Source organism: Aquimarina macrocephali, assembly GCF_051627225.1.
In the GTDB taxonomy this organism is placed as follows: Bacteria; Bacteroidota; Bacteroidia; order Flavobacteriales; family Flavobacteriaceae; genus Aquimarina; species Aquimarina macrocephali.
The window spans coordinates 57,672-115,342 of sequence record NZ_CP151795.1 but is presented as its reverse complement, the minus strand read 5'-3'; the positions used below and the strand labels follow the sequence as shown (position 1 = coordinate 115,342).

General features: G+C 32.4%; 47 protein-coding genes (1 of these 47 only partly in view). 21 read left to right on the top strand and 26 right to left on the bottom strand.

Annotation, left to right across the window (positions count from 1 at the left end; all coding sequences use genetic code 11):
- Positions 1–110 precede the first annotated feature (110 nt).
- From AAFU52_RS00475 to AAFU52_RS00440, 8 genes are all read right to left on the bottom strand, one after another.
- Complete coding sequence (locus tag AAFU52_RS00475) at positions 111–629, bottom strand: flavodoxin family protein (RefSeq protein WP_438424644.1); 519 nt, start codon at positions 627–629, stop codon at positions 111–113.
- Positions 630–777: 148 nt separating this feature from the next.
- A complete protein-coding gene (locus AAFU52_RS00470; protein ID WP_024771251.1) occupies positions 778–1,122 on the bottom strand; it encodes a 5-carboxymethyl-2-hydroxymuconate Delta-isomerase in 345 nt (114 codons plus the stop codon).
- A 51-nt stretch (positions 1,123–1,173) separates the two neighbouring features.
- Complete coding sequence (locus tag AAFU52_RS00465) at positions 1,174–2,193, bottom strand: adenosine deaminase (protein WP_438424642.1); 1,020 nt, start codon at positions 2,191–2,193, stop codon at positions 1,174–1,176.
- 66 nt (positions 2,194–2,259) lie between these two features.
- Positions 2,260–4,266 carry an excinuclease ABC subunit UvrB gene (uvrB, locus tag AAFU52_RS00460; protein ID WP_024771249.1) on the bottom strand — a complete coding sequence of 669 codons (2,007 nt, stop codon included), beginning with the start codon at positions 4,264–4,266 and terminating at the stop codon, positions 2,260–2,262.
- Between the two features lie 183 nt (positions 4,267–4,449).
- A complete protein-coding gene (locus AAFU52_RS00455; RefSeq protein WP_438424639.1) occupies positions 4,450–4,920 on the bottom strand; it encodes a DUF6438 domain-containing protein in 471 nt (156 codons plus the stop codon).
- 444 nt (positions 4,921–5,364) lie between these two features.
- Complete coding sequence (locus tag AAFU52_RS00450; RefSeq protein WP_438424636.1) at positions 5,365–8,190, bottom strand: T9SS type B sorting domain-containing protein; 2,826 nt, start codon at positions 8,188–8,190, stop codon at positions 5,365–5,367.
- 25 nt (positions 8,191–8,215) lie between these two features.
- The gene (locus AAFU52_RS00445) at positions 8,216–9,052 is read right to left on the bottom strand and encodes an ABC transporter permease (protein ID WP_024771247.1); all 837 of its coding nucleotides are present in this window, start codon (positions 9,050–9,052) and stop codon (positions 8,216–8,218) included.
- A 4-nt stretch (positions 9,053–9,056) separates the two neighbouring features.
- The gene (locus AAFU52_RS00440) at positions 9,057–9,956 is read right to left on the bottom strand and encodes an ABC transporter ATP-binding protein (protein WP_024771246.1); all 900 of its coding nucleotides are present in this window, start codon (positions 9,954–9,956) and stop codon (positions 9,057–9,059) included.
- Positions 9,957–10,177: 221 nt separating this feature from the next.
- Between AAFU52_RS00440 and AAFU52_RS00435 the strand changes: the two genes are divergently transcribed.
- Positions 10,178–11,242: a hypothetical protein gene (locus AAFU52_RS00435; protein ID WP_024771245.1), complete on the top strand. Its 1,065-nt coding sequence runs from the start codon at positions 10,178–10,180 to the stop codon at positions 11,240–11,242.
- Positions 11,243–11,656: 414 nt separating this feature from the next.
- Positions 11,657–12,568 carry a hypothetical protein gene (locus tag AAFU52_RS00430; protein WP_438424631.1) on the top strand — a complete coding sequence of 304 codons (912 nt, stop codon included), beginning with the start codon at positions 11,657–11,659 and terminating at the stop codon, positions 12,566–12,568.
- Between the two features lie 340 nt (positions 12,569–12,908).
- Here AAFU52_RS00430 and AAFU52_RS00425 read toward each other — a convergent pair whose 3' ends face one another.
- The 7 genes from AAFU52_RS00425 to AAFU52_RS00395 form a co-directional block, all read right to left on the bottom strand.
- A complete protein-coding gene (locus tag AAFU52_RS00425) occupies positions 12,909–13,682 on the bottom strand; it encodes a TSUP family transporter (RefSeq protein ID WP_438424629.1) in 774 nt (257 codons plus the stop codon).
- 29 nt (positions 13,683–13,711) lie between these two features.
- A complete protein-coding gene (locus AAFU52_RS00420; protein WP_024771241.1) occupies positions 13,712–14,770 on the bottom strand; it encodes a nucleoid-associated protein in 1,059 nt (352 codons plus the stop codon).
- Positions 14,771–14,824: 54 nt separating this feature from the next.
- Positions 14,825–15,340 carry an IS1096 element passenger TnpR family protein gene (locus tag AAFU52_RS00415; RefSeq protein ID WP_438424627.1) on the bottom strand — a complete coding sequence of 172 codons (516 nt, stop codon included), beginning with the start codon at positions 15,338–15,340 and terminating at the stop codon, positions 14,825–14,827.
- A 47-nt stretch (positions 15,341–15,387) separates the two neighbouring features.
- On the bottom strand, positions 15,388–16,404 hold the full coding sequence (locus tag AAFU52_RS00410; protein WP_438424625.1) for a COX15/CtaA family protein: 1,017 nt from the start codon (positions 16,402–16,404) through the stop codon (positions 15,388–15,390).
- A gap of 65 nt (positions 16,405–16,469) precedes the next feature.
- Positions 16,470–16,826: a four helix bundle protein gene (locus AAFU52_RS00405; protein WP_438424623.1), complete on the bottom strand. Its 357-nt coding sequence runs from the start codon at positions 16,824–16,826 to the stop codon at positions 16,470–16,472.
- Between the two features lie 65 nt (positions 16,827–16,891).
- A complete protein-coding gene (locus tag AAFU52_RS00400; RefSeq protein ID WP_438424621.1) occupies positions 16,892–18,316 on the bottom strand; it encodes a CCA tRNA nucleotidyltransferase in 1,425 nt (474 codons plus the stop codon).
- Between the two features lie 7 nt (positions 18,317–18,323).
- Positions 18,324–18,893 carry an L-threonylcarbamoyladenylate synthase gene (locus tag AAFU52_RS00395; RefSeq protein ID WP_024771236.1) on the bottom strand — a complete coding sequence of 190 codons (570 nt, stop codon included), beginning with the start codon at positions 18,891–18,893 and terminating at the stop codon, positions 18,324–18,326.
- Positions 18,894–19,102: 209 nt separating this feature from the next.
- Between AAFU52_RS00395 and AAFU52_RS00390 the strand changes: the two genes are divergently transcribed.
- Entirely contained in the window at positions 19,103–20,056 is a 954-nt protein-coding gene (locus AAFU52_RS00390; RefSeq protein ID WP_438424617.1) for a hypothetical protein, read from the top strand.
- 166 nt (positions 20,057–20,222) lie between these two features.
- Here AAFU52_RS00390 and AAFU52_RS00385 read toward each other — a convergent pair whose 3' ends face one another.
- The gene (locus AAFU52_RS00385; RefSeq protein WP_024771234.1) at positions 20,223–20,864 is read right to left on the bottom strand and encodes a class I SAM-dependent methyltransferase; all 642 of its coding nucleotides are present in this window, start codon (positions 20,862–20,864) and stop codon (positions 20,223–20,225) included.
- Between the two features lie 178 nt (positions 20,865–21,042).
- A complete protein-coding gene (locus tag AAFU52_RS00380; protein ID WP_024771233.1) occupies positions 21,043–21,705 on the bottom strand; it encodes a class I SAM-dependent methyltransferase in 663 nt (220 codons plus the stop codon).
- Between the two features lie 108 nt (positions 21,706–21,813).
- Here AAFU52_RS00380 and AAFU52_RS00375 point away from each other — a divergent pair, with 108 nt between their 5' ends.
- From AAFU52_RS00375 to AAFU52_RS00365, 3 genes are all read left to right on the top strand, one after another.
- Entirely contained in the window at positions 21,814–22,755 is a 942-nt protein-coding gene (locus tag AAFU52_RS00375; protein ID WP_438424615.1) for a hypothetical protein, read from the top strand.
- 4 nt (positions 22,756–22,759) lie between these two features.
- Positions 22,760–23,815: a glycosyltransferase family 4 protein gene (locus tag AAFU52_RS00370; RefSeq protein WP_438424614.1), complete on the top strand. Its 1,056-nt coding sequence runs from the start codon at positions 22,760–22,762 to the stop codon at positions 23,813–23,815.
- Between the two features lie 197 nt (positions 23,816–24,012).
- Positions 24,013–24,792, top strand: a complete 780-nt coding sequence (locus AAFU52_RS00365; RefSeq protein WP_438424612.1) for a lipopolysaccharide kinase InaA family protein — start codon at positions 24,013–24,015, stop codon at positions 24,790–24,792.
- Between the two features lie 3 nt (positions 24,793–24,795).
- Here the strand turns inward: AAFU52_RS00365 and AAFU52_RS00360 are convergent, their stop codons facing one another.
- The 3 genes from AAFU52_RS00360 to AAFU52_RS00350 form a co-directional block, all read right to left on the bottom strand.
- Positions 24,796–25,563 carry a glycosyltransferase family 2 protein gene (locus AAFU52_RS00360; protein WP_438426617.1) on the bottom strand — a complete coding sequence of 256 codons (768 nt, stop codon included), beginning with the start codon at positions 25,561–25,563 and terminating at the stop codon, positions 24,796–24,798.
- Between the two features lie 37 nt (positions 25,564–25,600).
- On the bottom strand, positions 25,601–26,662 hold the full coding sequence (locus AAFU52_RS00355) for a glycosyltransferase family 9 protein (protein ID WP_438424611.1): 1,062 nt from the start codon (positions 26,660–26,662) through the stop codon (positions 25,601–25,603).
- A gap of 75 nt (positions 26,663–26,737) precedes the next feature.
- A complete protein-coding gene (locus tag AAFU52_RS00350) occupies positions 26,738–27,553 on the bottom strand; it encodes a 2,3,4,5-tetrahydropyridine-2,6-dicarboxylate N-succinyltransferase (protein ID WP_438424609.1) in 816 nt (271 codons plus the stop codon).
- Between the two features lie 126 nt (positions 27,554–27,679).
- On the opposite strand from AAFU52_RS00350, the gene ruvX reads away from it, so the two are divergent.
- From ruvX to AAFU52_RS00310, 8 genes are all read left to right on the top strand, one after another.
- Complete coding sequence (gene ruvX, locus AAFU52_RS00345) at positions 27,680–28,090, top strand: Holliday junction resolvase RuvX (protein ID WP_024771226.1); 411 nt, start codon at positions 27,680–27,682, stop codon at positions 28,088–28,090.
- A 23-nt stretch (positions 28,091–28,113) separates the two neighbouring features.
- Positions 28,114–28,704 carry a peptide deformylase gene (gene def / locus AAFU52_RS00340; protein ID WP_024771225.1) on the top strand — a complete coding sequence of 197 codons (591 nt, stop codon included), beginning with the start codon at positions 28,114–28,116 and terminating at the stop codon, positions 28,702–28,704.
- A gap of 205 nt (positions 28,705–28,909) precedes the next feature.
- Positions 28,910–29,332, top strand: a complete 423-nt coding sequence (locus AAFU52_RS00335; RefSeq protein ID WP_024771224.1) for a DUF5606 family protein — start codon at positions 28,910–28,912, stop codon at positions 29,330–29,332.
- 204 nt (positions 29,333–29,536) lie between these two features.
- Entirely contained in the window at positions 29,537–31,180 is a 1,644-nt protein-coding gene (locus tag AAFU52_RS00330; RefSeq protein ID WP_438424605.1) for a CTP synthase, read from the top strand.
- A gap of 91 nt (positions 31,181–31,271) precedes the next feature.
- A complete protein-coding gene (gene yidC / locus AAFU52_RS00325) occupies positions 31,272–33,155 on the top strand; it encodes a membrane protein insertase YidC (protein WP_024771222.1) in 1,884 nt (627 codons plus the stop codon).
- A 148-nt stretch (positions 33,156–33,303) separates the two neighbouring features.
- A complete protein-coding gene (locus AAFU52_RS00320; RefSeq protein WP_438424603.1) occupies positions 33,304–33,993 on the top strand; it encodes a toxin-antitoxin system YwqK family antitoxin in 690 nt (229 codons plus the stop codon).
- 113 nt (positions 33,994–34,106) lie between these two features.
- Positions 34,107–35,294 (top strand): tRNA 2-thiouridine(34) synthase MnmA, encoded by a 1,188-nt coding sequence (gene mnmA, locus AAFU52_RS00315; RefSeq protein WP_024771220.1) that lies wholly within the window; start codon positions 34,107–34,109, stop codon positions 35,292–35,294.
- Between the two features lie 27 nt (positions 35,295–35,321).
- On the top strand, positions 35,322–36,266 hold the full coding sequence (locus tag AAFU52_RS00310; protein WP_024771219.1) for an NAD(P)H-dependent flavin oxidoreductase: 945 nt from the start codon (positions 35,322–35,324) through the stop codon (positions 36,264–36,266).
- Between the two features lie 9 nt (positions 36,267–36,275).
- On the opposite strand, the gene AAFU52_RS00305 is transcribed toward AAFU52_RS00310, so the two are convergent.
- A complete protein-coding gene (locus tag AAFU52_RS00305) occupies positions 36,276–37,580 on the bottom strand; it encodes a glycosyltransferase (protein ID WP_438424600.1) in 1,305 nt (434 codons plus the stop codon).
- A 90-nt stretch (positions 37,581–37,670) separates the two neighbouring features.
- On the opposite strand from AAFU52_RS00305, the gene mazG reads away from it, so the two are divergent.
- From mazG to AAFU52_RS00270, 7 genes are all read left to right on the top strand, one after another.
- Positions 37,671–38,444, top strand: a complete 774-nt coding sequence (gene mazG / locus AAFU52_RS00300; protein ID WP_438424598.1) for a nucleoside triphosphate pyrophosphohydrolase — start codon at positions 37,671–37,673, stop codon at positions 38,442–38,444.
- Between the two features lie 328 nt (positions 38,445–38,772).
- The gene (locus tag AAFU52_RS00295; RefSeq protein ID WP_438424597.1) at positions 38,773–40,251 is read left to right on the top strand and encodes a helix-turn-helix domain-containing protein; all 1,479 of its coding nucleotides are present in this window, start codon (positions 38,773–38,775) and stop codon (positions 40,249–40,251) included.
- A gap of 571 nt (positions 40,252–40,822) precedes the next feature.
- Positions 40,823–43,828, top strand: coding sequence for a SusC/RagA family TonB-linked outer membrane protein (locus AAFU52_RS00290; RefSeq protein ID WP_438424593.1), 3,006 nt, complete (start codon positions 40,823–40,825; stop codon positions 43,826–43,828).
- Between the two features lie 11 nt (positions 43,829–43,839).
- Entirely contained in the window at positions 43,840–45,195 is a 1,356-nt protein-coding gene (locus AAFU52_RS00285) for a RagB/SusD family nutrient uptake outer membrane protein (protein ID WP_438424591.1), read from the top strand.
- A 401-nt stretch (positions 45,196–45,596) separates the two neighbouring features.
- Entirely contained in the window at positions 45,597–47,033 is a 1,437-nt protein-coding gene (locus AAFU52_RS00280; RefSeq protein WP_438424589.1) for a helix-turn-helix domain-containing protein, read from the top strand.
- 260 nt (positions 47,034–47,293) lie between these two features.
- A complete protein-coding gene (locus AAFU52_RS00275) occupies positions 47,294–50,392 on the top strand; it encodes a SusC/RagA family TonB-linked outer membrane protein (protein ID WP_438424587.1) in 3,099 nt (1,032 codons plus the stop codon).
- 16 nt (positions 50,393–50,408) lie between these two features.
- The gene (locus AAFU52_RS00270) at positions 50,409–51,866 is read left to right on the top strand and encodes a RagB/SusD family nutrient uptake outer membrane protein (protein WP_438424585.1); all 1,458 of its coding nucleotides are present in this window, start codon (positions 50,409–50,411) and stop codon (positions 51,864–51,866) included.
- Between the two features lie 383 nt (positions 51,867–52,249).
- Here AAFU52_RS00270 and AAFU52_RS00265 read toward each other — a convergent pair whose 3' ends face one another.
- The 5 genes from AAFU52_RS00265 to AAFU52_RS00245 form a co-directional block, all read right to left on the bottom strand.
- Positions 52,250–54,460, bottom strand: coding sequence for a DUF349 domain-containing protein (locus AAFU52_RS00265; protein WP_438424582.1), 2,211 nt, complete (start codon positions 54,458–54,460; stop codon positions 52,250–52,252).
- Positions 54,461–54,601: 141 nt separating this feature from the next.
- Complete coding sequence (locus tag AAFU52_RS00260; RefSeq protein ID WP_438424580.1) at positions 54,602–55,333, bottom strand: shikimate dehydrogenase family protein; 732 nt, start codon at positions 55,331–55,333, stop codon at positions 54,602–54,604.
- On the bottom strand, positions 55,330–56,355 hold the full coding sequence (locus tag AAFU52_RS00255) for a DUF368 domain-containing protein (protein ID WP_438424578.1): 1,026 nt from the start codon (positions 56,353–56,355) through the stop codon (positions 55,330–55,332). The genes AAFU52_RS00260 and AAFU52_RS00255 overlap by 4 nt, the downstream gene beginning before the upstream one ends.
- A 3-nt stretch (positions 56,356–56,358) precedes the next feature.
- Complete coding sequence (locus AAFU52_RS00250; RefSeq protein ID WP_438424576.1) at positions 56,359–57,324, bottom strand: DUF368 domain-containing protein; 966 nt, start codon at positions 57,322–57,324, stop codon at positions 56,359–56,361.
- A gap of 87 nt (positions 57,325–57,411) precedes the next feature.
- Positions 57,412–57,671 carry the 3' portion of a tetratricopeptide repeat protein gene (locus AAFU52_RS00245; RefSeq protein ID WP_024771206.1) on the bottom strand. 1,132 nt of this gene lie beyond the right edge of the window, so 260 of the gene's 1,392 nt are visible here — the last part of the coding sequence; its start codon lies beyond the right edge, outside the window — the gene reads right to left on this strand; its stop codon occupies positions 57,412–57,414.

Below are 57,671 nucleotides of genomic sequence, written 5' to 3'. Positions count from 1 at the left end.
AAAGATAGTTTTCTGAAGAGTGAATAAATCTGTTTACAAGTATTGTGTGTAATTTTTTGCAAAAGCATTAATCATTATGATTAATGCTTTTTCGTTATTTTCTCTTCTGTTTAAATTTCTGTTTTTATCTTTTCAGAAATAAAAACATGTATATCATTCTGTAATTGCTTTGGAATATTCTCGTCTTCTATCCATGTATGAATATCTCCTAAGTAATGCATGCCAAGATAATTTGCACTTTCTATAAATGGCATTGTAAAACCTTCTTTTAATTCTGATCCCGAACCACAGCTTATCATTCCCATCTTTTTTCCTTTTAACTTTCTTCCGGTTTCTTTTTCGATTTTTATGCAATCCGTTATCCTATCCATAAAAGTTTTCATTATCCCACTCATTGCATACCAATATACTGGTGTGGCAAAAATAAGTGTATCATAGTTTTCAACGACCTCTTTTATTATGGGCAGAAAATCGTCACCCCTATTCTTAAAATCATAATCAAAAGGGCCTATGTTTTTAGATTTCAAATCTATGATGTCGAATCCAGTTCTTTCTTTTATAAATAATGCTATTTTGTTAGTGTTTCCATTACTTTTTGAACTTCCTTGTAGTATTACTCCTCTCTTCATATTTGTTTTTATGTTTAAAGATTATGGAGCAAAGCTATTTTGTTTATTTCTTTTATCAAATAAGGGGCAAATTTTACCCTATGTTATTTGATAATGAATTTGTTGAAAAAGTTAAAAAACAGGCAGGAGATTTATGTCTTAAAGTTGATTATACCATTGTTTTATTACAATAAGATGACTTTTCAAATTCTCTAAGATTAATAGAGAGAATAGGAACATCGGGAAACATCGTTTTTAACGTGCTGACTATTTTTTTAGAAAGATCAGCTTTTTGATTATCATCTCTACCTTCCATCAGGTTACCAAAAACATGAATAAAATCATCTTTGGTATTTCCTACCGTGTAGTATTTAAAGGGGTTAATTCTTACTTTAATATCACCTACAGTAAAAAGGCCGGTAGCGTCAGCTGCGTCGTATACGGCTTGTATAATTTCTTCGGGTGATTTTAATTGAATAATGTGTTCAGAGCAATCTAATATGAAATGCGGCATGTATTATTTTATTTATTGTTTGATTTTTGTTTTCTATACAAGTATTAAAATTTAATTATTTTGAAAATACTCTTCTACCTGTATAATCTTCTCTTCTTTTTCTTTGTCAGATAACCAACTTGCTTTGAAGCTGTTTTTAACCAACTCTGTAATTTGTTTTTTAGAAAGGTTAAGTGCTTGGGTAATACCAATATAATTCTCGTTCATATATCCCCCAAAATAAGCTGGGTCATCAGAATTAATTGTTATTAATAAACCTCTGTCCATCATTTCTGGTAAAGGGTATTTTTTTAAATCGTCAATCACTTTTAATTCAAGATTGGATAAAGGGCATAATGTTAGTGGTATTTGTAAATCTGCTAGTAGCTTTACTAATCGATCATCTTCTAAACACCGGTTACCGTGATCGATACGAGTTACTTTTAATAAATTAATAGCTTCCCATATATATTCTGCGGGTCCTTCTTCTCCTGCATGAGCGACAGTTATAAAACCTTCTTCTTTTGCTTTAGCAAAAACGCGTTCGAATTTTGAAGGCGGATTTCCTACTTCAGAAGAATCCAAACCGACTCCGCTAATCCATTTTTTGTAAGGTAATGCTTGTTGCAATGTTTCAAATGCCGAAGTTTCATCTAGATGCCGTAAAAAAGATAGAATCAATTTGTAGGTAATCCCTAGTTTTTCTTTACCATCCTCTAATGCACGATAAATTCCTTTAATAACGGTATCAAATAAAACACCTCTATCGGTATGGGTTTGTGGATCAAAAAAAATCTCTGTGTGCACAAGGTTTTGTGTATGAACTTTGGTAAGATACGCCCAGGTGAGATCATAAAAATCTTGCTCTTCGATCAATACATTGGCACCAGCATAATAGATATCAAGAAACTCTTGAAGATTGTTGAAACTATACGCACTTTTTAATTCATCGACTGTAGCATATTTAATTTCTTTGTTGTTTCTTTTTGCAATTTTAAACATTAATTCTGGCTCGAATGTTCCTTCGATATGTAGGTGAAGTTCTACTTTAGGTATTCCTTCAATAAATTTTTCAATTGAAATGTTACTCATAATGGTCTTATGTTTTTTAATAGCATGATAATCTAAAGATTCATGCCATGATAATATTGCAAAAAATTACACTTTTTGGTCCTGTATTTTATCTTGCAACATTTTAATCTCATCCCGTAAGCGTGCTGCAGTCATAAAATCTAATTCTTTGGCGGCTTTTTCCATTTCCTTACGAACATTTCGGATTCGTGTCTCTAATTGTTCTTTGGTGTAGTATGCCGTCTCTTCTTCAGCAGCTTGTAGGGTAGGAGCATTTTCAAAAATATATGGTTCTACTTTTTTACCAGCTAAAGCATTATCCAGAGATTTTTTAATTGCAGTTGGTGTAATGCCATGTTTGGTATTGTAAGCTATCTGTTTTTGTCGTCGGTATTCTGTATCATCAATAGTCTTTTGCATGCTATCTGTAATTTTATCGGCATACATGATTGCTTTTCCGTTTATATGTCTTGCTGCTCTACCCACAGTTTGTACCAAGGATCTTTTATTTCTTAAAAAACCCTCCTTATCAGCATCTAGAATAGCTACCAATGATACTTCAGGAAGATCTAAACCTTCCCGTAGTAAGTTTACTCCTATTAATACATCAAAAATACCTTTCCGTAAATCTTGCATAATTTCTACCCGTTCTAATGTATCTACATCACTATGGATGTATCTACAACGTATATCAATTCTGGTAAGGTATTTTGTTAATTCCTCTGCCATTCTTTTGGTTAGTGTAGTAACAAGGATACGTTCATCCAAATCAATTCGTTTTTGCATCTCTTCGATGAGATCGTCAATTTGATTTAGGCTAGGGCGGACTTCTATTACAGGATCTAATAATCCTGTTGGTCTAATGATTTGTTCTACATAGGTTCCTTCACTTTTTTGTAACTCATAATCTGCTGGTGTAGCACTGATATACATGACTTGGTTTTGGATCGCTTCGAGTTCCTCAAACTTTAGAGGTCTATTGTCCATTGCCGCAGGAAGCCTGAAACCGTATTCTACCAGATTTTCTTTCCTAGAACGATCACCACCATACATGGCGTGTGTCTGAGGTATAGTGACATGACTTTCGTCAATAATCATTAAATAATCATCAGGGAAATAATCGAGTAAACAAAATGGTCGTGTACCCGGGTTTCTGCCATCGAGGTAACGAGAATAGTTCTCAATACCAGAACAGTAACCAAGTTCTTTGATCATTTCCAGATCAAAATTAGTACGTTCTTCTAGTCGCTTGGCTTCCAGTGGTTTTCCGATTTCTTTAAAGTATTCTACCTGTTTTCCTAAATCAAGTGCAATTTGATCAATTGCATTATGTAATATATCGGGAGAGGTTACAAACATATTGGCAGGATAAATATTCAATTGATCGTATTTCTCAATAATGGTATTGGTCTGTACATTAAAAGATTCAATCTCTTCAATTTCATCTCCAAAAAAATGAACTCTAAATGCATCATCGGCATAGCTTGGGAAAATATCAACGGTATCTCCTTTTATTCTAAAATTTCCATGTTTAAACTCAGCTTCAGTTCTCGAATATAAACTTTGTACCAAGCGGTGTAATAAAGCTGTTCTGGATACAAATTGTCCTGATTGTATTGAAATCACATTTTTCTTAAACTCTACGGGGTTACCGATACCATACAAGCAGGATACAGAAGCGACAACCAAAACATCTCTCCTTCCTGATAAGAGCGAAGATGTAGCACTTAGACGTAGTTTTTCGATCTCATCATTGATAGATAAATCTTTTTCGATATAAGTTCCCGAAGTAGGAATATAAGCTTCTGGCTGATAATAATCATAATAGGAAACAAAATACTCTATGGCATTCTTAGGAAAAAATTGTTTAAACTCAGAAAAAAGCTGCGCTGCCAATGTCTTATTATGTGCCAATATTAGAGTTGGCCGTTGTACTTGTTGAATTACATTAGCAGCAGTAAAAGTCTTTCCTGATCCTGTTACGCCTAAAAGTGTTTGATATTTTTCGTTAGATTCAATACCTTCAACCAATTGTCGTATTGCTTCTGGTTGATCCCCAGTGGGTTTGAATTCTGATTCCAATTCGAACTTCATGTATCTTTTCTTTTTCACAATAAAGATACTGAATCCAAAACCATTTATTTTTAAATAATCATGACATTTAACAATTAGAAGGCTGCTTGTTTTTTTTCGGGCAATCTTTTACAAGCATAAGTAATTCAATCTAAAAGTTAAACAAAAATATTTTTTGCATGATTTTGAATTTGGGGTAAATATTTATTTGTTAAACACATATTCGTTGACAGTGTTTTCGATTTCTTTAATAAGAAATATAAGCTCTTTAGGAATGTTTTTAGTTCCTTTAATACTAATAGTATCATTACGATATATCAATTTCTTTTGTGGCAAATCCCTTAAATTTGGATTATATGTTTTAGTTTTAAAATCTAACTCAAGAAACTTGTCATAAATTCCAGTTACTTTTTTTTGAGAGATTGCTACAGTAGAATGACCAATGATTTTCACATTTTTTTCACCAATAAATATTGCATTACCTTTTATAGGCAACACAAACTTGTAAGCAGGACATGCTCCAAAACATTCTCCTGTGATAAATGTTATAGAGTTATTATCAGTTGTAGAATGTGGTTCGCTATAACTATTATTACTTTTACAACCGATAAGAACAAATATTAAACCTAGTATTAATAGTGAGTTATATTTTGTTATTTTATAATGTATAGCCATTATGTGATAAGTTTTAAAAAATTAGGTACCTTTTTTATACAACAGTAAACTTTTAGAACACCCTATTTTTTATTTGCTTTTTAAATAGTATTATGATTTTTTTTGCAAATTCCTTTTTTATAAGTAGGAAAAAACAAGCCCCGAAGTTGTTGTGGGAACAAAGCTTTTTTGTTGGTAAGGAATTTTAAATCAGTTTTTAGTGATTTTTTTTAAAAATGAAATTTCTTGTTGTTATATTATTGTCAATAAAAGGAAGATAGAGAACCCAAAAATATTTTATAATGATAATCTTTAAATTTAGAGATTCTGGATATGTTTTTCAGACATGAATCTGTAAAAGGGAATCATATATTATCATTTTGAAGTGTGATTCCTGATGGTAAATATTTGCATCGAATTTTAGGTTTAATTAATTCTAAGAATAAATCTGATATACTAATATTATTATCGAATCAATGAGAAACTTCCGGTAAGAATTCTACCATCCTCTAATTCTACACGAAACCAATATTCACTAGAGGGCATTAGTTTCCCATTAAAGGTTCCATCCCATCCAGGGGTACCTGCTCTTAGCTGCTTGATTAGTTTTCCGTAGCGATTAAATATAAAGATTAGTGAATTACCCATAATCTGGTTTGATATTCCTTCTACGTTCCAGGTTTCATGAAAACCATCCCCATTTGGAGTAAAATATTTTGGAAATCCAACGACTGAAATGTCTTGAGTAGTTACTGGAACACATCCGTTTTTGTCTCTTACGTATACACGATGAAATCCAGGTGGTACATTAGTAAAAGTGGGGTCGTCTTGATATATACTTAAAACTCCATTTATCTCTATTGCATATTCATAACTACCCAAACCTTCTGCGTTAATGGTAACGGTATTATTATCCCTTGCATCATTGATATCGATAGATTGTATAATTGCAAAACTGGATGCAATTACAGTTACCGTTCTGGACTTAGAACATCCTGTTAGTTGGTTTGTGATTTCTACAGTATAACCGCCGGGTTGATTTGCCAAAATTGTTTCTGTAGATTCATTTGTTGACCATAAGATTGTAAAATCGTTGGGGTCACTATTGGTTGGTAAACCGGCGTCGATTTCAACATTTGTTTCATTTTGACATAGAAAATATTCAGAATCAGGTTCGATATCGGGTAGTGGAATTACAAATAAACGCACACTGCTTATCCCAAAACATTCTCCTCCATTTTCTTCGGCCTTAGCATAAACAATATCATCACCTAGAGTATTTTGTGTTTGATTGGTAATGCTCGTAATAGGATTTCTGTTTAATAATGCATCATCTGTATTTTCATAATAAGTAATCGTTAATCCGGGATTGGTAATTCCTGATAATACCTGTTGATTTGCTTCAGTAAGATTAAAAACGGTAAACCCATCTTCGGTACCATCATCATCACAGACTCTTAGCTCGGCATCGTTTACATCGGTAGAACTCACTTCTAAAGTAACTGTAGTGATGTCAAAACAATTTGTATTGTTGGTATTAATTACTCGTGCATATACTTGTTGATTGTTTTGAGTATTTTGAAATGCATTTTCATTACTAATTCTTGGTGTTCCTGCTTGTGCAGAAGTTTGATCTATAAAGAATTGGGTTGTGTATTGATTATTTCCCCCGGTAAGTTGATCATTTGCAAAATGTAAATCAAATAAGGTAATATTATCTCCAATAGTTTGATATGCATCACATTGAACTAGTGTTGAAGGAATAGCAGTTGGAACTTCGAAAAAAGTGGCATTGGCAACACCTGTGAGAGGGCAACTGCCATCATTAAGATCAACTTCTAGCCTGTAGTTGGCTGCTGTTGTAATATCTAAAAAATGAACAGCATTTGCAATCTGAAGATTATCTACAAACCAGGTATAGCTAGCACCTGGGATATTTTGATATGACAATTGGTATGTGTTTCCTTCACATAAAGCAAGATTGACATTATTAGGGTCCCCATTATTGATGATGTCAATATTTTGTGCAAAAATAGATTGAATAAAAGGAGGAAGTCCAAGAAGAGCACTTCTAGAACCATCTGTATTAACAAGTATACCTTGTTCATTATAAATGATACTGGCTGCAGCTGCTTCGGGATTTTGAATTACACCAAGGTAATCACCTCTCTGGGAGTTAAAATCATATAACGATCGATAAATCTTGCCATCAGGACCGAGCTGTATAGCTCCTGCACTAAAAGAAAAAGTACTTTGATTATTTTGATTAAGAATTCTTGTGCCACTTGCTGCAATTTGATTATCTGGTAATGACACGTCGTATTGCATTAAAAAGCTTTGTCCGTTTCCTGCATCTCCAATATCGAAAGTGGCATATAGTCTTTGACCGGTTTGAGAAAACTCTATTCCATAAGGAGAATTACTATTGCTTAGCTCGATTTCATTACTAATAGTTCCTGTAGTGTTATCAAAATTATAAAGTAAAACTTTTCCTGGTCCATTACCTGCTGTGACTGTTGCAAAACCAAAATGAGCTACAGCTAGTCTATCACCTTCTGGTGAAGCCTTAATATACCCTAAAGCATTACGCCGATACCCAGAAATAGGAACAGTAACTCCAATACGAGAAGTAACAGGTGTTGTGTTAACTCCGGTTTGGTCAACTTTGAAAGCATAGAACGTGTCTACAAAATGTGTAATTACCCAAAATGAATCACAATCATTGCTTTTTACAGCTGTAATTTTTTCTGAACACTTATATCGACTTTCTAAGCCATTTGAAGTATTATAAGTAATTAGAGGTATGTTTTTTTGTCCTGTCACTACAGCTCCATTTCCTCCATTCAAAGACATATCTACAATAGAATACATAAATCCATCATTTATACCATCTCCATCAAAAGTAGCAGGGTCATTATCAGCATTATCATGATGAGGCTCATCCACGGTAAAAACTATATACAGATTTGGAGTGTTTGGTTGTGGAACAATTAATGCAGATGAGGTACTAGAAGGATCACCTTTTAGCCCAGTACCATTTTGCATAATATTATGAAGCCGGTCCCAAACGGTAATTCCATCAGTATAAAATAATAAATTCCCTGTTGCATCAGATATTGTAGTGCATCCTTCTAATGTATTCACTCTACCGTTAGTAAGTGCTGTAGGAGGAGTTGTATTGAAACTTATTCCTGCATTTTGACCAAAATACCAGCTATTCGCTTCTCCTTGACTATACATTAATGGATAGTAAAGGAATAAAGCAAAAAAGACTACATAAATGTATCGCATATTTGAGGTCTGAAGCCCAAATATATTATAAATCTCTCTTTTTAAGCAAGTAATAAGATAGATATATAAAAACGACTGTCCAAACCAGTACGATTAAGATTTCATACCAATGTACAGTATAATCTCTTTGAAAAGTTTCTCCTAATTGATTTGCAGCCGATTGAATGAAGTTTAAACGTGTAAAAGGTTCATTAATCAAGGTTGCCATGGATTCTAAAGGAAAAAATTGTACGATATTATCTGCAATTTCGGTTCCTTTAAATAATTTAAACTTCAGCAATGCATATATAATATTTTCTACAACCCACCAAATGAATAAAAACCCAAGGGCGAAAGCAGAACGTTTCACGAAAATTCCGAGGAACATACAAAAAGCAAAAAAGCCAATTAGTTTTATGAAATAAGCCAGGATATATTCCATATCAGAGAATATAATAGAAAATTCATTATAGTCAGAAAAACTCAATCCCAAAATCATCGATACTACAAATAAAAATAGAGTAGAAATCAGAGCAAAAACACCAACAGTTAAAAATTTAGAACTTATAAACTCTTTTTTACTTAGTCCGTCAATTAGATTTTGTTTTAAGGTCCGGTGGCTATATTCATTGGCCATCATAGAGACAATAACAATAGCCAGAAATAGCTTGGACCATGCAGCGATATAAGTATTAAAATGCCATATATATGGAAAATTGAAAATTCCCTGATCAGCTATTCTAAATTTTACCCCGGCAAAATTAAATTCTATGGATGCGATTAAAGCGATAAAAGTTATAAGTATAAAGTAGGTTATAGTAATTACTTTTGCTGCTTTATTATATTTTAGTTTTTGAAATTCTATATTAAGTAGTCGTAACATGGCTTTAGTTTAAGTTGTTGGTTAATTGTAAGAATTGTTCTTCGAGACTTTCTTTTCGTTTTACAAGATGTGTAAGAACTATTCCTTCTTTAAATAGTTGCCTGTTAAGACTTTCTGCGTCTAACTCATGCGTTAAAAACGCAATTATTTTGCCATCTTCTTCTTTGAAATTTTTAAAATCATTATGCTTAGATAACCACTCTGTTAATGCGGATTTTTGATCACTCTTAAGTTCGAAAAACCCATAACTAGTATTCATTTCATCTACGGGTCCAGAATACAGTTTTACGCCTTTTCTTATAATCACTACATGACTACATACCTTTTCTACTTCATCGAGTAGGTGAGATGCTAAAAGAATAGTGGTCCCCCGAGAGGCTATTTTTTTGATAATTTCACGGATTTGATGTATCCCTTGCGGGTCTAACCCGTTTGTTGGTTCATCAAGGATTAATATTTCGGGATCATTAAGCAAGGCAGAAGCAATAGCTAATCGTTGTTTCATTCCCAGAGAGAAAGTTCTGAACTTACTGTCTTTTCGATCTAATAATCCTACGACTTCAAGTTTTTCTTCAATTTTATTGCTGTCAACTCCTTTAATTTGGCATACCAATTTAAGGTTTTGTGCTGCAGTCATATATGGATAAAAGTTAGGACGTTCTATAATTGCTCCAACTTTTTTTAGTGCATTGTGAGTTGATGTATTACCATCAAACCAGGTAAACCCACCAGAGGTACTGTTTACAACATTAAGTACGATACCCAAAGTGGTTGATTTACCACTTCCGTTAGGACCAAGAATACCATACACATTTCCCTTTTTTATAGTAAAAGAGAGGTCTTTGACAGCTGTTAGTGCTCCAAACTTTTTTGTGAGATTGTTTAAGGTGAGAATATTTTCCAATTGCAATTGTTTTTGGTGGTTATATAAAACAAGACGACAAGTATAGGATTTTGTTACAAGAAAGTTGATAGTTTTGGTGTTTCATTTGCTTATAATTATTGTTTTAGAGGTTAGATCATTATGTGCTGATACTCAATTTTCTTTTGTTTTGGTATAACATAAAGTGATGGCTTATTTCATGATTGTTATTTGTAACTTGCTAATCGAAATGATAGAAGATTATGGATGAAAAATTAATGTCGAAGAAAAAACCTACGTATCCTATCAATGACAAACTGGATATGTATCTAAAAGAATGTAATCGTAAAATCAAGATTCCGGTATTTTATGATGATTTACTTAGGTTTTCGGGTTCTATAGTTGTTTATGACAGTAAAGATGAAGATACGCTATGGGTACGAGTGTATTATGAAGAACATGAGCGACCAGAAATAGAATCCAGCCTTAAAAAGGTATATACAATTCTGCATTCTGATGGTAATGAGGATGCAATTGAGTTTCTTAATATTGATGCTATAGACTACTGTACTTTTGGGAATTCAAAGCCTTTTAGGATAAGAGTAAGAAATATCTTAAATGATAACTACACGTATATCTATGTGAAAAAGGCAGATGCTTCTCGTATTTATGGGCTAGAGTTAGAGCATATGTTTTCGCCAAATAGAATTAACTTTTTGGTGTATAAAAACACATTGATAGAGGAGCATATTGCAGGAATTCCTGGTGATGTATTTATTAAAGATTTTTTACCCGATTTGAGTGATCAGGCCAAGTCGCAGATAGCTAAGGAATTTGTGAAGTTTAATGAACGTTGTCAAATGCGATTGTTGGGAGATATGCGATCTTATAATTATGTAATTATACCTATTCATGATTTTGACCATGTAGAATACAAGATCAGAGCTATTGATTTTGATCAGCAGTGTTATGAAGGTAAATTAAAGGTATATCAACCTCAGTTTTTTAAGGAAAATTTCGATATGGTTGATATTGTGATGAACAGGTTACAGCCCAGTTCTATTGAACAATATAAAAAAGAAGAGCGTTCTATTTTGGCAAAACGAGTATTAACATCTAGATCTCGTTATGAAAATTTGGTTGAATGTATGTGTGCAGATCATATCTCTACCGAAGAAAATTTGAAAGAACTTCGTGAACATCTCTATAACTTTACTTTGGATTTAAAATTTCGTCGCAGCAAATCTATGGGCGAAGTTCTTAAAACGGCAATGGATTTTGTGCGACGTAATTATGAAAATGTGAATATGAGACGATTACTAGAGTGATGTTATACTTATAAATTGTGTATTTTGCCATTTACTGCAAGTTTTGAATCTGGGGTTGCTGTTCCTATTTCTACTTTCCCTTCATTTCGAACTTGCAAAAAAAAAGTGACATATAGTTAAGAGTCATACAGCCACTTTTTGATTAAACATTTTCATTTTAAATTCTTCTCTGCTTTTAAACTTTTAATGGATGATTCTGCTACAACATTATCCCAACAGTTTCCTTTTCTACTCATAGATTGTCCTTATTTCTTGAAAACTCAAAGAATCAGGACAATACAGTGTCAATAGCATCTTAGTTTCGCAAAAATATTAGAAAGCTATATGTTACTTTAAAACAAATAGTAAAATCATAAAGACATATCCCTGAGTGTCTATAAAAGTTTAGGAGATTTTAATTTTAAAAATTTAACCATGTTGTCAAACATTTTAAACCTTACCAATGGTAAAACCATGAAAAAATTATTGATCAAAAGCATCTTACCCCTGGGTGTATGTTTATTCTTATTGAGTTGTACAAATCAAGATGAGATCGTATATGAGCCAGAAACTGAAGAATTAGTCTGGAAAACTTTGGCAACATTGCAGCTGCCTAATAACAATACAGTGACATTCCAATTTAATGGCGAGGATTTTTATTACGAAGAAAGAGGTTCGATAGATAATGAAATGATTGGTTTTGAGAATAACGATAGCTGTCTTAAGCGATTTTTAACACTTACAGAAGACCATATTGCAGTACCAAAAGCATTTATAGACGCGCCTGATTTTAAAGATGTACAAGAGTTGATCTCTACTAGAAAAATGATAGAGACGCATAAAACCCCCATAAGTATATTACCATCAACCATATCAAAATTAAAAAACCGAGGTACTTCACCTGTTGGCGTTGTACTCTCGCAATGTAACAGCTTCCTTACAGGAGGAAAAAGAGAATGGGTAGATAGTTCGACTAATTCTGGCAGAGCGTTTTTCTTTAATTATACACCTTTAAATTGGAAAGCTGGTCCAGATACACATCATAATTGGGCTGTAAGGAAGTCTTGCAGAGCACTTAGATTTAAGATTGGAAACTGTGATTATGAGAGAAAAGTTAAGTTTAGCGTAACTCAAGGTGAAGGAAAATATTTCCAAGAGATTAAAACAATAACTCTTTCACCTCGAACTCAGGTGTCTGATTTTATTTCAAATAAGTGGTTTAAACAAAGAGTAAGGGGGATAGAATTTCATTCGGATTGGAACGAATTGAATGATGATAGAACAGTAGGAGGTGAAATATTATTCCAGCAGAAAGGATCAGATACTTTTGATAACCCATTTGATTAACATCGATTGAAACAAAAATGGAGTTACACTTTTTTTAAATGTATAATCTGAATAGGGGTAAGAAACGAAAAAAGCGTAAGATCTCTGCCGTTTGATCTAATATCAGATTTCCAAACCTGAGTTCGACGTAAGAGAATCGCGTCAATTCGAGTGATCTGATACTTCAACATAGCTCAGGACAGGCTGGAAGATTGTATCGAGAATAGTGATTTTCTATCTAAAAAAAGCTATTCTCGATACAGCTTTTCTCCACGTCACCTCGAGCGTAGTCAAGAGGTCATTCTGAAAAACCACTCGAATTGACGCTTTTTATAATATTTTAGCTTAGGTCGAACTCAGGTTACAAAACCCCAATTCCCAGAAGTATTGCAAAAACAATTAATAAAACTCCTACCACTATTTGAATTGTATGTATGGTAATCTTTTTGAGAAATTTATTACCTATATAAGCTCCAATAAAAGCCATTAGTGTGGCGACCATAAGCATGGGGTAATTGAGTTGATCACCCAATTGCAAAAGATCTTTGGCATATATAGTTAGTCTCGAGATATCGATAAAGCAAGCAATAACAACTCCTGTGGCTATAAAAGCTTCTTTATTAAGTTTTGCCCGAATTAAAAATGCAGTTCGTAATGCTCCCTGATGGCCTGATAATCCTCCAAAAAAACCACTTAGTGCACCACCCCAAGGTAAATATTTGATATCGAACTCTAATCGTTTCAGTTTTGGGATAAGATCAAAAAGGGAGAAAAAAATTAATATGATAGCAATACATATTTTTACTACCGTAACTTGATATGTGGTATCAGCAATAGTATAGCTAAATAAAGGGGCTATATACGTGAGTTTGCCTAATGTGTATGCACCAAAAAAAGCAAATACAATAGCAGGCAAACCAAAGCGTAGTACAGTTTGTGTATTCGCTTTTCTACCAACAAGAGTTAATTTGAATAGGTTATTAAGCAGGTGTACTATTGCCGTAAGAGCGATTGCAATATCTATAGGAAAGAATAATGCAAACACAGGCATCAATAATGTACCTAATCCAAAACCAGAAAAAAATGTTAACCCAGATCCTAATAAAGCTATAATACCAACCAGAATAAAATCCATAATATGATAGCTATTAGTTTTCTATTTTCTTAGGTTTTTTGTTCTTTATTGAAATATACCAAATAGTAATACATTTGCTTCTCTTCGTCCCATCCTTTTTCTACAAATTTTTCTGCAGATTCTGGGTTGATGAAATCCATCTTTATCTGTACATTAGTATCTAGATTGATGACATTTTTCATCTTTTTACGAGCAGCAGTTACAGCATTATTCGCAATAGGAAAGGAGGTAAGATCTTCGATCTGGTATTTTGGTGCTTTTTCTACCTTGTAATGTTTAAATTCTGGAATCAAATCAGGATTATCAATCACATCATTTAAGAACGCAGATTCTTCGAATTCATCATTTTTTGCAAAGTGGTTTACTGCACGATTCATAAACATCACTTCTTCTTTTTTATCTTCGGCAGGAAGGACTACATCCTTTGCAAAATCCTGGCAGAATTTCATATACTTTTTAGTGTAAAAATTTTCATCGGCAAAAGCTTCTACACCTAAGAAATGTTCTAACCAATATTTAGTATCATATCGATTAGAATCTACAGAAAGGATTTTATAACCTTCTTCTTTTTTATGATTAAAAATTAAACAACCTTTATCAAGCTTATTCAGGTTTACTCCTTGTTGAATTAATAATTCAATATCAGTTTCTTTTTCTTCAAACTGAAGGAAATCATGTTTTAATTCTGATTTAAAAATACCAATAGCATCAACTTTTTCATTATCTATAGTCACATTGTCTAAATAAGCGACATATACCTCACCACTTTTAATATGAGGATGTTGTGATTGTTCAAACAATAATGAAGCGATTCGTTTAGATTTTTCATGAACTGAAGAAGGATGTTCAAAAATTTCGGTTACGATCTTAAACAGAGGATTAAATTCTATATCTACCTCATTGGCAAATTGAAAATAATTTTCTTCCTTTTCTCTAAAAGGTTTAAAAAAATACTCTTTTAGAAGTGCAGTTAATTCATCATTAAGGGCATACGGTGATTCTGACAGGAATAAATTTTCATTTTTATTCTTGTTTCCAACCTGATGAACCGATAATGATTCGATTTGAGTGCTATATAAGTTGATCATGACATGTATGTCATCCCAGCGAAGGCCGAGATCTTTTTAATTAATAGTTAAATTTTAATTCCAATTTTCATCAAACCCCAGATCTTCATATTCATCAAGATCCATAAAATCTTTATTTTCATCTTCATTGAAGTCGTCTGATTCGTCTGCTTTAAACTCTTTATCGGGTGCTTGGTCAGGTATTTGACCATGAATGTACATTACATTTGGATATTCTCTTCCGTTTTCATGTTCGGCAATTTCTGCAAGTTCTACCAAAAATGTCCACATACTCAAGAAGTCGTAGATATAAATTAGTTTGGGAGAGGCCTCATGAGCAACATCAATAAGAGTAGTCTCATTCATTAATCTAACGGGCTGATTACCATCACTCATATCAAATAATGATATTTCTTCTCCTTGACTCCATTGATCATCACTAATGTAAAAAGAAGCCATTTCTGTTCCGTCAAAACCAAAAGATTGGGTTATCACATTATGAAACTGCTCTAAAGTAGCATCTTGTTCTATTTCAATATCTCTAAACACATCTTCTTCTGTATCCAGGATAATTCTGAAACGGTATATCATTATTAAATTAATTAATTTGGAAATGCAAAGATACTATAAATGCATTGTTATTTACTAAAACGATGTAATGAAAAAGTCATTGCCCCTAATAAGAAAAAAGCAACAATCTGATGTAATATCCCCAATACTATAGGTACTCTAAAAATTAATGTAAATACTCCTAGTAAAAACTGAATACAAACTATAATTACTAATATATTTAATGAATTGGATTGAATATTATTTTTTTCAATTCTTTTACCTCTATACCATATAAAGGCAATAAGCCCTACAACAATATAAGCCAAATAACGATGTATGAACTGAACTCCACTCTTTCCTTCTACAAAATTTTTAGCAAAAGGAGATTGTTCTATATAAACGGATTCATGAATTAAAGCTCCGTCATTCATTAATGGCCAGTGGTTATGTAATAAACCAGCGTCTAAGCCAGCGACAAAAGCACCATAGATAATCTGAAGTATAAGTATAGACAAGGCCCATCGAATCAGGTTTCTGAATTTTAGATTCACCGTTTTTTGGGTTGGATATATAAGGTCAAGAGCTACCCAAAATGTATATGCAAAGGTTATAAATGCTGCAGTAAGGTGCATTGCAAGTCGATAATGACTTACATCGGGTCTGTCAATTAGCCCACTTTTTACCATAAACCAACCAAGGAAACCCTGAAAACCTCCTAGTAACATGAGTACTATGGATTTTTTTATAGTGGGTGTGGTAAGTTGTTTTCTAATTAAAAAATATACGAAAGGTACTATAAATACAACACCGATAAATCTTCCGATGACACGATGTAACCATTCCCAAAAATAAATATCTTTAAAATCTTCAAGTGTGAATTGGTGATTTATCTTTTGATATTCTGGATATTGCTTATATAGATCAAATGCAGTATTCCATTCTGTTTCACTCATAGGAGGAATAGTACCCGAAATTAATTTATAATTAGAGATAGATAATCCAGAATGAGTAAGTCTGGTAATTCCACCAACAATAACCATAATAAAAATCAATAAACACCCCGTAAACAGCCAGTATATTACTTTTTTATTGTCTTTTTTCATTTTTTTTTGTTAAAAAGAATCTGAGACATGGGGAATCTTAGAATCTAAGAAAAATATAATCTTTATTAAGAATCTTTGATTTTTTTGATATAACTAGCTAACATACGCTCAATTTCCCTAGTATTTTCAAACAAAATATTGAAGTTGTTTTCTTGAATAAAAGAAAGATTCTTTCCTATTTCTAATTGAGTCTGTAATTCAAAAAGTGAACTGATAGCAATATTTAAAAATCTTAAATAATCATTTTTACCTAATCTTCCATAACCTTCTGCAATATTACTGGGGATTGAAACTGATGCTCTTCTTATTTGAGAAGTTAAACCATATAACTCTTCTTTATGAAATGTTTTTGTTTCGAGATATATATTAGTGACTAATTCCATCGATTTTTGCCAAATTATCAAGTTTCTGAAGGTACTCATGATTGATTTAGTATTAAATTAAAATTTCAAAGATTATAGATTTATAGTCTTTGAAACTTAGATTCTTAGTTACTCTTTAGCCCCAATTCTTCACCTTTCTTTACCATATATTCATAAGCTGCTTCGTGCTCATTAGGAATCTCACCATCAAGAATTGCTTCTTTAATTGCTTCTTTTATAATTCCTATTTCACGAGAAGGCCTGATATTAAAGGTTTCCATAATCTCTTCTCCTGTAACAGGTGGTTGAAAGTTACGAACATGATCTCGTTCTTCAACTTCTGTCATTTTTTGCCTTACAATCTTGAAATTATTATGATATTTTTTAAAACGTTTAGGGTTTTTGGTTGTAATATCTGCTTCACAAAGTGTCATTAATTCTTCAATATATTCTCCTGCATCAAAGATCAGTCTTCGAACAGCAGAATCTGTAACTTCTGTTGCAATCACTATGGGCCTGGAACTCATTAATACCATTTTTTGAACAAATTTCATTTTTTCATTTAGCGGCATTTTTAGACGCTTAAAGAGTTTGAATACCATTTTTGAACCTACAAATTCATGGCCATGAAAAGTCCATCCAACTTTTTTGCTAAACTTTTTGGTAGGTGCTTTACCGATATCATGAAGTAAAGCTGCCCAACGTAACCAGAGATTATCTGTGTTTTCGGCAATATTATCTACAACCTCTAAGGTGTGATAAAAATTATCTTTATGTCGTTGTCCTTCGACTTCATCAATACCTTTTAGCGCAATAAGCTCTGGTAGTATATAGTCCAAAAGACCGGTTTGTTCGAGTAATTTAAAGCCTGTTGAAGGTTTGTTACTTAAAATAATTTTATGTAACTCATCTACTATACGTTCTTTGGTAATGATCTTAATTCGATCTTTATTTTTAGCAATAGCTTTTAACGAGGTGGGTTCAATTTTGAAATCAAGTTGTGTAGCAAAACGAATTGCTCTCATCATTCGTAAAGGATCATCAGAATACGTAATATCGGGATCTAGAGGAGTACGAATTATTTTTGATTTAAGATCTTCTAAACCATTAAAAGGATCTAATATTTCTCCAAAATTTTCTGGTGATAGGTGTAAGGCAAGAGTATTGATCGTAAAATCCCGCCTATTCTGGTCGTCTTCCAAACTTCCATTTTCTACAATGGGATTGCGGCTATCTTCAGAATAAGATTCTTTTCGTGCTCCAACAAATTCTACCTCGATATCATCAGCTTTTAGCATTGCAGTACCATAAGTTTTAAAAACCTGTACTTTGGGATTACCAGGTAAAAGTTTGGATACTTCTTTTGCCAATGCTATTCCGCTACCAACAGCAACAATATCAATATCTTTGGCAGTTTTTCTTTGCAATATATGGTCTCTTACAAATCCACCAATAACATAGCTGTCTAGATCTAGATTTGCTGATGCTTTAGCAATTGTATCAAAAATTGGATGTTGTAAAGCTTCTTTATAATTTTTGATTTCTGACATGAATCAATTACTTCCTAATAATTTTTACGGTACTATCGCTTCCGATTTTAATAATCGACGAAGGTTTAGCTCCTTTGTTTTGCAGAGGCAAATTTACGACATAGTCTACGCCTTCCAAAATTGCGGCAGGTATTTCTTTTAAGTTTTTTGGAGCAGGCATGCCACTAATGTTAGCAGAGGTCGAAACGATAGGTCGTTTAAGCTTCTTAATTAGTTTTCCGCAAAAAGGGTCTCTCACAACCCGAATACCTAATGTATTATCATCTGCAATAATATTTTCTGCGACATGCAGAGGTCTGTCATAGATAATAGTAGTAGGTTTTGCAGCATATTTTAGAATATCATAGGCTACTTCTGGAACTTCTTCTATGTATTGCTGTAGCATTTTAAAATCACTAACCAGGCAGATCATAGACTTGCTTTCTTCTCGCTTTTTTAAGGCATATAGCTTATCAATAGCTTCTGCATTAGTCGCGTCACAGCCAATACCCCAAATTGTATCGGTAGGATAGAGGATGATTCCTCCTTTTTTTAATATGTTAACTGCATTTTGGGTTTCTATAATTTGATCTGACATTAGTTTTGAATTAATAGATGATTATGAAAAGGTACTATTTTAAATCTTCTTTTGTAAGAAAAGTTAAAGTAATTCTAATTATTGTTTTTACCGGTAACATACTTATTGCTGATAACATTTATTTATGAAATTGGCCAGTTTCATGATACCTATTCTGAATGCATGACAGAAACAATTTTGTGCAAAAATAATCTTAAAACCTTAATATTATGAAAAAAATCATTTTTTTACTGCTCATAATGACAGTAATAATTTCTTGTGAAAAGGGAGATGTCAATTCTACTGGAGAAGAGACAAACATCGAGTCAACTATTGAATCAAAAACGGATAGGTTTTCCTTTAAAGATTGGAATGAATTTAATGATCTTTATTCTAAATTTTCAAAACTTGGTATGGAGGAGTTAGAAATGAATTCCTTTTTCTCCTACGATAGAGACCTGGAAGTTTCACCTGCAATTCAAGGAATTTTGAATAATGATAATGAATTTGAATTAGGAGGTAAAATTATTTGGTTTAAGGATGGTAAATTTTATGAACTTGATGAAGAAGGAATTGCAGTTCAAAAATCTGACATAGAAAACCTTAAAGAAGTTGGTTCTGTATCCTACACCCGAGTTGATCCTAAAGGAGTAATACCTGGAAATGAGACAGGAATTGTTGCTGCAAAAGGAGTTGTTGTGGATAATCAATATGAATTTAGAAAACAAAGATACGTAGAGAATTGCGGTTCGGGTAATACTCAAGGGACTTCTCCTCGAGCTTTTAAATATGTGCATGAAGTTTATGCAGAACATTTAAATACGGGAGGGCCTTTCCAGGTAGATACTTATAGAATATTCTTACGAGTAAAGTTAGAATATAACCCTAAGCGTAGAAGATGGAGACTTTCTGGGGAAAGAAGAGAAATTTCAATTAGTTTAAGTAATAACTCTTTTTTAAGAAATCATAACGGTCCGGTTTCACCACATCCAAGTGATGTTAATAATCGTTCTGTTGTATTTTCATCCCCTTGTGCTACTCATCAAACGATACTTCTTAATTCTGTGACTGCTCCAGGAGCAATAGCTGGTGCTCATTGGGATATTAATGTAAACGGAACCATAACAGAGAAGATGTATGGTGATGTAGAACGTAATCGATGGAGAGATCGAATTAACTGGTAATATGATTTGTGCTAAAATGAAATCTATTTAAAAAGAAAGGGTTCCAATATTGGAACCCTTTCTTAATTTGTATATAAAACTTTCTATGTATTTCAGAGTATGTGATATTTTAATACGATATCATCATTATCTAAGCGATGTGGATTACACATCTCTGCCCTAGGGCTTACTTTTTGACAACTGTAGCATACTGAAGATATCTCATGTCCATTGCTGTAAATAAAAAGGGAATATTATAGAAGAATGGTTTAATAGATTTTGTTTTATTAATGCCTTTGTGAAGTACTATTTCATACCCTAATCTCGTATACATATTTGCAATACTCTTACCCGTAAAGAATCGTAAGTGCGTTTTGTCCATTATACCGTGTTCTTCATATTCCCAATTCTTTTTAAGTACTAGGTTTTTTAAAGCACTATGGTATCTCATATTAGGTATTGAACTAATAATTACACCGTTTTTTGATAGTTTACTTTTAATTTTTTCTAGTACCCAATATGGATCTACAAGATGTTCTAATACATCATTAAAATAAATAACATCAAAATGATTATCCGGTAGTTCTTCAATAAAATTTTCACATTCACCAATAAAAACTTTGTCGAGCACCTTTTCGGCTTTTTTTCCATGCTCTGGCATCAATTCAATACCCCAGGTTTCAGTATTGTGTTTTTCTTTAATGAAAGCAGCAAAAGTACCTTCTCCACAACCAACATCTAATACTGTTTTTGCATTTTTTGGAAAAAAGGCAAACATTTCATTTCTGATATTATTATAGTATCCCTCGGGTTTATTGTCATAATCCATTACTGTATTGTTTTTTTAGTTAATGATAATTTTTGCTATTGCGTTTTGAATAGAAATAATTATTTGTTTTAGGGTATAATTATTGATACCGTACAAATATACCGATCTATACGAAAGTCACATTATTTAGTATAGATATTTTGGGGTTTGATAAATTTATTTAGACCCCATAAAAAAGCTATTTTTTTACTAATAAAATTTGATAAGCATTAATTAAAATTTCCCAATCTTTTTTTAGCATATACTCTACAACTGTTTTTCCTTTACCGCCTCCGGGAAGCCTGCAATCGTCTATTAAAACGATAGATGTATCATGTAGTTTATCTTCTGCCAGGATAAATTCTTTTAAGTGATGCTCTTGACTTTTCTTTTGAACATCTATATCGGTCTTTGAATAATCATAACTATCTAGGTATAAAAAGTCAATAGATTCGTTGAAATTTTTTAAGAAGTCTAGAGAATCTCCTAGATATACTGTTGTACTATCTTGTAAACTTTCTTCTAGTACTGCTTCTTGAGCCCCTTGTACAGAATCTTTACTAATATCCACTGAATGCAATTTTGCATTATTTTCTTTTGCCCATTTACCAAAAACGATTGTTGCTCCACCATCAGTTTTAGTCGCTTTAAGACCGTTTCTCGAAGTTCCTGTCTCTACCAGTATTTTAGCATTTCGTTCATTTAAAAGCTGTAGTGTTTTAGAAAAAGTTATACGCCTTCTTCTAAAATTATATTTGTAGGGCATGAAAGGATATAATGACTTATGTTTGATGAGTTTGAGTAATTTGGGAAATGCAATTCCTAATAATACAAGAAGTAAAATGATAAATAGATAATTCATTATAATGGTTTTAATATAATGCTGACAAATGTATTGATTTTAAAAATTACTTTTTTAGCAATATGATTCTTTACTTTTAGTAAGTTTGTCTCTATTATTATTTAAAACATGAAAATAACACTGATTAGTCTAGATGTTTTGGGGATTAACGATGAAATTGCCAAGAGTCTAAAAAAGCAGGGATATGAAGTTAATCATATAAACTTTCATACTTTTAGGTATCAGTATCCTACGGTTTTTCACCGAATTTTTAATTTTATTGGAAAAACTTTTTTTAAATACGATATAAAAAAGAATCACTTAAATAAAGAAATCCTTAAGCGATTGAGCGAAATCGGGAAACAAGATAAAATCCTAATGCTTAACGCTAATTTTTTACTTCCTCAGATTATTAAAAATATAAGCTCATTTACTGGGAATTTGACAGCATTTTTTAATGATAATATAGAAAGAATACCAAAGATATTACTAGTCGCTCCTTTTTTTGATGAGGTATATACTTTTGAACCTAATGATTCAAAAAAGCATGATTTTAAATTTGCGACAAATTATATTTTTAAGGAAAACAAAAATAACCTGCCGATAGAACAAGAGGTTTTTAATATAAGCACATTTAGCAAACGATCTAAATTTATAGATGATATAGCCTTAAAATTAGATGGGTTAGGTGTATCATATAAAATTATCAGTTTCGGGAAAAAGAAAATTGAATCCAAAAGTGGTGTAGAGTACGTTACAGAACGGATAAACATGAAAGAGGTAAATGAGTTAGTAGCGCATTCTAATGTGCTGTTAGATATTCATAGAGAAGGACAGGATGGACTATCGTTTAGAGTTTTTGAAAGTTTAGGGAATAGCAAAAAACTAATAACTACTAATGCAGCTATTGCTACTTACGATTTTTATAATCCAAATAATATCTTGATAATAGATAAAAATAATATTCAAATTCCTAAATCTTTTTTTGAGAATGAATATGAAGAAATACCAAATGAGATCTATCAAAAGTACCTGGTAGATAATTGGATAAACAGAATTCTAAATTTATAAAAAGGTGAAAAATAAAAGAGTATTTGTAGATTTTCATTACTTAAAAAATCTAAATAAAGGCTTTGGGCAATTTTCATATCATTTATCTAAAGCGTTTTCATCTATTGATACTGATATAAATTATATTTTTTATACTCCTAAAAAGAGATATTATAAATCAATATTTAATCAGAAGAATATTTTTGTTAAATACTATTATTCAATACATCGCCAGTTGGGTATTTTTGGACGTAATTATATATTTCATTGTACCAACCAACTAAGTAAAATTGAACCTTTAAATAAGAAAATCCCTTATATTTTAACTATCCATGATATCAATTTTATTTATGAGGATACAGTAGATCAGAAAACTAAGGATTTTATTCAAAAAAAAATAGATAGAGCTCAAGTACTTGTTTTCGTGTCACACTTTACTAAAAATGAAGTGAATAAACATTTTAATGTTGCCACGTCAAAAACACAAAAAGTAATATATAATGGTAATTCTTTAAAAGAAACCTCGTTAGTTAATCCTGATGAGAATACAGATGATTATCTTTTTTGTATTACGGAAATGAGACCGTACAAAAATCTGGAGAAACTTATCTTAATGATGAATCACATTCCAGAAAGATTTAAACTTATTCTTGCAGGAAAAGGTAGTAGCGATTATGTTTTACATTTAGAAAATTTAATTCAAGAAAATAACCTTGTAGAAAGAGTTTTTTTGAAAGGTGTTGTATCTGAAGAAACAAAAGTGAAGCTGTTTAATAATTGTTTTGCTTTTGTATTTCCTTCTTCCAGAGAAGGGTTTGGGTTACCAGTAGTTGAAGCATTAAACTTTAGTAAACCTATTTTTCTTTATAATAAAACTTCTTTACCAGAAATAGGAGGAGAAGCATGCTTTTATTGGGAAGAATTAGAGCCTAAATATATGGCTGATGTGTTTTTAACAAAAATCACTTATTTTGACTCTAATAGACTTAAAATGGAAGGGAAAATTAAAACCCAATTAGAAAAATTTAGTTGGAAATCAGCAGCATTAGAATACAATGAAATATACAAATCTCTAATGTGATTTTTGGTATAGAGTAAAGGGGGATATTTACTTAGGTATTTTTCAGAACGTATTTGTTCTTGTATTGAAGCCCTATAAAAAGGATGAAGTGCTGTAATAAGTATTTCTACAATGTGTCTTACATTTTTTATTACTGCTAAGTAGTATAGAATTATATCAAAAAGTTACTTTTGTCTAACTTATTTTATGAATAAAGAATGCAACGTAAATTTATCATACACCCAGATTATAAATCAGTTAAAACTGAAGTGCAGAAAACAATAGCGCATTTTGATGACTATCATGATATATTGGGAGATGCAGAGCGCAATGTTATAAAAATTGTGGAGATTGAAGGTAAAAAGTATACTATCAAATCATTCAAGGTTCCTAATTTTATAAATCAGGTTGTATATAGGTTTTTTAGAAAATCAAAGGCAGAAAGATCTTATAATTATGCGAATAGGTTATTAGAGCTGGGCATAAAAACCCCATTTCCGTTGGCGTATGATTTATACACTACGTTCTTTTTATTTAGAAAAAGCTATTATGTTAGTGAATTGCTTAATTATGATCTTACTTATCGAGAATTGGTACATGAACCGGATTATCCGGATCATGAAGCCATTTTAAGAGCTTTTACAAGATTTACTTATGATCTTCATGAAAAGGGAATTCTATTTTTAGATCATTCTCCAGGGAACACTTTGATCGTGAAAACAAGTTCTGGGTATGATTTTTATTTAGTAGATCTAAATAGGATGGAGTTTAGAGATTTAGATATGGAAACTAGGATTCGTAATTTCTCGAGACTAACTCCCAAAAAGGAAATGGTTGCAATTATGTCGAATGAATATGCTAAGTTAACCGGTGAGGATGAGTCAACGATGTATCAAAATATGTGGAGCCTTACCGCAGCATTTCAAAAGAAATATCATGATAAAATAGCCTTAAAAAGAAAAGTCTTTTTCTGGAAGAAAAAATATAGAAATCTCTAAATGTTATTTTAGATTTCGTCGAAACAACCAAAGCTTTACATATCGCATAAAAACCGCATATCCCTGGACATAACCAATAACTAAACCGGGAACACCATCTCTAAACCCACTTTGTATAATGTAATGTTTAAAAAACGCCCAAAGCGGTTTTATTACAAAGTGATATGGTGTTAATCGTTTTGTTTTTTTGTCATAATCTTCTGCTTGCCAAGAAGCATATCTATTTAGTTTATTGATATAAGCGTCAAAAGTAGTGTATGTATTATGGTAAAATTTGTTTTTTAATATTCCTATTTTACCCGGAGTAACAATTTCTTCATGTACATGTCTATCGTCATATTTACATTTATCTCTATGAAATAATCGAATAACTTTATCATTTCGCCATCCACTATAGTGTATTCTTTCTCCCATAAAATGATTCATACGTTTTATCCAGTATGCTACAAAATTATCTTTTCCGGGATTTTTTAGTACTTCTAGCACTTCATTTTTAAGCTCAGGGGTTACTCTCTCATCTGCGTCAACTAATAATATCCACTGGTGTGTAGCCTGAGGAATAGCCCAATTTTTTTGAAATGAAGGATAATCAAATTTTCTTTGAATAATGAAATCGGTATATTCTCTTGCGATTTCGACCGTTTTATCTGTGCTATAAGAATCAACAACCATAATTTCATCAGCAAATGAAACTGATTCTAATACATCCTTGATATTATGTTCTTCATTATAGCATGGGATTATAGCTGTAACTTTTTCTCTATGTAAAATGTCTTTTTCTATGATGATTTGGTTTTAAAAATGCAAATTACAAGTTTTTACTTAAAAAATTATGCAATTGATTAATGAATAATTCTGTTTTAAAGTGAGGGTAAAGTTCTAAAGATTTCTTTTTGAGTTCTTTATAGCTTTGGTTTGAAAATAACTCTGGCATATAATCTGATAAATGAACAGATGTTTGTCTTTCTCCATCCTCAAACATATTCCAATCCTTTTTAAGAATCCAGGGAGAAAAAATAGTAAAAGTAGGTATATCAAGTGCTTTAGCCATATTTACAGCACCTCCTTCGTTACCTATTAATGCATCACAATGAGAGAGGATTGCAAGGAATCCTCGTAAACTTTTGGCAAATACATCAAAATGGATATGCCTCTGTGTTTTAGGCATGGTAAGGTTATAAATTGTACGGGCATCTTTCTCCTGATTTGGAATGTAATTGAAAAGAATATTTACCTCTGCATTCTTAACAATTGCATCTATAACTTTAGCCATATACTCAAAAGGAAGTGTTTTTCTCATTTCACTACCCAAAACACTAATCATGATTAACGGTGTCTTGGTAATAATTCCATTAGATTCTAAAAACTCACGAGCCTTTTCTTTTTCTTCTTTAGTTAAAAATATTTTTGGCCTTGTGATCTCAGAAGTGATTCTGTTTTCAGGAAAAACCAAACGTAATCTGTTTTCTATTGCAATACTGGCATTTGTAATAGGTACAAGGTTTCTTTTAATAGTTTTTGTGTAAAAAAACTGAGTGTACCATTTATAGAAAGATATTCTCTTTGATGCACCAGAAAACAGAGTGATAAGGTTACTTTCTAATTTTCCATATACATCGATTACATGATCGTATTTAGACTTTCGTATTTCTTTTAGAAAGGTATAAAAAGCTCTTTTATCATTTTGGTATTCGTTTTTAAACTCTATAATATGGTCAAAAAACGGATTTTCTGTGATGACAGATTTTGTATTAGAGTTTACCAAAAAATCAATAGTAGCATTAGGGTGCTCTTTTCGTAATGCTTCACAAATAATAGTACTTGTGAGCACATCACCAATCATTTTTTGTTGAATAACCAAAATCTTCATATACTATTGATCAAAATAATTGAGCTTGTCTTAAAAAGAGAAGACAAGCTCAAGTTTCTTTCTACATACTTTACACTATACAGCTACATCATATTCGCGAAGAGCATCATTAAGTGAAGTTTTCTTGTCAGTACTTTCTTTACGTTTTCCAATAATCAAAGCGCAAGGTACATTAAATTCTCCAGCAGCAAATTTCTTAGTATAACTTCCTGGGATTACAACAGAACCCGCAGGAACAACTCCTTTTCTTTCTACAGGAGTGTTTCCTGTAACATCAATTATCTTGGTAGATGCGGTTAATACTACATTAGCACCTAATACAGCTTCTTTTTCTACTCGAACTCCTTCGACTACAATACATCTGGATCCTATAAATGCATTATCTTCTATAATGACTGGAGCAGCTTGTAATGGTTCTAGAACACCGCCAATCCCAACACCACCACTAAGGTGAACATTTTTTCCTATTTGGGCACAACTACCTACGGTTGCCCATGTATCTACCATAGTTCCTTGATCTACATAGGCACCTATATTTACATAACTAGGCATTAAAATAGTACCAGGAGAGATGTAAGCACCATGACGCGCAACAGCATTAGGAACTACACGAATTCCTTTAGCTTCATATCCTTTTTTTAATGGAATTTTATCATGGTATTCAAAAATTCCAGCTTCCAGGGTTTCCATTTTTTGGATTGGGAAGTATAATACCACTCCTTTTTTTACCCATTCATTTACTTGCCAGCCACCTTCTACAGGTTCTGCTACTCTAAGTTTTCCAGAATCTAACAAGCTAATTACTTCACGTATTGCGCTTTGCGTATTTGATTCTTTTAAAAGCTCTCTGTTTTCCCAAGCTTTTTCTATGGTTTCTTTTAGTTGGTTCATCGAATAAAAAATTTTGGTAAAGATAATAGCTTCCTTTGAAATAAGTATCGATTATAGATATTTTAGGAAACCATTAATAAATAAGGACAGTTTTGTAATAATATTATACTTTTGCAAAAAAAATGAATGGCACAGATTTTAGCGATTGATTATGGAGGGAAACGTTGCGGGATTGCAGTTACAGATGAATTGCAAATTATCGCTTCTGGGTTGACTACTGTCGATACTGGAGAATTGTTGTCATGGCTAAAGGATTATGTGTCTAAGGAAGAGGTAGAGCTTTTTATAGTGGGAGAACCTAAAAGGCTGCATGGAGAAGCTTCAGAAAGTGAACAACTAATTTTACCTTTTTTAGAAAAATTGAATAAACTACTTCCAGATATTCCTGTAAAAAGGATTGATGAACGCTTTACTTCTAAAATTGCTTTTGATACTATGATAGCTAGTGGTATTTCAAAAAAGAAAAGAAGAGATAAAGCATTAGTAGACCAGATAAGTGCAACGATTATATTACAAGATTATTTGTATAATCGATAAATAATAGAAATAAGAAATAAAATATGATACTTCCCATTGTAGCATACGGAGATCCGGTATTGAAGAAAAAAGGAAAAGAGATAACCAAAGATTATCCTAAATTATCAGAGTTACTGGATAATATGTTTGAGACCATGTATAATGCACATGGAGTAGGATTAGCAGCTCCTCAAATTGGACTCCCTGTTAGATTGTTTATCGTTGATGCAGAACCTTTTTCTGAAGATGAAGAATTATCTAAAGAAGAAGCAGATCAGTTAAAGAACTTTAAAAAAACGTTTATTAATGCGACTATTTTAGAAGAAACAGGTGAGGAGTGGGCTTTTGCCGAAGGATGTTTGAGTATTCCTGATATAAGAGAGGACGTATTTCGTAATGAAACTATAAAGATTCATTATTTTGATGAGAATTTTGTAGAACATACAGAGACTTATGGTGGGTTAGTAGCAAGAGTAATTCAGCATGAATATGATCATATTGAAGGAATTTTGTTTACAGATAAACTATCAAGTCTTAAAAAACGTTTAATAAAAGGAAAATTAGCTAATATTTCTAAAGGAAAAATTAGTTCAGAATACAGAATGCGATTTCCGTTACTAAAAAAAGGTAGATAATTGCATTCTACTTTTAAATATTTATGTTGGTTAAATGTTTGATTTTTTAAAACGAACTACTGATATTTGCCAACCCTAAGGAGAGATAAACATATTTTAAGAACTTCTATAGTAGTAGAAATGATTTATATGTAAACTCCTTATCGATCTGTATTATTACAGGTCTGATCTTTAAAAAGAATATATCATAAATAGATGAAAATATATGAGCTTAGATAAAATATTAGCAATTTCGGGTAAACCTGGTTTATATGAGTTAAAAACACAAACTCGAAGTGGATTTTTAGCAGAATCTTTATTAGATGGAAAAAGATTATCGGTAAGTATAAGACACAATGTAAGTGTGCTTAGCGAAATTGCAATTTATACATTTACAGAAGAAGTTCCTTTACGTGAGATCTTTAAAAAGATTTTCGAAAAGGAAAATGGCGAAAAAGCTATAAGTCACAAAGAATCTAAGGATAAATTAGAAGCCTATTTTAGTGAAGTGTTACCAGATTATGATGAAGATAGAGTGTATGCTAGCGATATGAAAAAGGTAATTCAGTGGTATAATATTTTACAATCTAAAGGATTAACAGATTTTACAGAAGCAGAAGAAGAGAAAGTTACTGAAGAAGAAGAATAAGAACATAATTTTTTATGATAAAATCCTGTCGTGAGGCAGGATTTTATTTTTTATATATGTTGTGAATTCATTTTCAGATTTTTAAGTTGTTGAAGGAATATGGATAAGTTACATAATATTGATTGATTTTCGATGTATGATTTGATGACTTCTTTGTATTTTTGCGCAAAATTTTAATACAATCTTACTAAATATTTAGTTTACATGGCTAATACCAAATATGTTTTTGTAACCGGAGGCGTGTCTTCTTCTTTAGGAAAAGGGATTATAGCAGCTTCTCTGGCAAAATTATTACAGGCAAGAGGATACAGGGTTACAATTCAGAAATTGGATCCTTACATTAATGTTGATCCGGGGACACTAAATCCATATGAGCATGGTGAATGCTATGTAACCGATGATGGGGCAGAGACTGATCTTGATTTAGGGCATTATGAGCGTTTTTTGAATACGCCAACCTCTCAAGCCAATAATGTAACCACAGGAAGAATATATCAAAGTGTTATCCAAAAGGAAAGACGAGGAGAATTTTTAGGAAAAACAGTTCAGGTCGTTCCACATATAACCAATGAAATCAAAGAAAGAATTCAGATTCTGGGAAAAAGTGGAAATTATGATATTGTGATTACCGAAATAGGGGGGACCGTTGGTGATATAGAATCTTTACCGTATATAGAAGCTGTACGTCAATTAAAATGGGAACTTGGAGATGCTAATGCTTTGGTTATTCATTTAACCTTAATCCCTTATCTATCGGCAGCAGGAGAATTAAAGACAAAACCAACCCAGCATAGTGTGAAAACATTGATGGAAAGTGGGATAAAAGCAGATATTCTGGTATGTAGAACAGAGCATGAACTTTCTGATGATTTAAGAAGAAAATTAGCACTTTTCTGTAATGTTCGACAAGAAGCAGTAATAGAATCTATCGATGCGTCAACAATCTATGATGTACCTAATTTGATGTTAGAAGAAGGCTTGGATAAAGTAGTACTTAAGCAACTACTTCTTCAGGATGACGACGAACCTAATTTGGAGAAATGGAATGATTTTTTACAAAGACATAAAAACCCAAAATGCCAGGTCACTATAGGGCTTATAGGTAAATATGTAGAATTACAAGATTCTTATAAATCAATTTTAGAATCTTTTATTCATGCAGGAGCAGAGAATGAAGTAAAAGTAAATGTAGTAAGTATACATTCAGAATATATTACTAAGGATACAATAGAAAATAAAATAGCTCATTTAGATGGGATTTTAGTAGCTCCTGGATTTGGAGAACGTGGGACAGAAGGAAAAATAAAAGCAGTACAATATGCAAGAGAAAACAAACTTCCGTTTTTCGGAATTTGTTTAGGGATGCAAATGGCGGTTATTGAGTACTCTCGTAATGTTTTAGGAATAAAAGAAGCTTCTTCTGTAGAAGTAGATAAAAATACACCACATCCTGTAATTGATATTATGGAAGAGCAGAAGAGTATTACGGATATGGGAGGTACTATGCGATTAGGTTCTTGGGATTGTGAATTGATGGAGAACAGTAAAGTGTTAGAAGCATATGGGAAATCAATGATAGCAGAACGTCATCGTCATAGATATGAGTATAACAACAATTACAAAGAGCAATTAGAAAAAGCAGGACTTAGGACTACAGGAATTAACCCAAAAACAGGATTGGTAGAAATTGTAGAAATCCCAGATCATCCATGGTTTGTAGGGGTTCAATATCATCCAGAATATAAGAGTACAGTTGCAAATCCGCACCCTTTGTTTATTGCTTTTATAAGAGCAGCTGTTGAATATTCAAAAAAGGATAAGAGTGCCAAAGTGTCACAAGGATTGTAATTGGCTAGATAATTGACAACGAATAACAATATATATATAATTTTAAAAGCCTTTCTGAGTCATCAGATAAAGGCTTTTTATACATCAATACATGGAAGAAAAGAAATTTGATCTTAATTCGATAATTGGATTTGCACTTATTTTTGGAATCATCGTTTGGATGTTCTATCTAAATCAACCAACTCCTGAAGAAATTGAGGCAGAAAAAGCTAAAAAAGAAGAACTAGAGTCTGAGAAAAAAACAGACAAGGAAAAAACTACAGATTTTGTAAAGGAAAGCGAAGCTATCGTAGCAAACCCTCAGGATTCTGTTGCATTATCTAATGCAAAATCACAATTGGGTGCATTTTCATACTCTGCTAGCTTGCCTTCGGCCAAAGATGAATTTACAAAGGTCGAAAATGAGGTTTTAAGTCTTAAGGTTAATAATAGAGGAGGATATATCTCGGAAGCATTGTTAAAAAACTTTAAAACCTATGATTCTGTTCCGGTATATTTGATTAAAGATGGGAAGAATGCTTCTTTCAATATTAATTTTGGAACCACAGACAATAGAATTTTAAATACAAAAGATTTATTTTTTGAACCTTCGGTATCCAAAAATGGAGAGAATACAGTTCTGTCTATGAAACTTAAGGTTTCTAATACCAAATTTCTAGAGTATCGATACGAATTGAAACCAAATGAGTATATGGTCGATTTTACTATTCGATCTCAAGGGTTGCAACAAGTAATTAATAGTGGTCAGACAGTAAACCTAGATTGGCAACTGCAAGGAATAAGACATGCAAAAAGTGCAGCATATGAAAATCGATATACCGAGGTTTCATACGAATATGATGGTGATAAAGATGATTATTTAGGGCAAGGAGAGTTTGCAGATGACGAAGAGCAAGATGTGAGTTGGATAGCTTTTAAACAACATTTCTTTACCTCTGTACTTCTAACAGATACTCCGTTCAAAAAAGCATCTTTTACCTCTAAGAATATAGCTAACTCAAGTGAGTTGGATGATAAAGATATAAAAGTGACCAAAGAGTTTTCGGCCTCTATTCCTTTAGAGTTGCAAGGAGGAGAACTTAATTATACCATGGATTGGTATTATGGTCCTACCGATTATAGAATTTTAAATACTTATGACCGTAACCTTGATGAAATAGTGCCTCTGGGTTGGGGTATTTTCGGAATAATAAATAAATATTTATTTATTCCGTTTTTTGGATTTTTAAGTGGATTTCTTCCTTATGGTATTGCAATTGTGGTAATGACTATAATTGTACGTATCATCTTATCTCCAGTTACATATAAGTCATACTTGTCGCAGGCTAAAATGAAAGTTTTACGCCCAGAGATTACAGAGATTAATGAGAAGCATAAGGATAATGCAATGAAGAAGCAGCAAGAAACAATGGCTCTTTATGGTAAGGCAGGTGTTAATCCTATGAGTGGTTGTTTGCCGGCAGTAATGCAGATTCCTGTTTTTTATGCCTTGTTTAACTTCTTTCCAAGTGCATTTCAATTACGACAAAAAAGTTTCTTATGGGCAGATGATTTATCTAGTTATGATACTATAGCAGAGCTGCCATTTACGATTCCTTTTTATGGAGATCATATTAGTTTGTTTCCTATACTGGCATCGGTAGCTATATTTATCTACATGATGATGACTACAGGGCAAACCATGCAAACGCAACAACCAGGGATGCCTAACATGAAATTTATTATGTATTTATCCCCGTTAATGATGTTATTTTTCTTTAATAACTATGCAAGTGGATTATCATTGTATTATTTTATTTCTAACTTGATTACTATCGGAATTATGTTAGTTATTAAAAACGTAATTATTGATGAAGATAAGATCCATGCCAAAATTCAAGAAAACAAGAAGAAACCTAAGAAGCAAGGTAAGTTCCAGAAAAAAATGAAAGAATTAATGGAGCAGGCGGAACAGCAAAAAGGGCAAAAGAAATAACCTTATTGCTTATACATTTTAGAAAAGCTCCTTTTTTTAGGGGCTTTTTTGTGCTTTAAACTTCGTTTTTTGAATTTGATTTTATAATATTGGTATACTTTTTGGAGATTAGGTTCGTTGAAATAATGTCCCAAATTAAATAGTAGTTATGCGAAGTATATTTTTATTTTGTAGTTTATCTTTTCTTATATGTTTCTCCGCTTTAGGTCAAAAATATAATGGCTATGATGCTAATGGTAAGCGACATGGTAAATGGCAGAAAAAATATAAAGATAGTGATCAGCTTCGTTATGAAGGAACTTTTGATCACGGGAAAGAAATAGGGGAGTTTAAATTTTACAAACCTATTAATGGAGAATTTCCTACAGCAATTAAAACGTTTTCAAAAAATAATGATACTGTTAATGTGAAATATTTTACCCAAAAAGGAAAAGTAATAAGTCTGGGCCAGATGATTGGTAAAGATCATATAGGGTTATGGAAATATTACCATAATGAATCTGATAAGATCATGATGACCGAACAATACCAATCTGGAAAATTAAATGGAGAACAGCTTACTTATTTCGAAAATGGCCAGTTAACCGAGAAAGCTTCATATATCGATGGTAAACAAAACGGAAAGAGGACTATGTATTCTGATACGGGTGTGATAATAAAGGAATTTACCTATGAAAATGACCAATTACACGGAGTTACTAAGTATTATGATATAAGTGGAGTGTTGATCATCGAAGGGAGTTATAAAAGAGGTCGTAAAGATGGTATCTGGAACTACTATAAAGATGGAAAGCTCTCTGAACAAAAATTATTTCCGGTTCAAAAAAGAGGATTTTAAGATTGATATATAAAATACTGGTATAGATAAAACCATAAAGCATTGCGCTAGCATTGCTTTTTTTATTTATTACTTTTGCATAAAATTTTAAACGATTAAATAAAGCATTTTTGATGAAGAGAGTAATCGTAGGATTATCAGGAGGAGTTGATTCTAGTGTAGCAGCATATTTGCTTAAAGAGCAGGGGTATGAAGTTATTGGCTTGTTTATGAAAAACTGGCATGATGACTCGGTCACAGTATCTGATGAATGTCCTTGGCTAGATGATAGTAATGATGCATTGCTAGTAGCAGAAAAATTAGGAATTCCATTTCAGACTGTTGATCTAAGTGAAGAGTATAAAGAACGTATAGTTGATTATATGTTCAATGAATATGAAAAAGGACGTACACCTAATCCGGATGTATTATGTAATCGTGAAATTAAATTTGATGTTTTCCTAAAAATAGCATTATCTCTTGGAGCAGATTATGTGGCTACAGGTCATTATTGTAGAAAGGATACTGTTATAAAAGATGGTAAAGAAGTACATCGATTATTGGAAGGGAAAGATCCTAATAAAGATCAATCCTATTTTCTATGTCAACTATCTCAGGAGCAACTGGCAAAAACGCTTTTCCCTGTAGGTGAATTGCTGAAACCCGAAGTTAGAGATATTGCCAAAGCACAAGATTTAGTAACCGCAAATAAAAAAGATTCTCAGGGGTTATGCTTTATTGGAAAAGTTAGGTTGCCAGAATTTCTTCAGCAAAAATTACAACCAAAACAAGGAAATATTATTGAAATATCTCCTTCAGAAAAAAAATATCAGCGAGAACGCCCACAATTTGCTTCCAAAAGAGACGAATTAGAATTTTTATCTAATAAATACTCTTATGATATTAATGAAGGTAAGGTGGTAGGAAAGCATCAGGGAGCACATTATTATACTAAAGGGCAACGTAAAGGTTTGGCTGTTGGTGGTACACCAGAACCTCTTTTTGTAATAGAAACAGATGTAAATACAAACACTATTTATACTGGTCAGGGAAAAAGACATCCTGGGCTATATAGGAAAGCTTTATTTATAGCTAGAGAAGAATTACATTGGGTGAGAGACGATCTTAAGCTTGTGGTGGATGAAGAGTTGGAAGTGATGGCGAGAATTCGTTATAGACAACCGTTAGAGAAAGCTACACTATATATGGTTGATTCTGGAGTGTATGTTGTTTTTGAAAATGATCAAAGTGCAATAACCGAGGGTCAATTTGTAGCTTGGTATATCGAAGACGAATTAGTTGGGTCAGGAGTGATTTCATAAGAATTAAATTACACATATTTATATAGTATGAATAAAATTAAAGAACTATTTAATATTCAATACCCTATAATTCAAGGAGGGATGATATGGGCAAGTGGTTGGAGGTTAGCAAGCGCAGTAAGTAACTCAGGAGGATTAGGACTTATAGGATCGGGGTCTATGTATCCGGATGTGCTTAGAGATCATATTCAAAAATGTAAAAAAGCAACCAGTAAGCCTTTTGGAGTTAATATTCCAATGTTATATCCCAATTTGGATGAGATTATACAAATCATCATCGAGGAGGGCGTGAAAATAGTATTTACCTCTGCCGGAAACCCAAAAACATATACATCATATCTTAAAGAAAAAGGAATTACGGTAGTGCATGTAGTAAGTAGTCTTAAGTTTGCTTTAAAAGCGCAGGATGCGGGTGTTGATGCTGTGGTGGCAGAAGGATTTGAAGCAGGAGGGCATAATGGAAGAGATGAGACAACTACATTAGCATTGATTCCTATGGTAAAAGAAAAGATAAATATTCCTTTAATTGCAGCAGGAGGTATTGCTACAGGAGCAGCTATGTATGCCGTTATGGCGTTGGGAGCAGATGGAGTTCAGGTAGGAAGCCGTTTTGTAGCAAGTGACGAAGCATCTTCACATATCGATTTTAAAAATATGGTGGTTGAAGCAAAAGAAGGCGATACGCAGCTTACTCTAAAAGAGCTAGCACCGGTTAGAATGCTTAAAAATAAATTTTATCAAGATGTAGCAGCGTTATATGCTACTGCACCTTCGGTAGATGAGTTAAAAACATTGTTAGGGCGTGCCAGAGCAAAACGAGGTATGTTTGAAGGAGATCTTACCGAAGGAGAATTAGAGATTGGACAAGTATCAGGATTAATTCATGATATTAAACCTGTAGCCACAATACTAGAAGACATGATCAGAGAGTTTGATATTGTACACCATAAAATGAACAATATTACATTATAAAAGCCTTTTTTATTCTGAAATAAGACGGGAGATATGTTGTTCGCAGATATCTAATGTGTTATAAGAATTCATACGCTGTTGTATTTTCTGTATAGTGTCTAAATATTTATCTGTACCTAATATTCTTTCAGTTGCATTTTGTATTGTGACTGCTCGTGGTTTTTCTGTTTTTAGATCAATACCGACTCCAGAATAATCCATTCGGGAACAGATTTCATTTTTACCTTCGTTAACCCCAGCGGTAATCATTGGTACACCGTGTTTAATACTTAGTAAAGCACTGCCATATCCTCCATTCATGATAAAGACATCTATATGTGGCATTACAGCATCATAGGCTATGAAATCTTCGATATAAAAATGCTGCTGAGGGTATCGTTTTTGTAAACCTTTAGTGTCGGTATAACCAGTAGCTACCAGTACTATGTAATCTGAGTCTTTAAAAGCTTCTAAAGAAGGAATAATAAGCTTGTCAAGATTTTTTTCTACGGTTCCCTGAGATACTAATATGATTTTTTTTGACGTATCTAAAATAGCACTCCAGTCCTTTTTTAACTTTTGATTGTTGTTATTGTTGGTCTGTACTTGTAGTGCTCCAACGTATTTTATGGATTCGGGAAGACTATACCTTGGATAATCGATCTCAGGAATTCCGTTTTGCAAAAAAACATCCGATTGTAATGGAGCTACATCAAAAATAGTTAGATTTTCTTCTTCGGATAAATCCAATGAGCGTAATAATTGATTATATACTACTTTTGTTTCATCAAAAATGAGTTTATCTGCCATTAGTTTTATAAAGTTCTGTTTTCTCTTACCGAAAAAAGTTGTGGCAGGCTGATGACCAATGCCGTATAATGGAAGATCAGGTGCAGAAAGTGCTAAAGGCACAACTCCTATACTAGCAATTGGGATATTAAGTTTTTTCTTAACAATAGACCCGGGAAAAGTGTTGTCACATACCAAAATATCAAACGGAAAAACTTGATGTATCTCTGCGATATCTTCATAGTACCCTTTCATTCTATTAATAAACAGATTAATAATATCGAACTTAATATGTGCGATTCCTTTTAGCATTTTTCGATCTGGATACATTTTATCTATCTCCTCAATTTTAAGCTCCTGCGCATTTTGGAACGGTAAATAAGGTATCCCTATTCTGTGTAGTGTGTTTTTATAACCCTCCCCAGTATACCATCTTACATCATACCCTTTTGTTTTTAGATGAATAGCTATAGCTGTCATAGGATTAAAATGACCGTCTGCAGGTATACAAGCGAAAAGAATTTTTTTTTGGGACATTCGTGTCATTAAGATACGTTTTTTAGAGAGGTAAAATTATAATATATTAAAACTAAACCTAATTTTTGATAAAACATTACTTTTGAAATAAAAACATAAATGAACTCAAGAGAAGATCAACTTCAGGCTTTTGACAGATTGCTAACTATCATGGATGAGCTTCGAGAGCAATGCCCATGGGATAAAAAACAAACGCTTCAGTCTTTGAGGCATTTAACTATAGAAGAGACATATGAGCTGGGTGATGCAATTCTGGATAATGACCTTGAAGAAGTGAAAAAAGAGCTTGGTGATTTATTATTGCATATCATTTTTTATGCTAAAATCGGTAGTGAGACAAAAGCTTTTGATATTGCAGATGTTGCTAATGAGATTTGTGAAAAACTAATTCATAGACACCCTCATATTTATGGAGATGTTACCGTTATCGATGAAGAAGATGTAAAACGTAATTGGGAAAATTTAAAACTTAAAGAAGGAAAAAATAGCGTTCTCGAAGGAGTTCCTCAATCTTTACCAGCAATGGTAAAGGCAAGTAGGATTCAGGATAAAGTAGCTGGAGTAGGGTTTGACTGGGAAGAACCTTACCAGGTATTTGATAAGCTTAAAGAAGAACTTGACGAATTACAACACGAAATCGAAGTACAGGATCAGGATAAAATAGAATCAGAATTTGGAGATGTTCTTTTTTCTATGATTAATTATGCCCGTTTTCTTAAGGTAAACCCAGAAGATTCGTTAGAGCGTACTAATAAAAAGTTTATAAAACGGTTTCAGTATCTGGAGTCAAAAGCAAAAGAAAATAATAAAAGCCTTGAGGATATGACACTTGACGAAATGGATGTTTTTTGGGAAGAAGCAAAAAAGCGATAACTATTGCGTATAGTCGATTTAAAAATCATCTAATCTCATATTCTGATTAAATTTTCTTATTTTATATTTTGAAACATAATAATAGCTGAGTTTTTTATAAAAAATAGATTTAAAAATACTGTTTTTGTGTCTCTGTTTTATGGTTTTTACTTATTTTATATTATTTTTTATTACCTCGGAAAGCCTATAAACATTGGTTTTTTTGGTAAAATATTATCGGGACTCTCTTCTGTAACAATTTTTTAACAGAAAGAAATCGTAAATTAGGCGTTAAATTCATCATCAATCAATCGTGAGGCTAACTCAAAGAAAAACAATATTAACATGCTTGTTTTTCATTCTTATTTTATCCATCCCTTCAAAGGGATATTGTTTCTTTATTGAAACAAGTGAGAAAAATGAGGATGCGGAATCTTATAAGCTGTCATTTTCTAATAGAACAGATTTTGTAGTAGCTACAGAGACTGATCAAGCCATAGTAAAAGAAAAAGTAGTAGACTCTACTGGTATATTCAAAGAATTAGCATTCACTTATGCTAAAATTGACCAGCCAAAATTAGCTTGTAAATTTATTGAAAAATATATTGAATCTACTCTTGATGTTACCTTTGTTAGTCATAGTAATTTTGATCAAATAAGTACCTCAGAACTTCATAAGGAACTCGCAGGTAAGTATTTAAAACAATTTGGTTGGTTAGCTATCTTCTGTTTTTATATTTCCTTTGTAGGTTTTTTTATAGCCATTGTATTAAATTTTCGTAGAGGTACGGATAAAACAGCCAGTTTTTTGATGAGTATTTTTGTACTCCTTAATTCATGCTTTATGGCCCATTTGGGGTTATATTTTATGAATTATGAATATTATTGGCCGCATACATTGTTTATGTTTTCTACGTTTGGGTTATTATACGGCCCTATTATATATTTTTATTTTAAGAGAGCATCACAAAACTATAGATTAAAGCCTCTGGATCTATTACATTTAGTGCCTACCGTATTCCTGATAATTTTGTTATTACCTGTTTATTTATTACCTGCAGAAGAAAAACTTAGAATGGTAATCCATTATGAAAGGCCATATCTTACTTTAATTTCGGTTTCTAAGCTATTATCATTGTTAATTTATGGAGTTTTAATGGTTAAGGTTCACATTCAGACTGTTAAAAAGGGGCTTTATTTTTCTAAAAATTTACTCAACTGGCAACGGAATATTATGATATTTTGTGGCATATATATATTGTCATATGCTATATACGGTTTTTTAAATGTATTGCATCTGGGTAGTGGATTTTTGTTTAATATGCAGGTAATCTCGTTGGCAGGTATGGTGCTGTATGTTAGCTATTCTGCATTTGTTCAACCTTCACTATTTGGAAAACTAAGAATAGTAAAATCGGAAGAAGAAGAAAGAGAACCAAAAAATAAAAATAATAAATACGAAAAATCGGGACTAACAGCCAGTTTGTCATTGGAACTTAAGGTGAAGTTGTTGTATTTATTAAAAGAAGACAAGATTTATAAGCAAAATGATATTACACTTCATGGAGTTTCACTATTGCTAGATACTACAAGACACAATACTTCTCAGATTATAAATGAACATTTTGGACTTAATTTTTTCGAATTAATTAATAAATATCGAATAGAAGAGGCTAAAGAGATTTTAAAAGGAGAAAGATATAAAGGTTTTAATATCATTGATGTAGCCTATGAAGTAGGCTTTAATAACAAAGTTACTTTTAATAAATCATTTAAAAAGTATAACCAAATTACTCCCTCAGAATATTTAAAGCGATTTGTTGCATAGTGAAGTATCTTTGGCAAAAGATAAATTCTTTTCTTTTGAGACGTACGCTTTTCTCTATCCTAATTATAGATCTCTTTGTTTAAAAAAAACAGCAGTATATATTGCAAAATCATTTCATTATTTGGAATCAAAAAAAGAAAATAATATATCTATCGTTGGCGTGAATATTTTCTCAGAAAGTTAAACAGTGGAGTTTATTTTTTAAAATCTGTCATTTTGTGCATTTTTTTAGATCAGATGATTTATTATTTCTCAAATTTTATTAAATATTGATTTTTTACTTGTAAGAAAACATGGTTTTTAAACTGAAAATGTGATCTAGGTGGTTGGTTTTGGTATTTAAATCACTTTTAATACATAGTGTCTTTTTAAAAAATTAAGGATTGTTAATAAACAATGCTTATATTTATGATATCATAAATAAAAGAATAGATAGATTGAGTATATGTTATTTTTTTATGAAATTTTATTGGAATTCGTAAAAGCGTAAGCGTAATCATACACATAATTCTTTTCTTCCTCTTATGATAAAACTAACTATTTAAGTTTAATCTTTTTAAAAATTCTATTTATGAGGTTACATCATTACAAACTATTTATGCTCGCTTTTTTAATATCGGGCATGATGTGTGCTCAACAACAAATTTCTGGAATAGTTCAGGGAGAAGGAGGGCTACCATTACCTGGGGTTAACATTTTGATACAAGGTAAATCTACAGGTACACAGACAGATTTTGACGGACAATACACAATTAATGCCGAGACAGGCGAAGTACTTGTGTATTCGTATTTAGGTTTTGTTACACAGCAGGTAACTGTATCGGGACAAAATGAAATTAATGTAGTACTGCAGGAAGATGTTAGTGCTTTAGAAGAAGTAGTTGTGGTTGGGTTTGGTACACAATCAAGAAGAAAGATTACTGCTAATATTGCTTCTATTTCAGCGAATCAAATAAACGAGATTCCAACTCCAAGTGTTCAAAGTGCATTAACAGGTAAAGCTGCAGGTGTACAAGTAACGCAGATAAATGGTAAGGTTGAAGGGGGTATCAAGGTTCGGGTAAGAGGTATTTCGACTATATCTTCTTCTCAGGAGCCGCTCTATGTTATAGATGGTATTCCTATTACTAACAATGATGAATCTATCAATGATTCACCTATAAATCCATTAATCGCTTTAAATCCCAATGATATTGCATCTATTGATATTCTTAAGGATGCATCATCTGCTGCGATTTATGGAGCTAGAGGTACAAATGGAGTTATTATTATTACTACGAAACAAGGAAAACGAGGGAAAACTAAAGTTTCTATAAACTCATCGTATGGTATTAGTGAAGCTACCAATACAAGAGATTGGTTGAATGCTAACCAATATGTAGAGTTAATGACAGAATCCGCTTTAAATAATGGATTTTCACAGGCTTTTATCGATGGTCAATTTGATTTTTATGCAAATGGTTTAGATTGGAGAAATGGTGAGGTGGATACCGATTGGCAAGAATTGGCCTTGGTAGATGGTTCAATTCAGGATTTTGGAGTATCTATATCAGGAGGTGGAGAAAAAACACGATTCTTTATTTCTACATCGTATAATAACACAGATGGTATTATAAGAGGAAACCAGTTAGAACGATATTCGTTTAGATCGAATCTGGATCATGATATATCAAGCAAATTTAAAGCGGGAACAAATACTACAGTATCAAAATCGGTAATCGATAGGATTTCTAATGATAATGCTTTTGCAACTCCGCTTCAAGCTATTGCACAAACACCATTATCACCAGCTTATTTGGCAGATGGGACAACTCCAAACACAGAAAGTACAGAATATTATAATTTCTTAATGCAAGAATTCAACGGTAGTTTTAAAACTAATGTATGGAGAGTGTTGGCGAATACTTATTTACAATATCAAATAATTCCTGAATTAAATTTTAGAACAGAAGTCGGGTATGATTTTTTATCTCAAGTAGCAGAGCGTTTTTCAGGAAGTCTTACAGAATCAGCTTCTGTAGGTGGTTTTGGTACAGCTAATGCCGTGCAGACTGAAAAATATAATTTGAATAATTATTTTACTTATAATCAGGTTTTTAACGATATTTTTGATGTAGAAGGTACTGTTGGTATGAGTTATGAAGATAGCGTTAGAAGGTTACAATTTGCACAGGGCCAAGGGTTCCCTTCTGATGATTTGCAAACATTAGATAGTGCTGCAGAAATTACAGCTGGAGGATCGAATCGTACACGATTTAATTTTCTATCCTATTTTGGTAGGGCCACATTAGCAATCTCTGATAAGTATCTGTTTAAAGCTAGTATTCGTTATGATGGTTCTTCAAGATTTGGAGAGGATAATAGATTTGGTTGGTTCCCTGCTGCATCAGTAGGATGGATAGTTTCAGAAGAAGAATTCCTTAAAAATTCAGAAGTGCTCTCTCTATTCAAAATCAGAGGAAGTTGGGGAGTTACCGGTAATGCCGGAATCGGAAACTTTGCAAGTTTAAGTCTGTTTCAGGGGTCTCCTTATAATCAAAGAGCTGGATTGGCACCAACTCAACTAGGAAACCCAAGTCTTAAATGGGAAAGAACCACACAGGTAGATTTGGGGCTTGATTATGGTTTTTTAAATGGTAGGATATCTGGAGAGATTGATTATTATGTAAAGGACACAGAAGATTTATTATTAGATGAACCTGTACCGGGTACATCTGGTTTTACAACTATTACCAGAAATATTGGAGAACTTCGTAATAAAGGTTTTGAATTTGTGTTAAATACAAAGAATATTGTTACCCAAAATCTTACCTGGAGCACTTCAATTAATCTATCTACAAATGATAATGAAGTTATTGCGCTTCCTGGTGGAGATATTATAGCTGGTAGAAATATTGTAAGAAAAGGTGAGTCTATTTCTTCTTTTTATGTGGTAGAATTTGCAGGAGCAGATCCTGCAAATGGAGATGCTTTGTTCGTTAGAAACACGGTAAACGCTGATGGTTCAATTGATAGAAGTACAACTAATAATTTTAATGAAGCTGATAGAATTATTGCAGGAAGTCCATTTCCAGATTTTACTGCAGGGATGACTAATACTGTTTCATACAAAGGAATTGACTTTTCATTTACTTTTCAGGGAGAATGGGGAGCTTCGATATACAATAATGGTGGTAGATTTCAATCAGGAAATGCAAGGTTTTTTGATAACCAAACTGTTGACCAGTTAGACAGATGGCAGCAACCAGGTGATATCACTAATGTTCCGCAGGCGAGATTATTTTCTACCAATGGGCAACAAGCTTCGACAAGATATTTACAAGAATCTGATTTCATAAGATTAAGAAACTTAACGCTTGGATATACAATACCTGGAGATATTACAAGAAAATTCCAAATGAACAGAGTTAGAATCTATTTTTCAGGATTTAATTTATTAACCTTTACCGATTACGATGGTTATGATCCTGAATCTACAGCTGATTTTAATGCTGATACTGATGCGCAAGCTGGAGAAGCATTTTATTCTGCTCCACCAGCCAAAACATACACATTAGGAATAAATATTGATTTTTAAATCTATATACTATGAAAACATTAAAATATATACTACACCTATCATATTTCTTACTGGCCATTTTTATAATAGGTTGTGAAGATAATTTGGAGTTAGAGCCAGAACAAAGTTTATTACCTGAAGTTGCAACTTCTAATCCTGCTAATGTACAAAATATATTGACAGGGATTTATGATGAAGCCGGACAAACAGTGTCTTATGGTGGGAGAATAAATATGGCATCAGAACTATTAGCAAATAATGGAGATCTTTCCTGGAACGGAACCTTTGAACAACCGGCACAGTTGATCGAAAAACAATTGGTGCCAGATAATACTTTTGTTAGAGATTATTGGTTAAATGCATATGAGGTAAGTAATCAGGCAAATATAGTACTTGATAATCTAAGCGTTTTTGAAGAAGATGCTGATCGTAACAGGGTCGAGGGAGAAGCTAAGTTTTTAAGAGGGCTAGCCTATTTTGATCTTACCAGATTATTTGGACAAACCTATGCAGCTGGTGGAGGTAATACACAGTTGGGAGTTCCAATTGTATTAAAAGCGGTTTTGGATCCAAGCGAAGTTACTTTTCCTCAAAGAGAAACTGTAGAAGAAGGGTATACTCAGGTTATATCCGATCTTGGTCAAGCCTATAATTTACTTCCGGATAGTAATGGTGAATTTGCTGATAAATATGCTGCTCAAGCCTTATTAGCAAGAGTGTATTTGCAACAAGGAAATTATGCCGCTGCAAGAGATGCTGCAGACGATGTGTTACAGAATAGTGGTCATTCTCTTGTAGGTACATATGCAGGAGCATTTAATAATGACGGAAATTCTACCGAAGATATTTTTGCATGGCAAGTTACAAGTCAGGATGGTGTTAATGATATGAATACTTTTTGGGCGACAAGAGCTTTTGGAGGAAGATCAAATAGTGCAGATATATCGGTTAACGCTTCTTTCATGACAATTTTTGATGATCCGGATGATGTTAGGGGCCAGTTTTTCTATAATGGAGGTACTGTTTCGACCAAGTGGCAATCTCAATTTGCAAACATTCCTTTTTTACGTGTTGCAGAAATGCATTTAATTAGAGCAGAAGCTAATTTTAGATTAACAACTACTATTGGTATGGCACCTTTAGCCGAAATTAATGCACTAAGAGCTAGGTCAAATGCTGATCCTTTAGCTGCACTCACACTGCAGGATATTATTGATGAAAGAAAAAGAGAACTTGCTTTTGAAGGGTTTGCTTTACATGATATAAAACGTCTTCAAGGTGTTGTGGGAACATTAAATTATGATGATAATTTTCTGGTTATGCCAATTCCTCAAAGAGAAAGAGATGCTAATCCTGATGGTTTACCACAAAACCCAGGATATTAAACTAACTTTTTAATATGAATACTACTCTTAATTTTTTATGAGTAAAATTGCCCACCAATATTATTGGCGGGCAATTTAATTTCTACACTTTTTTGATGAGTATTTCAAGACTTCTTCTTGTTCTTCAAAATAAAATCGATAACTTAAAAAAAAAAGAAAAGTAAATAGGTTTTTACTAGTATAGATGTTGTTAGTAAAGATGGTCTTAATCCTAAAGTTTTTTACATACTAGAATGTAATTTTTACGAGTTTAGACCGACTATATATAATAATTAGGTTTTAAAAAAAGATATTGTACCATATTGATCATAATTATCCTAAGAATAATTATGCGGCTAACTCAGAAAACACAAAGATCAATTCTAATATTGATTGTCCTAGTTTTATTTATTTCTTCAAAAATGTATTGTTATGAAAAAGAAATAAATATAAAAAATAAGGACACTAGTGAGTATGGCTATTTATTTTCTACCAATAGTTATGAGTTAAAGGCGTATAAATTGGACTCAGAATCCTACCAAGAAGTACTAAAAGAAAAAAATGTTGATTCGATAGCTTTATTTAAGGAGCTAGCATTTTCTTATGCTAAAGCTAATAAAGCAAAATTGGCTTGTCGATATATAGAAAAGTATATACAAATAAGCCTTGATGTCTCTTTTGTAAGCCATAGTGATTTTGACCCAATTATTGATTCCGATTCCTATATTCGATTAGTAGATAAATATCATCAGAAATTTGATTTCTGGTGGTTACTTTCTTTGTACGTTGGGTTTGTAGGTGTATTTATTTCAGTAGTACTAAATTTTAGAAAGCGCTCAGACAAAATTGCTAATTTCCTAATGAGTGTTTTTTTATTTCAACATTCAATTTTTATAATTAATATCAGTTTATTACCTACAAATTATGAATTCTATTTTCCACATTCATTATATCTGTCGACATTGTTTTCTTTTTTGTATGGGCCACTTATTTATTTTTATTTTAAAAGAGTAATTATAAAATATAGGTTTATGCCTATAGATTTACTGCATTTGATACCAACACTGTTACTTCTCTTTTTATTACTCCCAGTATATAACTTATCTGTAGAAGAGAAATTGTGGATGATGTTAAATGATAAACGCCCATATATAACCATAATATCAGATTCTAAGCTTTTGTCATTATTAATATATATGATTTTGGTGATAAGAATATATGTTAAATCGGTTAAGAATAATAGAGTTATTTCCAGAATACAACATCACTGGCATAGAAATATTATTATATTATGCTCACTACATATAATTTCGTATGTCTTTTATGATATTCTTATGATAAGGCGTGTAACAGATGATTTGCCAATTAATTTTCAAATCCTGTCAATTGCATTGTTGATTTTATATATCAGTTATACTGCATTTGTTGAGCCTAGCGTGTTTAGTGGACTAAAAATGATTAAGGATGAAGTACACAAAGGGTTAAATAAATATAAAAAATCGGGGCTTACAGAACAACTTTCACTAGAGTTAAAAGAAAAACTATTGGAGTTATTGGATCAAGATAAAATATATCGAAAAAATGATATAAGTCTTCAAAAGCTTTCAGAATTACTTAATACTACAAGGCATAATACTTCTCAAATTATAAATGAACACTTCAATCTTAACTTTTTTGAGTTGATTAATAGGTATAGAATCGAAGAAGCAAAAAAAATTTTAAAAGGTAAGCAATATCAATATGAGAATATCAATATCATTGATGTGGCTTATGAGGTTGGTTTTAATAACAAAGTGACTTTCAATAAATCATTCAAGAAATACAATCGAATTACACCATCAGAATACGTTAAATCCTAAAGGTAAAGGGGTTCGCGTACGGGTAAACTTTCTCCGGTTAAGGGTAAAAGCTTATAGGGGTTACCTTTCTTCATGCCTGTAAAATGTTTCTTTGGGCTATAATCATAAACAGGGAGGATGAATGTATTATTTCCATTTAAACTTTGTTCAAGTTTTGTGAGAGTAAATTTGAGTTAGCCATCAAAATATTCTAATCCTTCCTTTTATGGTTATATCTAATAACTATGTTAAGTATTAATTTTTTGAAAACTTTTTTATCTATGAAAGTACATTATTACAAGTTTCTAATGTTATTTTTCTTTGTGTGTAGTATTACATTCGCGCAAGGAGAAAGCGTGTCGGGAACAGTTACAGATGATAAGGGATTACCTCTTCCGGGAGTAAATGTCCTTATTAAGAATACAAATAACGGAACTCAAACTGATTTTGATGGAAATTACACAATCTCTGCTAGTAGAGGTGCTGTAATTTCTTTTAGTTATGTTGGTTTTGAGACCAAAGACGTTGTAGTTGGTCAAAATACTACTATAAATATTCAGTTAGCTACTTCTGCTGCCGAATTAGAAGAAGTTGTTGTTACTGCATATGGTGTTTCTAGAAGATCAAATGTGACTTCTGCGATATCAACAGTAGGTGCGCAAGATTTACAAGATTTTGTACCTTCTACCAGTATTGATAATATTCTTCAGGGTCAAGCCGCTGGTGTGCAGGTTACTGCTGCAAATGGACGACCAGGGAATACTGCATTTGTTCAAATACGTGGTGTTGGTTCAATTAATGCTAGTACAACTCCTCTCTATGTAATAGATGGAGTTCCTATTCCTATTACTGATAATTCAACAACTAACAATATTAACCCATTAGGAAACTTAAATCCTAATGACATAGAATCTCTATCTATACTTAAAGATGCTGCTTCAGCTTCTAAATATGGTTCTAGAGGAGCAAATGGTGTAGTATTGATTACTACCAAGAAAGGTAAAAAAGGAGAAGCTAAAATTAAATTTATTTCTTCTTATGGTTTTGGAGAACGTATTCCAGATTCTTTTGATTTAATGAATGCAGCTCAGAAGCTAGAGATAGAGCGTCAATATGCTGCTTTAAGAAACCCAGATGGGAGTATTGGAGTAGGTGCTGCACAAAGTTTACCTGGTGCTACAGCTACTACTCCTGAGCAACGCCAGGCATTTATTAATTTGGATACAAATTGGGAAGATGAGCTTTTAAGAAAATCAGTAATCCAATCTAATTCTTTATCTATATCTGGTGCTGGTGATCGTTTAAGCTATTTTTTCTCGCTTGGATATAACAAGGATACTGGTGTAATTGATAGAATTAAAGGTTTCGAGCGAATTACAGCTCGTTTAAATACTACGTATCAAGCAAAGGATTGGCTTAGTGTAGATGCTAATGTTTCTTTTGCCAGAAGTACTACAGATCTTCCTAGAGATAGAAACAATGTTCAGAATCCATTTAGAGGAATGTATGATTATAATCCTTATGATCCACTTTTTTCTAGAGATACAGATGGGAGTATTTTGTTAGATTCTCAAGGAAATCCAGTATATAACCCAACAACTACAGGTTTTCCGATTGCTTTAGCTTTACAAACAGAGCCAGAAAACAATCGTAACTTTTTAATTTTAGGTAACGTAGCTGCAGATCTTACGCTGTCAGATAAATTTTCAAATCGTTTCGCTGTTGGACTTGTAAGTAATCGTTTTAACAGAACAAATAGATCAATTGCAGGAGGAGTATTACAAGGATTTATCGGAGATGCTAATTTCCCTGGAACTCAGACTGAAAATTTTGCCCTTGATTTTGAATATAATGTATCGAACTTATTTAGCTATAATGATACTTTTAATGACCTACACAATGTATCTGCTAGTTTCTTATTAGAATATAACGAAAATATCAGAACAGATTTATTTGCAACAGCAAGAGGGTTTCCTTCTCCAGATATTCCATATTTAGATGTTGCTGCAGAAGCTACAGCTGCTGGATCTGAAGAAGATAGAAGAATTTTATTCTCTCAGGCAGTATTTGCAGATTATGATTTTGATGGTAGATATATTGTTTCTGCTTCGGTTAGACGTGATGGATCTTCTAGATTCGGACCAGATAATAAATATGGTACCTTTGTTAGTGGAAGTTTAGCTTGGAATATAGCTAAAGAAAGTTTTATGGATGATTCATTTTTTAATGACTTAAGACTTCGTGCTTCTTACGGAACAGCAGGTAACCAGAATATTCCGAATTTCCAATTTTTACCTGTACTAGGGTTTAATAATACGTATAACGGTCAGACAACAGCTGTACCTTTAAGAGCACCAAACCCAGCTATTCAGTGGGAGTCTCAAGCTATTCTTGATATTGGTTTAGAATATGCTTTCTTTAACAATAGAATTAGTGGTGTGGTAGATTACTTTAAGAAGACTTCGAAAGATCTTCTTCTTAACAGACCTATTTCTTTTACAGTTGGAGATGAGGATAATGCAATTTTCCAGAATATTGGTGAGGTAGAAAATAGTGGTTTTGAAATTACTTTAAATGCAGATGTAATAAGAACAGATAACTTCCTTTTATCTATGGGAGGAAATATTACACTGTTAGATACAAAAGTTAATAAACTGATCAATAGTCAGGATATCGTTACAGGGACATTTAATAATATTATTCTTAGAGAAGGTCAGGATATCAATTCTTTCTATCTAGTAGAGTATGCTGGAGTGAATCCTGCTAATGGTGCACCACAATATGTAGATCTTGATGGAAATGTTACAGAAACATACAGTGATAGTTTTCAGAAAATTCAGGAAGGAAAATCTCCAATAGCTAAGTATGAAGGAGGTTTTTATACTTCTGTAAAGTATAAAGGATTTGGTTTAAGAGGAGACTTTGTATATAGAGGAGGGAATTATATTTTAAATAATCAGCGAGCTCAAGGAGTTTTTATAGGAAACATTGATAGTAACCTAAGAACAGAAACTTTTAATTACTGGAGACAACCAGGAGATACAAATGTATTGCCTAGCCCATTATTTCAAGATACTGCGGATCAGGCAGGAACAACGAGATTCTTAGAGAAAGGTGATTTTATTAGATTAAGAACATTAACTCTTGATTATAATATGCCTAGAAAGTTCTTAGATGTTATAAAATTAGAGTCTCTTAGACTTTTTGTTACTGGTCAGAATATTTGGACAATAACAGATTATAATGGTGATCCAGAAATCGGTATAGGTTCTGCCGAATCAGGAGATCAAGGAAATGCAGGCTTTGTTCCTGGAGAGTTTAGTTTGTTTAGTTACCCACAAACGAGATCTTACACGTTTGGAGTTGAAGTAGGATTTTAATTAAAAAAAAAGAGAGATGAACAATAAAATTTATATAGTAGTTATTTTATTTCTATCGTTAGGGTTTTTTGCCTGCGACGATGAATTAGATAATGCGCAACCTTTTACAGAAGGTAATCCAAATACTTTCTTTAATAGCCCAGCCGCTTTTCAAAACGGTGTAGATGGTATTTATCGACAGTTATGGCTTTATTATTCTAGCCCTAACTCTGGTTTACAGGGCATTCCAGATATAGTTTCTGATAATGTAATACAGGCGCAAACAGGTAGGAAATCTAATGATAATTATTATGACCTTAGATATGTAGCTAGTACTCTTGGTCCTATTCCATTATATTGGAGTGAAGCCTATGAAGCGGTTAATGTAGCGAATTTGGTAATAGGCCAAATAGATAACCTTAATGATGGTCCTGAAAAGAATAATATCCTCGGACAGGCATTAGCTGCAAGAGCCTGGGCACACTTTGATTTGGCAAGAATCTTTGGTAAAATCCCAACGCAAAGTGGTGACGCTAATGGTTCTTTAGGTGCTGTATACCTTAAGGTAGAAGATGGAGATACAGGTGATCCTTTTGCACAGCCTGCAAGAGAAACTGTAGGGGCAAATTATGCTGAAATTATTGGTGATTTAGAGCGAGCGAGCACATTAATTGGTGATGATAATGGAGAAGGAAGATTAAATAAAAATGGAGTAAATGCATTATTATCCAGAGTATATTTATACAATGGAGAATATCAAAAAGTTATAGATGCAGCTAATGCAGTTTCTGGTACTTTGGCAACTGCTGCTGAACTTCCTGATGTATATATCGATAAAACTAATGCTGGTGTAGTGATAGAACTTTCTATTAATACTACCTCAGAATCTAATGGTAATAATGTAGGGGTTCTTTATAGTCAATCTTCTAGTTCTGGAACTATTTCAGAATATGTACTTGATTTTGATTTCTTCAATAGTATTGATGCTAATGATGTAAGAAAAGATATTTTACAATTTGTAGGAACTAATCAAGGTAATGACTACAATGCAATCAAAAAGTTTTTAGGAGAAGAAGGTCAGGTTAATGGTTTAGTAGATGTAAAAGTACTTCGTTATGCAGAAGTTCTTTTAAATAAAGCTGAAGCTCAATTTGAACTAGGTCAGGGAGCTCAGGCATTAACTACTTTAGATCAGTTAAGAAATGAGCGCTTTACTTCCTTTACAGGAGGAGAAACAGGAGCAGCTCTTGAAGACGCTATCCAATTTAACAGAAGAGTTGAATTAGCTTGTGAAGGTCATAGATTTTTTGATCTTAAAAGAAGAGGAGAGAGTATAACAAGAAATGCTACTGCAGGAGATATTATTGATGGTACAGGAACAGCTCCTGAAGCTCCAACTCTTACTGCAGGAGATTTTAGATTTCAGTTTCCTATCCCAACAGCAGAGATTAATGCAAATCCAACTATGGCTGGACAACAGAATCCAGGTTATTAATTGGAAATACACTGTTTGTTAAATAAACAAACATTTTAAACAAAATTACCCGTCAACTCTTAAAGTTGACGGGTAATTTATTTTTTGAACTTATCTATTTAACTTTTTGATTCGACCAAAAAAGAAAGATGTTTTTATATGAATCTATAAAAGTCGAGATAAATTTCTATAAGACACTTCTAAAGTTTTATATCACAACTTAAACCAGTAGAATAAGAAAATGCATATGTAGAATCATTTGTTTCATTTTGAAGCAATTGATGGCTCTTTTTCTATACTGAAAGAAAGAAAATGCTAAAGGAATGTAATACGAATGTATTCGTTTCTATATTTCCAGAAAATACTATATTTCTAAATTACAGAAAGCCATATTTTATGTATGATTAAAGTTGCCTAATCTTATTTAATTTAGCTTTCCAAACATCTAAGTTTTCTTTATACTTTTCGATATTCTTTCGTACATCTCTTACCATTGGGTTATCATCTTTGGCATGTTTAAAGAACTGAAGATTGTTTTCTAATTGGCGAATTTCACCATTAACTTCATCAATTTTTTTACGAATAAAGCTCTGTTCATTTCTAAGAGCTCGATCATCACTCTGACCGGATAAAGTATTTAGTTTGTTTTCATATTTAATAAGTTCTGTTTCTTTACGACCTAAATTAAGTTGCTGAAAGAAACCATCGAGAACTTTGTTATATTCGGTTTCTATATTTTTCTTTTTGTATGGCACTCTACCTAAAGTTTTCCAGGTAGCAATGTTTTCTTTTATAGTTTTAAGATCGGTCTCTGTATCCCCAGAAAACTCTAGTTTTTTAAGAACCTCTATATGTTCTTGTTTCTTTTCTAAAGAAACAAGCTCTTCTTTATTAGCTTCATTTCTCTCTGCATGAAGTCTATCAAAATAAGAATTACATGCATCTTTAAACCTTTTCCAGATTCTATCACTATCCTTTCGAGGTACATGGCCAATCTTTTTCCAATCTGATTGAATTTTTTTCATAAGTGGAGTAATGGTAGTAAAATCATCACTATCCTTATTGTCTTCTGCAAGCTGAATCAGTTCCATCTTTTTATTTAAATTATCAAACTGATCTTTTTTGAGTCCTTTATAAAATGCATTTTTATTACGATTAAAATCTCTTACAGCGGTTTTAAATTCACTCCAAGTCTGCTCATTTACATTAGAAGGTACTTTTCCTGCTTTAAAAAATTGATCTCTTAATGCTTCAATTTCTTTTATTTTTTGCTGCCAACCACCATGATTTTTAGGGTGATCCTGGCTAACTTCAATAATCTTTGCAATGATTTCTCTTTTGACTACTAGATTTTGTTCGTAGACTTTATCCTGATCTTTAAAGTATCTCTGGCGGTTTTCATGAATTTGTTTTGTTAGGGCGCTAAATTTTTCCCAGATAGGTTCTCTGTATTCTTTTCCAACCGGTCCCAGATCTTCTTTCCACATTTTATGAAGTAACTGTAATTCTCTAAAGGCTCTGTTAACATCGGTCTCCTGTGCTAATTCTGTAGCACGCTCAATAATCTTAAGTTTTTGTTCAAGGTTATGTTTGAAATCAAGATCTCTAAATTCTCTGTTTAAATGTAGAAAATCATAAAAATTCTCAGTATGATGATGGTAGGTATTCCATACCGTATTGTATTTATCTCTTGGTATAGGGCCGGCATTACGCCATCTTTCCTGGATACTTTTAAAATGATTGTATGTTGTATTTATATTTTCATCTACATTAAGTAATCCTTTTAACTCATCAATTAACTCTAATCTTCTTTTTAGATTTTCCTGAAGGTCTTTTTTAAGATTTTGGTAATATGAATTTCGTTTTTCTTTATAATCAAAATAAACAGAATTAAATTCTTTTTTTATTGGCGTAGAATAGTAGAAATCTATAATATCACCACCATCAGCCATGAATTCTTCCTTCTTTTGTTCTACTTCTTCATTAAATTTTTCATTAAACTCATTTTTGATTTCCTCAACATGTTCTCTTATTGCCTGAATTTTTTCATTTTTGACCAATTCTCGTAATTCTTTGATCAATTCTTCCTTATTCATGGCATGATAATCCTTCTTCTCGATATTATGACGCTCTATGGTAGTCTCATCTTCGCTATGCTCAGCGACAGCTTCGTCCATTTGATCTTGAATTTGATCCTCGCCCGCAGGAGTTTTAGGCTTTGCTTCTTCTTTTTGTAAAGTAATTGCCTCACTGCTCTCATCTACAGATTCCTTTGCATCATTTTCTGAAGTAGGTGCATCATCACTATTCTCTATAATAACTTCATCTGGAGTAGGCGCGTTTTCTTTTACCTCGGTATCAGAATTTAATGCTTCTTCTGTAGTTGTAACACTATTTTCAGATTCAGAATCTTCTTCTATAGCATCTGTAATCTGTGGATTAACTAATGTTTTAGAGTCTTCGTTTTCAGAATGTTCTGTATTTTCAGTGGTTTCTTCATCAGAACCATCTGATTTAACAGTTTCTGGACTTTCAGTTTCTAAGTTTATATCTAAAATCTTAGTCTTATTTTCTTCATTTCCATCTGCCTTAGGCAGGTTATCACGTGTGGACATTGTGTGAGCGTTTTTGTTTGTCTGAGTTTAATAGCCTGACTAAGATACTAACATATTAGAAAAACTCAAAGTTATTGAAAGGTTTTAAGATTAGTTAAAAAGGATTTTAGTAAGAATTTTATGACAAAATGAACTAAAAAATCACATATTCCAGATTTCCCAGGCCTTTTCTGCTTGTAGTATTAGCATTTGTAATCCATTAGAAACTGTAGCTCCTTTTTCTTTTCCTTTACTCATAAAGGTAGTTTCATCTGGATTGTAAATCAAATCGTATAGAACATGGTTTTTGGTAATATATTCGTAAGGGATATCTGGATAATTATGAATGTTTGGATGTGTTCCCAGAGGCGTACAGTTGATTATTAATTTGTATGCATGTATAATATCCTCATCGAGATCACTATAACTTAGTTCATTAAAATCAGGATTACGAGATACAAATGTATAGTCGATATTTAAATGACTTAATGCATAAGCAATAGCTTTTGAAGCACCTCCTGTACCAAGAATTAATGCTTTTTTTATTGTTTTGTTGAGTAAAGGCTTTAGAGATTCTGTAAAGCCGTAATAATCACTATTATATCCTTTTAGTTTTTGATCCTTATCAAATTTTATAACATTTATGGCTCCAATTTCCTTGGCTATTGGGTCCAGATCATCCATATAATGAATTACTTCTTCTTTATAGGGTATTGTTACATTTAAACCTTGTACATGAGGATCTTTGGTAACTTCTATAAAATCTTTGATTTGGGTAAGATCGAAGTTGTTATATTCACAATCTAGATTTTCTTTTTCAAATTTTTCTGAAAAATAACCCTTAGAAAAAGAATAACTAATGTTTCTGCCTAATAAGCCGTATACTTTTTTCATTTTGAAGATTTTAGCGTTTTTTGGCCATACCATTCTAACCATAAAATGATACCAATACCTACGAGAATATAAAAAATCCCAATATAGGTTTCGATAGTTGTAAAATCAGGAAAATATCGATCATAATTATCCAGTATTGGATTACCTAGTGCATCAATTTGTGTGTTTCCTGTAGTATCAACTTTGTAAATTTTATTTTTCCAGGGCCAAACAACACCCAGAGAACCGGTTATAAATCCAATAATGGCTGCAAAAGTTGCGTTTTTATAGTGTTTTAAAACATATCCTAAAAAATGAGATAAGGTAACTAAACCGGTTAATGAGCCAAGACTAAACACAACAAGGACCTTCAATAATCGAGTTCTGTGAGAATCTTCTACAAATGAAAAATCCCAGCGTATTAGATCGGCTATTGTATCATATAGTGCATTTACAGAATCAACCAGTAAAAGAACATAATTACCTAGTAAAATGAGAATAAAAGAGCCTGATAATCCAGGTAATGTCATACCTGATACACCAATTATGCCGCAGATAAATACAAACCAAAGATTGTCATTTTCTTTTGCAGGAGCCAATAAACTTATACTAACCCCAACTATGATACCTATAATGATCAAACAGATATTTCTTCTGTTCCAATCGTTAAAATCTTTTACTATATAATAAATAGAGCCTATAATCATCCCAAAAAATGCTGCCCATACATATAATTCAAAATGAATAATGAGATAATCCAGAATTTTAGAAACACTAAAATAGCTAATTAACATTCCTAAAATTAAGAGGCCAAGAAATCGTCCGTTTATGTATCTCCAAAAACTTTTAAATCGAAAATTGATAAAAAGCTTAAATGCTTTAAAATTTATTTTTTGAAGAGAATAGATAAATTCTTCATAAAACCCGGCAACAAATGCAACCACACCTCCAGAAACACCAGGGACTTTATTTGCAGCACCCATTGCAAGACCTTTAATAACAAGGAAAAGTCTATCAGTAAAGGTTCGGGTACTTTGTTGCATTGGTTAGTTTGGTTTTTTTACAGAAAGGCGTTCTAAGATAAGGATTAATAGAAAACCTATAGCTATAAAAAGTAAAACCCAAATCATTTTAACATCACCTTCAAATTGACTTGGTAGAATGCTTTTTTCTATGAAAGGGACTTCGATTCCTTCAGAGTTTGTTCTCCAGGATTCTACTTTTTTCCAAGGCCATAATTTATTTAGCGAACCTATCATGAATCCCGTAAGTATAGCTAAAGTCATATTTTTGTGATACTTAAACATCCAGTTAAGTGCTTTAGAAAATAATTTCAAACCTATAACGGCACCGATCCCCATGATTATTATTTTATAAATAGCTTGCCACATCATATCAAAATCCATTTGTACAACTCCATCACGTAATTGGTTTAGGATATCAATGGCTGTTTGGTATACTCCTAAGATAAGTAGAATGAAAGCTCCGGATACCCCTGGTAGTATCATGGCAATGATTGCTATAAATCCACAAAACATAAGATACCAATTGCTGTCTGGTGAAGCCAAAGGTTCTGCTATAGTTATAAAATAAGAAAGTACAGCCGCCAGAACAATACCAATAATTACTTTTGGTTTCCAGGCAGTAATTTGTTTTCCAATATAAACGATACTGGCAAGAACTAATCCGAAGAAAAATCCCCAAAGTAATAAAGGTTCATTATGAAGCAACCACTTTATAAGTTTTGCAAGAGAAAGAATACTGGTTGCTATACCTAAAAAAAGTGCTGTTAAAAAAGAAAGGTTGTATTTTTTCCAGGAAGTTTTAAATCCTTCTTTTTTCCAAACCGAGAAAAAACCAAGGTCTAAACCATTAATAGTTTCAATTAATTCTTCATATATGCCAGATATAAATGCAATAGTTCCTCCAGAAACTCCAGGAACTACATCTGCTGCTCCCATTGCTAATCCTTTTGCAGAGATGATAAGGTAATCCTTAAGATTTCTTTGCATTCTTATTGTTTTTGGTGTTTTTAGTTAAAACAAATGTATGGATTTTTGCAATGCAATCTATTAGAAAAAAAACAGTCTTTTTTAGAATTATTTATATTCAGAAATAATGTTTCTAACAAGAGTGAGGTTGAAAATCTTTTCAAAAAGCTCTTCTAAAACAATAAGGTATTCATAGTCAAGATCCAGTGCTTTTCTTATATGATATTCACCTTTTTGATAATCTTGTAGTTCATAGTATAAACCAGCAAGTCTATATTGAATTTCTGCATTATCTGGATAAAACTCGATAGCCTGATGTAAATTTTGTACTGCAGCATCTGATTCTCCAATAAACCTAAGGATATCAG

Coding starts and splice junctions, on each gene's coding strand:
- AAFU52_RS00475 (WP_438424644.1), bottom strand. CDS start 629: ATGAAGAGAGGAGTAATACTACAAGGAAGTTCAAAAAGTAATGGAAAC.
- AAFU52_RS00470 (WP_024771251.1), bottom strand. CDS start 1,122: ATGCCGCATTTCATATTAGATTGCTCTGAACACATTATTCAATTAAAA.
- AAFU52_RS00465 (WP_438424642.1), bottom strand. CDS start 2,193: ATGAGTAACATTTCAATTGAAAAATTTATTGAAGGAATACCTAAAGTA.
- uvrB (WP_024771249.1), bottom strand. CDS start 4,266: ATGAAGTTCGAATTGGAATCAGAATTCAAACCCACTGGGGATCAACCA.
- AAFU52_RS00455 (WP_438424639.1), bottom strand. CDS start 4,920: ATGGCTATACATTATAAAATAACAAAATATAACTCACTATTAATACTA.
- AAFU52_RS00450 (WP_438424636.1), bottom strand. CDS start 8,190: ATGCGATACATTTATGTAGTCTTTTTTGCTTTATTCCTTTACTATCCA.
- AAFU52_RS00445 (WP_024771247.1), bottom strand. CDS start 9,052: ATGTTACGACTACTTAATATAGAATTTCAAAAACTAAAATATAATAAA.
- AAFU52_RS00435 (WP_024771245.1), top strand. CDS start 10,178: ATGGATGAAAAATTAATGTCGAAGAAAAAACCTACGTATCCTATCAAT.
- AAFU52_RS00430 (WP_438424631.1), top strand. CDS start 11,657: ATGTTGTCAAACATTTTAAACCTTACCAATGGTAAAACCATGAAAAAA.
- AAFU52_RS00425 (WP_438424629.1), bottom strand. CDS start 13,682: ATGGATTTTATTCTGGTTGGTATTATAGCTTTATTAGGATCTGGGTTA.
- AAFU52_RS00420 (WP_024771241.1), bottom strand. CDS start 14,770: ATGATCAACTTATATAGCACTCAAATCGAATCATTATCGGTTCATCAG.
- AAFU52_RS00415 (WP_438424627.1), bottom strand. CDS start 15,340: ATGATATACCGTTTCAGAATTATCCTGGATACAGAAGAAGATGTGTTT.
- AAFU52_RS00410 (WP_438424625.1), bottom strand. CDS start 16,404: ATGAAAAAAGACAATAAAAAAGTAATATACTGGCTGTTTACGGGGTGT.
- AAFU52_RS00405 (WP_438424623.1), bottom strand. CDS start 16,826: ATGAGTACCTTCAGAAACTTGATAATTTGGCAAAAATCGATGGAATTA.
- AAFU52_RS00400 (WP_438424621.1), bottom strand. CDS start 18,316: ATGTCAGAAATCAAAAATTATAAAGAAGCTTTACAACATCCAATTTTT.
- AAFU52_RS00395 (WP_024771236.1), bottom strand. CDS start 18,893: ATGTCAGATCAAATTATAGAAACCCAAAATGCAGTTAACATATTAAAA.
- AAFU52_RS00390 (WP_438424617.1), top strand. CDS start 19,103: ATGAAAAAAATCATTTTTTTACTGCTCATAATGACAGTAATAATTTCT.
- AAFU52_RS00385 (WP_024771234.1), bottom strand. CDS start 20,864: ATGGATTATGACAATAAACCCGAGGGATACTATAATAATATCAGAAAT.
- AAFU52_RS00380 (WP_024771233.1), bottom strand. CDS start 21,705: ATGAATTATCTATTTATCATTTTACTTCTTGTATTATTAGGAATTGCA.
- AAFU52_RS00375 (WP_438424615.1), top strand. CDS start 21,814: ATGAAAATAACACTGATTAGTCTAGATGTTTTGGGGATTAACGATGAA.
- AAFU52_RS00365 (WP_438424612.1), top strand. CDS start 24,013: ATGCAACGTAAATTTATCATACACCCAGATTATAAATCAGTTAAAACT.
- AAFU52_RS00355 (WP_438424611.1), bottom strand. CDS start 26,662: ATGAAGATTTTGGTTATTCAACAAAAAATGATTGGTGATGTGCTCACA.
- AAFU52_RS00350 (WP_438424609.1), bottom strand. CDS start 27,553: ATGAACCAACTAAAAGAAACCATAGAAAAAGCTTGGGAAAACAGAGAG.
- ruvX (WP_024771226.1), top strand. CDS start 27,680: ATGGCACAGATTTTAGCGATTGATTATGGAGGGAAACGTTGCGGGATT.
- def (WP_024771225.1), top strand. CDS start 28,114: ATGATACTTCCCATTGTAGCATACGGAGATCCGGTATTGAAGAAAAAA.
- AAFU52_RS00335 (WP_024771224.1), top strand. CDS start 28,910: ATGAGCTTAGATAAAATATTAGCAATTTCGGGTAAACCTGGTTTATAT.
- AAFU52_RS00330 (WP_438424605.1), top strand. CDS start 29,537: ATGGCTAATACCAAATATGTTTTTGTAACCGGAGGCGTGTCTTCTTCT.
- yidC (WP_024771222.1), top strand. CDS start 31,272: ATGGAAGAAAAGAAATTTGATCTTAATTCGATAATTGGATTTGCACTT.
- AAFU52_RS00320 (WP_438424603.1), top strand. CDS start 33,304: ATGCGAAGTATATTTTTATTTTGTAGTTTATCTTTTCTTATATGTTTC.
- mnmA (WP_024771220.1), top strand. CDS start 34,107: ATGAAGAGAGTAATCGTAGGATTATCAGGAGGAGTTGATTCTAGTGTA.
- AAFU52_RS00310 (WP_024771219.1), top strand. CDS start 35,322: ATGAATAAAATTAAAGAACTATTTAATATTCAATACCCTATAATTCAA.
- AAFU52_RS00305 (WP_438424600.1), bottom strand. CDS start 37,580: ATGACACGAATGTCCCAAAAAAAAATTCTTTTCGCTTGTATACCTGCA.
- mazG (WP_438424598.1), top strand. CDS start 37,671: ATGAACTCAAGAGAAGATCAACTTCAGGCTTTTGACAGATTGCTAACT.
- AAFU52_RS00290 (WP_438424593.1), top strand. CDS start 40,823: ATGAGGTTACATCATTACAAACTATTTATGCTCGCTTTTTTAATATCG.
- AAFU52_RS00285 (WP_438424591.1), top strand. CDS start 43,840: ATGAAAACATTAAAATATATACTACACCTATCATATTTCTTACTGGCC.
- AAFU52_RS00280 (WP_438424589.1), top strand. CDS start 45,597: ATGTATTGTTATGAAAAAGAAATAAATATAAAAAATAAGGACACTAGT.
- AAFU52_RS00275 (WP_438424587.1), top strand. CDS start 47,294: ATGAAAGTACATTATTACAAGTTTCTAATGTTATTTTTCTTTGTGTGT.
- AAFU52_RS00270 (WP_438424585.1), top strand. CDS start 50,409: ATGAACAATAAAATTTATATAGTAGTTATTTTATTTCTATCGTTAGGG.
- AAFU52_RS00265 (WP_438424582.1), bottom strand. CDS start 54,460: ATGTCCACACGTGATAACCTGCCTAAGGCAGATGGAAATGAAGAAAAT.
- AAFU52_RS00260 (WP_438424580.1), bottom strand. CDS start 55,333: ATGAAAAAAGTATACGGCTTATTAGGCAGAAACATTAGTTATTCTTTT.
- AAFU52_RS00255 (WP_438424578.1), bottom strand. CDS start 56,355: ATGCAACAAAGTACCCGAACCTTTACTGATAGACTTTTCCTTGTTATT.
- AAFU52_RS00250 (WP_438424576.1), bottom strand. CDS start 57,324: ATGCAAAGAAATCTTAAGGATTACCTTATCATCTCTGCAAAAGGATTA.